General features: G+C 50.7%; 46 protein-coding genes (1 of these 46 running past the window's edge). 29 read left to right on the forward strand and 17 right to left on the reverse strand.

Annotated features, from left to right (window positions below):
- Together E6C74_RS21230 and tal are read right to left on the reverse strand one after the other, a co-directional pair.
- Positions 1-128, reverse strand: a 128-nt coding sequence (locus E6C74_RS21230) for a hypothetical protein (RefSeq protein WP_136485524.1), incomplete at its 3' end; no start/stop codon positions are given.
- 86 nt (positions 129-214) lie between these two features.
- On the reverse strand, positions 215-1,165 hold the full coding sequence (gene tal / locus E6C74_RS12135) for a transaldolase (RefSeq protein WP_136485526.1): 951 nt from the start codon (positions 1,163-1,165) through the stop codon (positions 215-217).
- Between the two features lie 466 nt (positions 1,166-1,631).
- Here tal and E6C74_RS12140 point away from each other — a divergent pair, with 466 nt between their 5' ends.
- From E6C74_RS12140 to E6C74_RS12150, 3 genes are all read left to right on the forward strand, one after another.
- Positions 1,632-2,636, forward strand: coding sequence for a sugar-binding transcriptional regulator (locus E6C74_RS12140; RefSeq protein ID WP_136485528.1), 1,005 nt, complete (start codon positions 1,632-1,634; stop codon positions 2,634-2,636).
- 489 nt (positions 2,637-3,125) lie between these two features.
- The gene (locus E6C74_RS12145; RefSeq protein ID WP_136485530.1) at positions 3,126-4,055 is read left to right on the forward strand and encodes a TAXI family TRAP transporter solute-binding subunit; all 930 of its coding nucleotides are present in this window, start codon (positions 3,126-3,128) and stop codon (positions 4,053-4,055) included.
- 58 nt (positions 4,056-4,113) lie between these two features.
- Positions 4,114-6,009: a TRAP transporter fused permease subunit gene (locus tag E6C74_RS12150; RefSeq protein ID WP_136485532.1), complete on the forward strand. Its 1,896-nt coding sequence runs from the start codon at positions 4,114-4,116 to the stop codon at positions 6,007-6,009.
- 169 nt (positions 6,010-6,178) lie between these two features.
- On the opposite strand, the gene E6C74_RS12155 is transcribed toward E6C74_RS12150, so the two are convergent.
- The 3 genes from E6C74_RS12155 to moeA form a co-directional block, all read right to left on the reverse strand.
- The gene (locus E6C74_RS12155) at positions 6,179-7,021 is read right to left on the reverse strand and encodes a sulfurtransferase (RefSeq protein WP_136485534.1); all 843 of its coding nucleotides are present in this window, start codon (positions 7,019-7,021) and stop codon (positions 6,179-6,181) included.
- 130 nt (positions 7,022-7,151) lie between these two features.
- A complete protein-coding gene (moeB, locus tag E6C74_RS12160; RefSeq protein ID WP_136485945.1) occupies positions 7,152-7,910 on the reverse strand; it encodes a molybdopterin-synthase adenylyltransferase MoeB in 759 nt (252 codons plus the stop codon).
- Between the two features lie 8 nt (positions 7,911-7,918).
- The gene (moeA, locus tag E6C74_RS12165; protein WP_136485537.1) at positions 7,919-9,154 is read right to left on the reverse strand and encodes a molybdopterin molybdotransferase MoeA; all 1,236 of its coding nucleotides are present in this window, start codon (positions 9,152-9,154) and stop codon (positions 7,919-7,921) included.
- Positions 9,155-9,447: 293 nt separating this feature from the next.
- Between moeA and folE the strand changes: the two genes are divergently transcribed.
- Entirely contained in the window at positions 9,448-10,101 is a 654-nt protein-coding gene (folE, locus tag E6C74_RS12170; RefSeq protein WP_136485539.1) for a GTP cyclohydrolase I FolE, read from the forward strand.
- A gap of 220 nt (positions 10,102-10,321) precedes the next feature.
- Here folE and eat read toward each other — a convergent pair whose 3' ends face one another.
- From eat to E6C74_RS12185, 3 genes are read right to left on the reverse strand one after another with little or no spacing between them, the layout of a single operon-like run.
- Entirely contained in the window at positions 10,322-11,713 is a 1,392-nt protein-coding gene (eat, locus tag E6C74_RS12175) for an ethanolamine permease (RefSeq protein ID WP_136485541.1), read from the reverse strand.
- A gap of 15 nt (positions 11,714-11,728) precedes the next feature.
- Positions 11,729-12,571: an ethanolamine ammonia-lyase subunit EutC gene (eutC, locus tag E6C74_RS12180; RefSeq protein WP_136485543.1), complete on the reverse strand. Its 843-nt coding sequence runs from the start codon at positions 12,569-12,571 to the stop codon at positions 11,729-11,731.
- Positions 12,568-13,971 (reverse strand): ethanolamine ammonia-lyase subunit EutB, encoded by a 1,404-nt coding sequence (locus E6C74_RS12185; RefSeq protein ID WP_136485545.1) that lies wholly within the window; start codon positions 13,969-13,971, stop codon positions 12,568-12,570. The genes eutC and E6C74_RS12185 overlap by 4 nt, the downstream gene beginning before the upstream one ends.
- A gap of 229 nt (positions 13,972-14,200) precedes the next feature.
- Here E6C74_RS12185 and E6C74_RS12190 point away from each other — a divergent pair, with 229 nt between their 5' ends.
- Entirely contained in the window at positions 14,201-15,289 is a 1,089-nt protein-coding gene (locus E6C74_RS12190; protein WP_240798179.1) for a helix-turn-helix domain-containing protein, read from the forward strand.
- 30 nt (positions 15,290-15,319) lie between these two features.
- On the opposite strand, the gene msrB is transcribed toward E6C74_RS12190, so the two are convergent.
- From msrB to E6C74_RS12205, 3 genes are all read right to left on the reverse strand, one after another.
- Positions 15,320-16,450, reverse strand: a complete 1,131-nt coding sequence (msrB, locus tag E6C74_RS12195) for a peptide-methionine (R)-S-oxide reductase MsrB (RefSeq protein ID WP_136485547.1) — start codon at positions 16,448-16,450, stop codon at positions 15,320-15,322.
- A gap of 119 nt (positions 16,451-16,569) precedes the next feature.
- Positions 16,570-17,220, reverse strand: coding sequence for an isoprenoid biosynthesis glyoxalase ElbB (elbB, locus tag E6C74_RS12200; RefSeq protein WP_136485549.1), 651 nt, complete (start codon positions 17,218-17,220; stop codon positions 16,570-16,572).
- A 344-nt stretch (positions 17,221-17,564) separates the two neighbouring features.
- Entirely contained in the window at positions 17,565-18,482 is a 918-nt protein-coding gene (locus tag E6C74_RS12205; protein WP_206208408.1) for a LysR family transcriptional regulator, read from the reverse strand.
- Positions 18,483-18,579: 97 nt separating this feature from the next.
- On the opposite strand from E6C74_RS12205, the gene yjjG reads away from it, so the two are divergent.
- Positions 18,580-19,254 carry a pyrimidine 5'-nucleotidase gene (gene yjjG / locus E6C74_RS12210; RefSeq protein ID WP_136485553.1) on the forward strand — a complete coding sequence of 225 codons (675 nt, stop codon included), beginning with the start codon at positions 18,580-18,582 and terminating at the stop codon, positions 19,252-19,254.
- Positions 19,255-19,338: 84 nt separating this feature from the next.
- Here yjjG and rnk read toward each other — a convergent pair whose 3' ends face one another.
- Positions 19,339-19,746: a nucleoside diphosphate kinase regulator gene (gene rnk, locus E6C74_RS12215; RefSeq protein ID WP_136485555.1), complete on the reverse strand. Its 408-nt coding sequence runs from the start codon at positions 19,744-19,746 to the stop codon at positions 19,339-19,341.
- 500 nt (positions 19,747-20,246) lie between these two features.
- Here rnk and E6C74_RS12220 point away from each other — a divergent pair, with 500 nt between their 5' ends.
- Positions 20,247-20,960 carry a UTRA domain-containing protein gene (locus tag E6C74_RS12220; protein ID WP_136485557.1) on the forward strand — a complete coding sequence of 238 codons (714 nt, stop codon included), beginning with the start codon at positions 20,247-20,249 and terminating at the stop codon, positions 20,958-20,960.
- Between the two features lie 69 nt (positions 20,961-21,029).
- Positions 21,030-22,154, forward strand: a complete 1,125-nt coding sequence (locus tag E6C74_RS12225; protein WP_136485559.1) for a M14-type cytosolic carboxypeptidase — start codon at positions 21,030-21,032, stop codon at positions 22,152-22,154.
- A 106-nt stretch (positions 22,155-22,260) separates the two neighbouring features.
- Here E6C74_RS12225 and E6C74_RS12230 read toward each other — a convergent pair whose 3' ends face one another.
- Positions 22,261-23,055 carry a siderophore-interacting protein gene (locus tag E6C74_RS12230; RefSeq protein ID WP_136485561.1) on the reverse strand — a complete coding sequence of 265 codons (795 nt, stop codon included), beginning with the start codon at positions 23,053-23,055 and terminating at the stop codon, positions 22,261-22,263.
- Positions 23,056-23,652: 597 nt separating this feature from the next.
- Between E6C74_RS12230 and E6C74_RS12235 the strand changes: the two genes are divergently transcribed.
- From E6C74_RS12235 to E6C74_RS12255, 5 genes are all read left to right on the forward strand, one after another.
- Positions 23,653-24,171 carry an NUDIX hydrolase gene (locus tag E6C74_RS12235; protein ID WP_136485563.1) on the forward strand — a complete coding sequence of 173 codons (519 nt, stop codon included), beginning with the start codon at positions 23,653-23,655 and terminating at the stop codon, positions 24,169-24,171.
- A gap of 352 nt (positions 24,172-24,523) precedes the next feature.
- Positions 24,524-26,341 carry an extracellular solute-binding protein gene (locus tag E6C74_RS12240; RefSeq protein ID WP_136485566.1) on the forward strand — a complete coding sequence of 606 codons (1,818 nt, stop codon included), beginning with the start codon at positions 24,524-24,526 and terminating at the stop codon, positions 26,339-26,341.
- 9 nt (positions 26,342-26,350) lie between these two features.
- Complete coding sequence (locus E6C74_RS12245) at positions 26,351-27,439, forward strand: microcin C ABC transporter permease YejB (protein ID WP_136485568.1); 1,089 nt, start codon at positions 26,351-26,353, stop codon at positions 27,437-27,439.
- On the forward strand, positions 27,440-28,483 hold the full coding sequence (locus tag E6C74_RS12250; RefSeq protein WP_136485570.1) for an ABC transporter permease: 1,044 nt from the start codon (positions 27,440-27,442) through the stop codon (positions 28,481-28,483).
- Positions 28,483-30,075 carry an ABC transporter ATP-binding protein gene (locus E6C74_RS12255; RefSeq protein WP_136485572.1) on the forward strand — a complete coding sequence of 531 codons (1,593 nt, stop codon included), beginning with the start codon at positions 28,483-28,485 and terminating at the stop codon, positions 30,073-30,075. The genes E6C74_RS12250 and E6C74_RS12255 overlap by 1 nt, the downstream gene beginning before the upstream one ends.
- Positions 30,076-30,131: 56 nt before the next feature.
- Here the strand turns inward: E6C74_RS12255 and E6C74_RS12260 are convergent, their stop codons facing one another.
- Both E6C74_RS12260 and E6C74_RS12265 read right to left on the reverse strand, forming a co-directional pair.
- On the reverse strand, positions 30,132-30,563 hold the full coding sequence (locus E6C74_RS12260) for a DUF296 domain-containing protein (RefSeq protein WP_136485949.1): 432 nt from the start codon (positions 30,561-30,563) through the stop codon (positions 30,132-30,134).
- The gene (locus E6C74_RS12265) at positions 30,563-31,144 is read right to left on the reverse strand and encodes a TetR/AcrR family transcriptional regulator (protein WP_136485574.1); all 582 of its coding nucleotides are present in this window, start codon (positions 31,142-31,144) and stop codon (positions 30,563-30,565) included. Before E6C74_RS12265 ends, E6C74_RS12260 begins: the two co-directional genes overlap by 1 nt.
- A gap of 126 nt (positions 31,145-31,270) precedes the next feature.
- Here E6C74_RS12265 and E6C74_RS12270 point away from each other — a divergent pair, with 126 nt between their 5' ends.
- Together E6C74_RS12270 and E6C74_RS12275 are read left to right on the forward strand one after the other, a co-directional pair.
- The gene (locus E6C74_RS12270) at positions 31,271-31,882 is read left to right on the forward strand and encodes a glutathione S-transferase (protein WP_136485576.1); all 612 of its coding nucleotides are present in this window, start codon (positions 31,271-31,273) and stop codon (positions 31,880-31,882) included.
- A 134-nt stretch (positions 31,883-32,016) separates the two neighbouring features.
- Complete coding sequence (locus E6C74_RS12275; protein WP_136485578.1) at positions 32,017-32,586, forward strand: RNA-binding S4 domain-containing protein; 570 nt, start codon at positions 32,017-32,019, stop codon at positions 32,584-32,586.
- Between the two features lie 91 nt (positions 32,587-32,677).
- Here the strand turns inward: E6C74_RS12275 and E6C74_RS12280 are convergent, their stop codons facing one another.
- Positions 32,678-33,682 carry a right-handed parallel beta-helix repeat-containing protein gene (locus E6C74_RS12280; RefSeq protein ID WP_136485581.1) on the reverse strand — a complete coding sequence of 335 codons (1,005 nt, stop codon included), beginning with the start codon at positions 33,680-33,682 and terminating at the stop codon, positions 32,678-32,680.
- 501 nt (positions 33,683-34,183) lie between these two features.
- A complete protein-coding gene (locus tag E6C74_RS12285; RefSeq protein ID WP_136485583.1) occupies positions 34,184-36,673 on the reverse strand; it encodes a nitrate reductase in 2,490 nt (829 codons plus the stop codon).
- A gap of 397 nt (positions 36,674-37,070) precedes the next feature.
- On the opposite strand from E6C74_RS12285, the gene cobA reads away from it, so the two are divergent.
- From cobA to E6C74_RS12355, 14 genes are all read left to right on the forward strand, one after another.
- On the forward strand, positions 37,071-37,904 hold the full coding sequence (gene cobA, locus E6C74_RS12290; protein WP_136485585.1) for a uroporphyrinogen-III C-methyltransferase: 834 nt from the start codon (positions 37,071-37,073) through the stop codon (positions 37,902-37,904).
- Positions 37,905-38,006: 102 nt separating this feature from the next.
- Positions 38,007-40,565 carry a nitrite reductase large subunit NirB gene (gene nirB, locus E6C74_RS12295; protein ID WP_136485587.1) on the forward strand — a complete coding sequence of 853 codons (2,559 nt, stop codon included), beginning with the start codon at positions 38,007-38,009 and terminating at the stop codon, positions 40,563-40,565.
- A 61-nt stretch (positions 40,566-40,626) separates the two neighbouring features.
- Entirely contained in the window at positions 40,627-40,971 is a 345-nt protein-coding gene (gene nirD / locus E6C74_RS12300; protein ID WP_136485589.1) for a nitrite reductase small subunit NirD, read from the forward strand.
- Positions 40,972-41,044: 73 nt separating this feature from the next.
- Positions 41,045-42,514, forward strand: coding sequence for a NarK family nitrate/nitrite MFS transporter (locus tag E6C74_RS12305; RefSeq protein ID WP_136485591.1), 1,470 nt, complete (start codon positions 41,045-41,047; stop codon positions 42,512-42,514).
- 221 nt (positions 42,515-42,735) lie between these two features.
- On the forward strand, positions 42,736-44,484 hold the full coding sequence (locus tag E6C74_RS12310) for a bifunctional protein-serine/threonine kinase/phosphatase (RefSeq protein ID WP_136485595.1): 1,749 nt from the start codon (positions 42,736-42,738) through the stop codon (positions 44,482-44,484).
- A gap of 253 nt (positions 44,485-44,737) precedes the next feature.
- Positions 44,738-45,256 (forward strand): Hcp family type VI secretion system effector, encoded by a 519-nt coding sequence (locus tag E6C74_RS12315; protein ID WP_136485598.1) that lies wholly within the window; start codon positions 44,738-44,740, stop codon positions 45,254-45,256.
- A 220-nt stretch (positions 45,257-45,476) separates the two neighbouring features.
- On the forward strand, positions 45,477-47,540 hold the full coding sequence (gene tssI / locus E6C74_RS12320; protein WP_136485600.1) for a type VI secretion system tip protein TssI/VgrG: 2,064 nt from the start codon (positions 45,477-45,479) through the stop codon (positions 47,538-47,540).
- On the forward strand, positions 47,541-49,028 hold the full coding sequence (locus tag E6C74_RS12325; RefSeq protein WP_136485602.1) for a PAAR domain-containing protein: 1,488 nt from the start codon (positions 47,541-47,543) through the stop codon (positions 49,026-49,028).
- A 117-nt stretch (positions 49,029-49,145) separates the two neighbouring features.
- A complete protein-coding gene (locus E6C74_RS12330) occupies positions 49,146-49,940 on the forward strand; it encodes an ankyrin repeat domain-containing protein (RefSeq protein ID WP_136485604.1) in 795 nt (264 codons plus the stop codon).
- Between the two features lie 77 nt (positions 49,941-50,017).
- The gene (locus tag E6C74_RS12335) at positions 50,018-50,854 is read left to right on the forward strand and encodes an ankyrin repeat domain-containing protein (RefSeq protein ID WP_136485606.1); all 837 of its coding nucleotides are present in this window, start codon (positions 50,018-50,020) and stop codon (positions 50,852-50,854) included.
- Positions 50,854-51,840 (forward strand): DUF4123 domain-containing protein, encoded by a 987-nt coding sequence (locus E6C74_RS12340; protein WP_136485608.1) that lies wholly within the window; start codon positions 50,854-50,856, stop codon positions 51,838-51,840. Before E6C74_RS12335 ends, E6C74_RS12340 begins: the two co-directional genes overlap by 1 nt.
- The gene (locus tag E6C74_RS12345; protein WP_136485610.1) at positions 51,837-52,748 is read left to right on the forward strand and encodes a DUF4123 domain-containing protein; all 912 of its coding nucleotides are present in this window, start codon (positions 51,837-51,839) and stop codon (positions 52,746-52,748) included. The genes E6C74_RS12340 and E6C74_RS12345 overlap by 4 nt, the downstream gene beginning before the upstream one ends.
- On the forward strand, positions 52,745-57,649 hold the full coding sequence (locus E6C74_RS12350) for an AHH domain-containing protein (protein WP_136485613.1): 4,905 nt from the start codon (positions 52,745-52,747) through the stop codon (positions 57,647-57,649). The genes E6C74_RS12345 and E6C74_RS12350 overlap by 4 nt, the downstream gene beginning before the upstream one ends.
- 1 nt (position 57,650) lies before the next feature.
- A protein-coding gene (locus E6C74_RS12355; protein ID WP_136485615.1) for a hypothetical protein crosses the window boundary here: on the forward strand, positions 57,651-57,671 show its start. 507 nt of this gene lie beyond the right edge of the window; only the first 21 of its 528 coding nucleotides appear in the window; its start codon is at positions 57,651-57,653; the stop codon falls past the right edge of the window.

The raw sequence follows: 57,671 nt of genomic DNA on the forward strand, positions 1-57,671 counted from the left end.
TGACTGCGCCACAGCACTTCAGCGATGTCAGCCATCCCCATCGGGGCGCCTGGGTGACCAGAGTTAGCCTGTTGTACACCATCCATGCTCAGCGCGCGGATTGCGTTAGCCAGTTGTTTGCGGTTCATAATAGATTCCGTAATCGTTAGGATTTTAAAGTCAGAAATGATTAGGGGAAGCGGGCGCTTCCCCTAATGGGATTCAGTTTGGCTGATTAAAGCTTAGCTTCGATCATCGCTTCCAGTTTGCCCTGGTCTACAGCGAAGTTACGGATACCTTCAGCCAGTTTTTCTACCGCCATTGGGTCCAGGTTGTGCTCCCACAGGAACTCGGAGTGGTTCATGGCTGCCGGACGCTCTTGCAGTTCAGTGGTCGCAACCAGTTTCTCTTCAACCACACCTTCAGCCGCTTCCAGATCAGCCAGCAGCTGTGGAGAGATAGTCAGGCGGTCACAGCCAGCCAGTTCCAGGATCTCGCCGATGTTACGGAAGCTTGCGCCCATCACAACCGTGTTGTAACCGTGCTGTTTGTAGTAGTTGTAGATGTTAGATACAGACAGTACGCCCGGATCTTCCTGAGCTTCGAAATCACGACCTTCTTTCGCTTTGTACCAGTCCATGATACGGCCTACGAATGGAGAGATCAGGAATACGCCAGCTTCTGCACAAGCACGAGCCTGAGCAAATGAGAACAGCAGGGTCAGGTTACAGTTGATGCCTTCTTTTTCCAGTACTTCCGCAGCACGGATACCTTCCCAGGTAGAAGCCAGTTTGATCAGGATGCGGTCGTTGCTGATGCCTGCATCGTTGTACATTTTGATCAGTTTACGTGCTTTCTCGATGCTGCCTTCAGTGTCGTAAGACAGACGTGCGTCAACTTCTGTAGAGATACGGCCAGGGATAGTTTTCAGGATCTCTTTACCGATGTTCACTGCCAGCATGTCACAAGCTTCTTGTACTTGCTCTGCTTTGTCGCTGGTTTGTGATTTTGCGTATTCGATCGCTTGATCAATCAGAGGTGCATATTCTGCAATTTGAGCGGCTTTAAGAATTAGAGAAGGGTTGGTTGTTGCATCTTCAGGCTGGTACTTTTTGATTGCGTCAATTTCACCTGTGTCCGCGACAACAGTCGTTAGTTTACGTAGTTGCTCTAATTTGTTGCTCATTTCGATCATCCTATTTCTTTTCGGCTAGCCAGCAAAAACTGGCAGGTGCAAGCGGGTTAGCTAAGCGCAGCGCCACGTTCTGACGTCACTTCTTATGACTAACTCAATGTTTTCCAGCGACCGAGCAACTGCAATGAACATTTGCTCGTTCGTTGAGTAAATGATGTACCCATATTTAACGTATCCGGCCTAAATAATCAATCGGGATTTGGCTATTGTGAGGGGTTTTGACGAGTTATTTTACACAGCGCTGGATCAAGCCAGAAAAGAAACGTTTGCCTGATCGGCAGCGGCCCTGGAGTGATGAAAAAGAGCGCACGCTTTAGGGTGAGAAAATGTAACCATAGTGAGCAAATGTTGCATGTCTATTGTGTCCTGACATATGCTATACCCATGAGCAGATGCTGCGCCACAGCGGCATTATGACCACATATATCATCAAGGTTATACAATAGGGTAAGCGGGTATGGGCAGTTCCAGCCAGGATATTTCGTCTGAAAGCAGTGATTTATTGACCGAAGTCGCCGTCGCGTATTATCAGGACGGTGCGACTCAGGAAGAGATTTCGAGAAAATTTTCGATTTCACGTGCCAAGGTAGGGCGGATGCTGAAACAGGCGCGCGATGAGGGCATTGTTGAGATCACCGTGAAGTATCACCCGGTATTCAGCGCCAAAATTGAGCAGCGCCTGATAGAACGCTTTGGCGTTAAACGTGCCCTGGTCGCGCTGGATCAGCCCACAGAAGAGTTACAGCGTCAGCAGGTATCTGGACTGGTATCGAGTTATCTCAACAGTACTTTGAAAAATGGTATGGTGGTCAGTATCGGTCAGGGGCGTAACGTGTCGGCGGTCGCCCATCATATCGGCGTGATCACGCCACGCGATTGTAAGTTTGTCTGCAGTATTGGTGGTATTCACCCGCGCGGCGGTATGTTCAATGCCGACCATATTTGTCGCCAGATGGCGAAGAAATACGGTGGTACCTCAGAAACCCTCTATGCTCCGGCTTATGCGGAAAACCGCGCCCAGAAACTGGCGTTTATGCAAAATGAAACGGTGAAACAGACCCTGGATCTGGCGCGTAAAGCGGATATTGCACTGGTTGGGATCGGTGATATGAGTGAAAACAGCTATATGGTCGATTTGGGCTGGTTTACTCCCGATGAAGTGGTGCAGTCGCGCTTGCAGCAGGGGGTGGTCGGGGACTTTGCCGGCTATGATTTTTTTAACGTGCATGGTCAAATCGCCGACACCGTGATGAGTGACCGGATTATCGGTTTGGGGATTGAAGAGTTTCGGCGTATCGCTGAGGTGATCGCGATTGCGGCGGAAAACAGCAAACCGCTTGCACTGCTGGGCGCGCTGCGCACCGGAGCGGTGGATGTGGTCGCCACCAGTGTCAGTAACGCGCTGACTGTATTAAACCTCGATGAACAAATGTTCGGTCTGGATACAAAGTCGCAGCTTTGACTGACCGGACGGTGAAGTGACAGCCGTTGTGCCAGTTTTGTAGCGGCGAAAATGGCACACCATTTATTGATATATAGAACAGTATTCTACATTCTAATTGCTTGATTTTATGGGTGTAAACCTGAACCTATCCTTTATCGCTCCGACCTGAATGTTGCAGGGGCAAGATGCAAACATGCGCTTAAAAGATTGAAAATTCGGTCATTTTGTATAAATATGAGCACGAAATTGCAGTTCTCCAGGAAAGGGAGACTGAAAAATCTCATCGTTATTGGTGTAGATTCAGTCCGGGATCTTCGTGTTTAGCATGACGTTTCTGCCACAGATTAGCGACTGAGTGGAGTTAAGGAAAACGAATCAACCAAGATTAAGAGTTTGCGTAAATTACGTATCCAACTCTCATTTCACCTAACTCACATTTGCTATTTCACACCATACATTTCATAACATAATGGAATAATAATACCGTTAATATAATAAGGAGCTTTTATGTACCAGGCACTAAGGAATGGGCTACTGGCGTTGGCTGTTGTTTTTTCTGCTTCAAGCATGGCTGAAAACTACACCATAGGCACCGGTAGTCAGAGTGGTACTTATTACCCGCTGGGCGGCATGCTGGCAAAAATCTGGAGTGAAAACCTGCCTGATTTCAACATGCGTGCGGAAGTGACAGCGGCTTCTGTCGAAAATACGATTAAGGTTTCAACCAACAAGCAGTTAGCCGGTATTGCACAGGGTAACGTTGTACTGCAAGCCTTTGAAGGAACGAAACCTTTCCCGCGTAAGATGGACGTTGCGGTTCTGTTTGCGCTTTATCCCAACGCGGTACAGTTCATTGTACCGGCCAAATCGGACATTCATTCGGTTGCTGACCTGAAAGGCAAACGCGTTTCCCTGGGTGCGCCTGGCTCAGGTACCCGTGTCAGTGCAGTTAATATTCTTAACACCCTGGGCGTGTCAGAAGATGACATCAAGCCTCAGTCTCTAAACTACACTGCGACCACCAGTGCGATTGCTAACAACCAGATCGATGCTGGTGTAATCGTCGGCAGCGTGGGTGTCGGGGCGATTACTGAACTGGCGCTGACGCGTGATATTCGTGTCCTGAGCTTCAGCGAAGAAGAGCTGGCCAAGATTGCCGCTGCGTATCCTTCTTACCTGGAACTGGATGTGCCGGCAGAGGCTTACAACAAGGTTCCTGCGTTTAAAGTGCCTGCGGTATGGAACGTACTGGTTGTGAACAAAAACCTGAGCGAAGACATGGCGTATCAGATGACCAAAGCGGCATTTGACCACATCGATGAGATTCGTCAGGTGCTGGGTGTGACTAAGTTCACCACCATTGAAAACATGACGAAGCTGGATGGTGTTCCTCTGCACCCTGGCGCAATGAAATTTCTGCAGGAACAACAGAAGTAAATTATCAGTCATTCACGAGTGATTACTGATAACAAAGTAACGTTACACGGAGTAAGTGATGAGTCAAATTCATCCTGGTAACCAGAAAATTACTGACGTGATACTTTCGATAGCCGCTGTAGCGGCTATCGCTTTATCGGTCTTTCAAATTTGGCAAGGTATCGTTGCCACGCTTTCCGCACCGGTGTTTCGTCCGGTCCATGTCAGTTGGGTTATCGCGATAGCCTTTATGGTTTATCCCACATTTAATGCCAGACACTCACGGCCGGTTTACCTGCTGGGGCGGGTAATTGACCTTGGCCTGGTGATCGCAACCTGCTGGGCATCCACTCAGATTGCCTTGTTTGATTATGATGATATTAGCTTTCTGCTCGATGGGTTAGGCACCGTCGATCAGGCCGCCGGTGTGGTGCTGATTGTGATGCTGCTCGAAGCCACCCGGCGTACCGTCGGGCAGGTGATGGTAGTGATCGCGGCACTGTTTCTGGTGTACGCCATGTTTGGTGATGTCCTGCCGGATAATGTCGCCAGTAAAGGCTTCAGTATCGAAGAGATCGTGCGTTTCCATATTTACTCCACCAATGGGGTATACGGCGCGCCACTGGCAATTGCAGCCGGTGTGGTATTTATCTTTGTCCTGTTTGGCGCCTTCCTGCAAGTGACCGGTGCAGGCCAGTTCTTTATCGATATGGCGTTTGCCGTGGCCGGTAAATACCGCGGCGGCCCGGCGAAAGCGAGCGTGGTCGCTTCGGCGGCATTAGGCTCGATTTCCGGTTCAGCAATTGCTAACACGGTGACCACCGGCTCGTTAACCATCCCGATGATGAAAAAGCTTGGCTACAAGCCGGAGCAGGCCGCAGGGATTGAAGCGGCGGCGTCGACTGGTGGGCAGATCATGCCGCCGGTTATGGGAGCCGGGGCGTTTGTTATGGCGCAGTTTACCGGTATTCCGTACAGCGATATCTTGCTGGTATCGATTGCACCGGCAATCCTTTATTTCGCTTGTACCTTGCTTTACGTCCACCTAATGGCCTGTAAGCTTGGTTTACAGGGCATGACTGTCACCGAGCAAATTTCTAAAGTGCTCAAGGATGGCTGGCACTATCTGCTACCGCTGATTCTGATCACGGCGCTGCTGATGATGAGCTATTCACCGGTGTTGGTGGGTGTTATCGGCTGTGTGGCTATTTTGCTTGCCGCGATGACCCGTAAACACAGCCGCATCAGTTTTAAATTGTTTATCGAAGGCCTGAAAGAGGGCGCGCTGATGGCGATTCCGATTTCGGTGGCTTGTGCGACAGCGGGTATCGTGGTGGGTGTGGTCGGTCAAACCGGTATCGGTCTGCAATTTACTCAGTTTCTGATCGCGTTGTCGGGTGGCCATTTATGGTCGGCGCTGGCTTTGATTGCAGTGGCTGCGGTCATTCTCGGTATGGGCCTGCCGGTAACGGCTGCTTATATCGTATTGTCCATTATGGCTGTTCCGGCGCTGATGGATTTCGGCCTGGGTATGTTGACCGCACACATGATCGTGTTCTGGTTGTCGCAGACTTCTAACGTGACGCCACCGATTGCGCTGGCTGCCTTTGCCGGGGCGGGTATTGCCAATGCATCACCGATGAAGTCGGCAGTGCAGGCCTTCAAACTGGCGCAGGGCTTCTTCCTGATCCCGGCCATGATGGCATTTTCCGGCCTGATCTGGATTGATGGCGAACCGGTGCATTTTGCTATCGGGGTTATTTCAACCATCAGTCTGTTTGTTGCCTTTGCCGGCGGTATTGAAGGTCGTCTGTTCTCGCCACTGCAAAGCTGGCAACGTGCCGTGTTGTTGGTCATGGCATTATGCGTGCTGTTTTTGTCGGATATATACCGTCTTGCCGCACTGGTGGTGATTGTTGCAGTATGTCTGCTAAATTACCGTCAGCCTGAACAACCGGCTTCCCACGCATCGTGATAACAGGGTAAGTGTTCGCGTTAAACGTGGTTAATTTCGTTCAATGCTCCAAATAAAAGATAAATGCCGTTCACCCAGTGAACGGCATTTTTTTATCGCTTGTGCAGCCCGATGATGAAACGATGGCTACAGCGCTTATTGCTATTTCAGAACTCTTGTTATTTCAACGCTATTCTGATGTCAAAGTACCAATCGGCAGGTCGTGATTTGAACCCCATTCAGTCCAGGAACCGTCGTACACGGCCAGGTTGTGATAACCACACAGCGCAGCAGCCAGAAGGACAATACAGGCGGTGACACCTGATCCGCAGCTGAACAGGTATTCGTCGGCTGATTGCGGCAACGCCTGCTGCAAAATCGGCTTGAGTTCGGCAACTGGTTTGAACTTATGACCGTTCATCAGTACGGCGAATGGCAGACAGCATGAATTCGGGATATGGCCGCTGCGTACACCCGCACGCGGCTCTGGTACCTGACCGGAAAAGCGGGCATGAGAGCGGGCGTCGACTGTTTGGCTGGCTGGATCATCGAGTTTGCTCAGCACGTAACCGGCATCAACAAAGTAAGCCGGGTCGAGCGGGCGGTTAAAATCGCCTTTTTCTGCTGACTGAGCGTAATCTTGCGCGACAGCGTAACCTTGTGTTTTCCACTCAGTCAGACCACCATCGAGTATGTAGACCTCGTTATGGCCGAATGCTTTGAACATCCACCACGCCCGTGGCGAGGCAAACGTACCACTGTTGTCATACACGACCAGAACCGAATCTTGATTAATTCCCAGCTCTTGCGCTAAGCGGTTGAAACGCGCTTCACTTGGCATCATGTGCGGTAAACTCGCATCAGGATCGCAGAACACGCTATCGTAATCGAAACGGCGTGCACCTGGGATTGTGTTGATTTTGTCTTTTTCCGGTTCAGCAGGAATTTGAAAATCGATACTGCTATCTAGCACGACAGTGCGTTTGTCATTAAGGCGTTCGGCCAGCCAGGCCGGAGTGACAAGAGGAGACATGCGACGCTTTCCTTATTGAGCGCGGGCCAGGAGCCCGCAATGGGTTGACCTTTAGAGGGTACTCAATTCAACGCTGGAAATAAATGAAAACAGGCGCTTAATAGCGCGCCTGTTTAGAATGGAGAGCAGGTTAGGGCTGGCTGCCGCACACCGGGCAGCTAGGCTGCTTCATCAGTTTCATTTCGCGCCATGACATGGTCATCGCGTCGAGCAGCAGAATTTTGCCTTGCACTGAACGGCCATATCCGGCGATGACTTTGATGGCCTCAAGAGCCTGCACTGCGCCAATAATACCCACTACCGGCGCCATCACGCCTGCTTCGACGCAGCTCAAAGCTGCATCGCCGAACAAAGCACTCAGGCATTGGTAACAGGGTTCATTGTCCTGCTGGTAGGTAAAGACGCTGACCTGACCTTCCATACGAATCGCGGCCCCGGAAACGAGCGGGGTTTTGCTCTGATAGCAAAGGCGGTTAAGTTGATTACGGGTCGCGACGTTATCTGAGGCATCCAGCACTAGTGTGTGACGGGTGATGAGCGTTTGCAGCGCTTCATCATTGAGTCTCTCGGCCAGAGTATCCACCATCAGGTGCGGATTAAGTTCGCGCAATGACTGCGCGGCCGATTCTACTTTAAGCCGGCCGATATCCGCGTCATGGTGCAGTACCTGGCGCTGCAGGTTTGAGAGCTCAACTTTATCATCGTCAATCAGGGTCAGTTTACCGATGCCGGCCGTCGCCAGATACTGGCCGGCGGCACAGCCTAACCCACCGGCGCCGAGGATCAGCACTGAACACTGTTTGAGCGCTTCCTGACCCTCAAAATCAAACTGTTTCAGGATGATTTGACGGTTGTAGCGCAGCATCTCTGCATCGCTGAGAATGTCCACCATGGCTCCTAGTATAGGGTTGCGTTAAACAGCTGGATATTGACGGTTTCACCGGCTTCGACCCGGCCACGTTCACGCTCCAGTACCACGAAACAATTAGCAAGGCTCATTGAGCGGAAGGCTCCTGAGCTCTGGTTACCTGTGGTCTCCACGAAAAACTGACCGTTTTCGATGCTGTAAATCCCGCGCTGATAATCGGTGCGGCCCGGTGCTTTTTTAAAGGTAGTGCGGGTTGTGGCTGGAATGGATTGCGGCGCTTGCCACTCGGTATGCCCCGCCAGTTTGGCCAGCATTGGTTGTACTAACACGTACATGGTTAACACGGCGGAAACCGGGTTACCAGGCAGACCACAGAACCACGCGTTTTGCAGCGAACCGAAAGCGAACGGTTTACCCGGCTTAATCGCCAGTTTCCAGAAGCCGATTTCACCCAACTGCTCAAGGATATCTTTGGTGTAGTCGGCTTCACCGACGCTGACGCCGCCGGAAGTAACGACTACATCGGCCAGACTTTGCGCTTTCTCAAACGTCGCTTTGAGTGTTTGCGGGCAGTCAGGAATGGCGCCGAGATCAATCGCTTCGCATCCGAAGTTCTCAATCAAAGGTTTGATACCGTAACGGTTGCTGTCGTAGATTTGACCAGCTTGCAGCGGTTCACCCAGTGGCTTGAGCTCGTCACCGGTTGAAAAAAAGGCCACTTTAGGTTTCTGGTAAACGGTGATTTGGCTAACGCCGAGTGTGGCAATCATTGGAATATCGCGTGGTGTCAGACGGGCACCACGGCTCAGCACGACGTCATTATGATGAATGTCGTCTCCAGTCGGGCGGATGTTGTCATTATGCGGTACATCTCTCACGCTGAAGGTGACGCCTGCATTGGTCACGCTGGCCTGCTCCTGCATCACAACCGCATCACAACCCGGCGGGATTTGCGCCCCGGTCATGATCCGCACGCAGCTCATCGCCGGCCACTCGCCGTCAAAAGCCTGGCCTGCGAAAGACTTTCCGGCCACAGTCAGTGGCTGGCCCAGCGCCAGCTCTGAACGACGCACGGCATAACCGTCCATGGCTGAGTTATCAAAAGGGGGCACATTGATTGGCGAGAGAATATCCTCAGCCAGCACATAGCCCAGAGCATCAGGCAGCGGAAGTCGTTGCGTGGTCTGAATCGGTTGGATACGCGACAGCATTTTCTCCATCGCATCTTCGATTGGCATTAAGCCGGGTGCGTCACAACAGCCCATGTTTTAATCCTATCATCTTGTATTTTCTGCCTACTTTAGCACACAACTGGCATCAGGCGACAAACTGTCTCTTGGTACGATTCATACGGTTTAGCATCGTCGTTTTAGTGAAAGTGTGAATTATCGTTACAACGGTAGCTATCACTCAGCGTTGTGGGGTTGAGAACCGTCCCGCAGTGCTGATGACAGCTGGCTTGCGTGAATTAAACCCATCTTTAAATTAAGGATGTAATTATTAAAAAATCCGAGTATCCTTGTCTGCCATCCGGAAGGGGTAATTAAGAGGTAAGGTAATGTCAGGTCTTAGCGAATCCGCGAAGTTAGTTAAAGATGCATTGGAGCGTCGTGGTTTGGAAACGCCAATGCAGCCAAATACGATGGGTCGTGAAGAGAAAAAAGAGCGAATCGAACACCATATGCGTGAGATTCTTAACCTGCTGGGGCTCGATTTGACTGACGACAGCCTGGAAGAAACGCCGCATCGTATCGCCAAAATGTACGTTGACGAAATCTTTTCTGGCCTTGATTATCAGAACTTTCCGAAGATTACGGTTATCGAAAATAAGATGAACGTGAGTGAAATGGTGCGGGTTAAAGACATTACCGTCACCAGTACCTGTGAGCACCATTTAGTGACCATCGACGGCAAAGCGGCAGTGGCTTACATTCCACGCGGCAAAATTATCGGTCTGTCGAAGATCAACCGTATTGTCCGTTTCTTTGCCCAGCGTCCGCAGGTACAAGAGCGCATGACCCAGCAAATTCTGGTGGCGCTGCAGGCTCTGCTGCAATCGGATGATGTCGCAGTCACCATTGATGCGACCCATTACTGCGTGAAATCACGTGGTGTGATGGATGCAACCAGCGAGACCACCACCACGGCACTGGGTGGTATTTTCAAGTCCAATCCGGCGACCCGTGCCGAGTTTTTGCATGGCCTGCGTTAAGCGCCAACGCATAAACTGTATATCCAACGCATAAACCAAATAAAAGTTAACTCGAAAAGCGTCTCTGAGCAGGCGCTTTTTTTGTGCCTGTTTTTTCCCTCTTTGGCAGGGCTCGCGCTGTCAATGAACGGTGGAGAGCGAATATAAAAAATCGCCATCCCGTAAGGAATGGCGATTGCTTTGAGTTGATAGTGGATGGCTGTTGTTACCCGATTTTCTGTCAGGCAGCTTCCAGCTCACCTTGCGCCTGATCGAGCAGAGCGAACTCTTCCTCGGCGCTTTTAGCAATCAGGTTGTGCTGACCGACGACGAAGTAGTAGAGCATACCGACGGCGAACAGGACCAGAGTGAACAGGAAGGCACGCACATCGTAAGCGTACACACCAGTCAGGGCGATAATTGACAAGACCAAAGCCACACCTGAAGTGACCACGCCTCCCGGAGTTTTGTATGGACGAGGAATATCAGGACGCTTGATGCGCAGCATAATGTGGCTGGCTGACATCATGGCGTAAGAGATGGTTGCGCCGACAACCGCCATAGACAGAATCAGGTCACCTTCACCGCTCAGTGAGATTATAAAACCCAGAATCGCAGGGTAGATCAGAGCGCGGACCGGCGCTTTGCGTTGGCTGGTCAGTGACAGGTTTTTCGGCAGATAACCGGCACGTGACAGCGCAAATACCAGGCGGCTGTAGCCGTAAATGATGGAGAAGAATGAAGCGATCAGACCGGCCAGACCCAGCACGTTCACGAAGGTCGCCAGTTGTGAGTGGCCGGCAATATTAAGCGCATCAACCAGAGGGACCGCGCTGTCGCCAATCACTTTAGCACCGGCTGCGCCGCTCAGCAGAACGACAACCAGAACGGCAGTGAACAACAGGAATACCATCGCAGCTATAATACCTTTTGGCACATCCTTCTTCGGATCTTTGGCTTCTTCCGCGGCCAGTGGAACACCTTCTACCGCCAGGAACAGCCACATCGCAAACGGCAGTGCAGCCCAGACACCGTACAGACCCATCGGCAGCATCAGATCGCCGCTGGCAGTCGGCTCGATATCAAACAGATTGGCGCTGTTAAATTCAGGCACCAGAGCAACACCGGTCGCCAGGATTGCCAATACCGCCAGGCCACTGATCACCATCATCACTTTTAATGCTTCGCCTACGCCAAAAATGTGAATACCAACAAAAGCCAGGTAGAAGAGGGCATAGACCACGGGGCCGTCAAAGCCAGTCAGCTCATTCACCGCCGAACCAATGAAGATTACAATCGCCGCCGGAGCCAGCGAGTATTCAATCAAAACCGCCAGGCCGGTCAGAAAGCCACCCATCGGGCCCATGGCCTGACGGGCAAAACTGTAACCGCCGCCGGCTGCCGGGATCGCCGCTGACATTTCGGCCAGAGACAGCACCAGTGCCAGATACATGATGCCCATCAGTACGGCGGCAATCACAAAGCCGCCCCAGCCGGCCTGAGCGATACCGAAGTTCCAACCGGCGAAATCACCGGAGATCACATATGAGATACCCAATCCGGCCAGCAGAATCCAACCTGCGGCGCCACGTTTGAGCTGGCGTTGAGCCAGATAATCGTTTGATGTTGTCATACTACTATCCTTACGTTATGACTTTAAAGTTAAAGAGAAAAACTGTGTCTGTTTATGCTCGAGGATGGTGTCATCCGAGCGGTCTTTGAGGCCGACACCGGTCAGTTTGAGACGGCGTGATTCAGCCAACAGATAGAAACATTTCATCGCCGCTGTCTGATAAGGCAGGCCTTGCGGACGTACATTGGAAATACAGTTACGCAGCGAATCTTCCGTGCCGCGATGCGGATGCCAGGTCAGATACAGCCCCAGGCTATCCGGGGAGCTCAGTCCCGGACGTTCACCGACCAGTACCAGCACTTCTTTGGCGTTAATGGCTTCACCGACATCATCGCCGACTGCGACACGGCCCTGATGGACAATGCACAGCGGTGCAATCTGCCAGCTGTTTTTGCTGTCGTTGTGCAACTGTTCAATCAGCGCTTCAATAACGGGTGTGGCGTGATTACTGATGGCATAAGAGGAAAGGCCATCAGCGATGACAATCGCCAGATCGTAAGGTTTGGCGTGTTCATCCGCGTGCTTTTTGAGCTGCTCAATAGACGGCTCGCTCAGCTTACGACCCAGATCCGGCCGCTGCAGATAAGTCAGGCGGTCATCCGCCTGGCTGTGCAGCGAAAAAGCGGGCAGATAAGGCGTCAGCTCTGGCCTGGAGGCCATTGTCTTAACCAGTTGTTGCTCGTCGAGCGGCACGTGTACGGCGTCCATTGCCTGAGCGTGAGAGAGCTGGAAACGCAGCAGCTCCTCTGTCGGGATGCTGGTGCCGACCCGGCCGATACCGATGCGGGCCTGAGTAAACTGGCGTAATTTGTGCCACGGATCCTCGTGGATCAAATGGTTGATAGGGACAACGCTCATACGGCCTCCTTGATTAAGCCCAGCGGCTGGATGAAGTGCGGAGAGATCTCGTCTGACAGCTGTTTACCCTGCTGTTGATTGAAGATTTGCATTTTTTGCAGCCAGGCTTCAAATTCCGGCGCTGGGCGCGAGCCGAGTACCTGACGCGCGTAGAGTGCATCATGGAAAGAGGTGGTCTGATAATTGAGCATGATGTCGTCAGAGCCGGGGATTCCCATGATAAAAGAGCATTCTGCCACACCAAGCAGGGTGAGCAGGTTATCCATATCATTCTGATCGGCGTAAGCATGGTTGGTGTAGCAGATGTCACAGCCCATCGGCAGGCCAAGCAGCTTGGCGCAAAAGTGGTCTTCCAGACCGGCGCGGATGATCTGCTTACCGTCAAACAGATACTCGGGGCCGATAAAGCCGACCACGGTATTGACCAGCAGCGGTTTGAACTTACGTGCCAGGGCGTAGGCGCGCACTTCACAGGTTTGCTGGTCGACGTCGTGATGGCCGTTGGCAGACAGGGCGCTGCCCTGACCGGTTTCAAAGTACATCACGTTGTCACCGACCGTACCGCGTTTCAGGCTCAGCGCGGCATCGTACGCTTCCGCCAGTACGTTGATGTTGACGCCAAAGCCCTGGTTGGTCGCTTCTGTGCCGCCTATCGACTGGAACACCAGATCAACCGGGGCGCCTTGTTCGATCGCTTCAACGGTATTGGTGACGTGGGTCAGCACGCATGACTGGGTCGGGATTTCATAGTGTTGAATCACTTCGTCCATCAGTTTCATCAGTTTGACCGCCTGGCTGACACTGTCGGTCGCCGGGTTGATGCCAATCACAGCATCGCCGTTGCCGTACATCAGGCCATCAAAAATAGAGGCCGCAATGCCGCTCATATCATCGGTCGGATGATTCGGCTGTAAGCGGGTCGATAAGCGGCCCGGCAAACCAATCGTGTTGCGAAACGCGGTCGTGACGCGACATTTTTTAGCCACCAGAATCAGATCCTGATTACGCATGATTTTGCTCACCGCCGCCGCCATTTCCGGAGTAATGCCCGGGCTGACGCGAGTCAGTTCGAGATGGGTCGTGGTTTCCAGCAGCAGCCAGTTACGAAAATCACCCACCGTCAGGTGCGCGATTTCCAGAAATGCCTGAGCATCATGTTCATCAATAATCAGGCGGGTAATTTCATCGCTTTCATACGGGATGAGCGTTTCATTTAAAAAGGTTTTCAGTGGCAGGTCAGCCAGCACCATTTGCGCCACGACGCGCTCTTCGGCGGATGTCGCTGCCACGCCGGCCAGCTGATCGCCGGAGCGCATCGGTGACGCTTTGGCCATCACTTCTTTCAGAGAAGCAAACTGATAGGTCTGGGTGCCTATCTGGTAACGGTAGCGTGAACTCATAAAACCTCTCAGCTTTTGGTTTCGGGGCACGGTAGCGGATGGATAGCAGCCGGGGAGATTCCTGTTTGCTGCGATCTGTTTCGCTGCGGTCCGAACATTGCAAATTGAACTGAGAGAAATAGTGCGAATTGTGTTCCGGTAACATGACGTCAATGCGCAAAGTTAGAATTATCAATAAAAACAATGAGATATATTTTTACGTGCCTAAAGCTGGTGCAAGAGAGTGAAAATGAATTTGATTCAATTGCCACATGAAGGGAATTCATGCGCACCAATAAGGTGCAAGCAGTACAGCTTTGATGTGAACCAACAAGCGCAAAGCCTCAACGCCTGGGAACAGAAGTATAATCAACATGGTGCAGGGCAATTTCATGGCTATCTGGATGAGATTAAGCTGCCCGGCCTGCACTTGTTTGAGGAATTCACCAGTCATACTGTGCATCAGGAGTGCAGTGTCAATCCGAACGCCATTTGGATTGGTTTTTCGATGGACGCGCAACGCCCGAAAGTGAATGGTTTGCAGGCAGCGCCGCACCAATTGATGATTCGTCCGGCACAGCAGCACTTTGACCTGGCGACCCCGGATAATTTTCATATTTTTGGTGTGGTGATTGATCGTGACCTGTTGCTGGAAAATATCCAGTGTGATGACAAGCAGCAGTGGGAGTCGATATCTTTACTGAAAAACCTCAATCCGCAACATGGCTGCTGGTCGCTGGTGGAACTGATCCGGCAGGTGCTGGATACGGAGTCGGTGTTGGGGAAACGCTTGCTGCACTTCTCTTCTGGTCAATCGCCGTCTGGACAATCGCGGTCTGGACAATTGTCGCAAGGTCAGTCGTCACACAGTCAGGCAGCACTGCAGCAAGTGCTGGTCAGTGCAGTGATTGACAGATTAGGGCAGTTTGCGGTCAGTGAACACAATGAGTCGCGCAGTTACGCCACCCGTCGTCAGGCTCTGTTACGTTTGTACCGTCACCTCGATAATAATGGTGATTATCCGATGAGTGTGGCGGAAATGGCCTCGATAGCCTGCGTTAGCCAGCGCACCCTGCAATACTGTTTTGAGCAGGAGCTTGGAGTCAGCCCGATCGCCTTTTTACGTGAATGCAGGCTCAATGCGGTGCGCCGGGCGTTGATCGTCACTGATCAGGAAAAAACCATCAGTGAACTGGCGTTACAGTATGGCTTTTATCATCTCGGGACCTTTAACCAATACTACAAGCTGCTGTTTGGCGAGACCCCGAGCCAGACTCGTGATCGTGCCGATCGCTATGAGCGTGCCGCATTGGTGAAAAGTTTTACGCCGCAACGATAATGTGCGGCGTACAGTTGGCGAGAAACCGGGTTATTGGAACAGTTTCAGGTAGGCACCATAGCCTTGTGCTTGCATCTCTTCTTTCGGTACAAAACGCATCGCAGCAGAATTCATGCAGTAGCGTAAACCGGTCGGTGCCGGGCCATCTTCAAATACGTGGCCTAAATGCGAACGGCCAAAGCGGCTGCGTACCTCGGTTCGGGTGTAAAACAGAGTGTTATCTGACTTGGTAACGATATAAGCCGGATCAATGGGCTGGGTAAAACTCGGCCAGCCCGTTCCGGATTTATATTTATCTGTTGAGGAAAACAGTGGTTCACCGGAGACAATATCGACATAGATCCCCTCTGCTTTATTGTCCCAGTACTCGTTGTTGAATGCCCGCTCGGTGGCATCTTCCTGAGTAACCCGGTATTGCAAGTCAGTCAGTTTAGCGCGGATTTGGTCCTCAGACGGCCGTGTATACACCTTAACTTCACTAATGGCCCGTTTTTCATCAATCAACTGACGCAGTGTTTTCGGGTTATCTTCACGGTCATCGCCGAAGATCTGGTCTAAGTATTGGTCCCGGCCTGAAGCGTAGCGATAGTATTTATAACGCAGCGAACTCTTTTTGTAGTAATCCTGATGATACTCTTCGGCCGGCCAGAATTTTTTGAATGCAATTAATTCGGTTTTCAATGGCTTGTGGAAAATACCTGCCTGGTCAATCTCCTGCATAAAGCGTTCAGCAACCTGCTTTTGCTGCGTATCGTGATAGAAAATAGCCGGGCGGTACTGATTACCACGGTCAACAAAAGAACCACCGTCATCGGTCGGATCAATATGGCGCAAGAAGTGGTCCAGAACCTGCTCATAGCTCAGTTTGTCACTGTCGTAGGTGACCTGAATCGATTCGATGTGCCCCGTGGTGCCGGAAGAGACCTGTTTGTAAGTGGGATTATCTACCGTCCCGCCTGAATAACCGGATACAACATCAATCACGCCGTCCAGTTTCTCCATATCGGACTCGGTACACCAGAAGCAGCCCCCAGCGAGGGTTGCCACTTGCTCATGTTCTGCGTGAGAGGCAGAGGAATGATTGGATGCCTGACTGAAAAAGGACAGGCCTACAGGTAGCGCGACCAGTAAAGCTAGTAAACTTATCGTAATACGTTTCATGACAGTTCTTACTCATGTATTGAACGGATACTCAATAAGAACAGTCGAAGACGGAAAAAATTTCAACCCGGCAACCCGGCACCAGATAGATAGCGGAGGGTATTACCGGGTTCAATGGTTCAGGCCAGTTTAATCAGCTCTTCGACCAGACGATCGATACCGGAAGCGGCCTGAGAAATATTTTCGGCCAGCATATAAGCCGGGGTCGATAGTACGTTGTGCTTTTGATCGAACACAAAATCATCCACCGGACAGGAGACATGCTCGCCGCCCATCTTACGAAATGCGACAGCGGTGTCCGGATCGTTACCTATAGTGCCTTCGACACCGTGTTCGTAAATCATCGGGATGATGGTGGGTGCAATACACAGATAGGCGGCCGGTTTACCTGCCTGGGCAAAAGCGCGACAGGCGGTGGCAACATGGGTATTGATACTGCATTCCGAGCCATGCACGGCAAAGTCGGTCAGATTTTTTGCTGCGCCGAACCCACCGGGTATGAGCAAGGCGTCGAACTCTTCAACTTTAAGCTTGGCCACATCCTCGATTTTTCCGCGCGCGATACGCGCTGATTCCACCAGCACGTTGCGTGTCTCTGCCATCTCTTCACCCGTCAGATGGTTGATAACATGCATTTGCTCAATATTGGGCGCAAAACAGTGCCAACTGGCACCGTGGCGTTCGATGGCATGCAGTGCCAGCACGGATTCATGAATCTCGGCTCCATCAAACACACCACATCCACTTAATATCACGGCTACTTTTTTCATCGATCCATTCCTTTATCTGTTCGGGCAAAACATGCTTGCACTAAGCTGGGACGTCAACATTTTTGCGATCCGCTTTTAAGTTTAGTTTAAGGCTTTCATTATGTTGTCACTGATAGCGGGGGATTTTTGCTCAATCTCGTGAATGATTGTTCATTAATCACGGATCGCTATTCAACATTGCGGATTAATAATCATTGTGGCGAATTTTATCTTTGATGTGAAGCGTGCTAAAACAGTGACCGCTACGGTGCTAGTTGCTGTTATATAAGAAGCTAATGGTTGTTTAAAAAAGCTAATGGTTGTTTTATCAAACAAAGTTGCCGTCTAAGATAATCGTTGTCGTTTTAGAAAATGTCCTGATCCCAGTAAGGGACATCGGCGCCGAGTTTGTCACTGACGAAATCCATGAAAGCGCGCACCTTGAGCGGCAGGTGTTTACGCTCAGGGAAAACCGCGTAGATGGCATGTTCAGGCAAGCTGAATTCTTGCATCACAGGCTTCAGGCGACCGGCGATAATATCTTTGCTGACCAGGAACGTCGGTAATTGGCCGATGCCTAAACCGTCAAGCAGGGCGCGGCGTATGGCTTCACTGTTATTCACGGTCAGGTTACCCTTGGGGATGACTTTAAAATCCGCGCCGTTCTGGCTGAACGTCCACTCACTGCCGCCACGGAAATACGAGTAAACCAGACAATTATGGTGGATGAGGTCCTGAGGTTTTTGTGGCGGCTGATGAAGCTGCAGATAACCCGGCGAGCTACACAGTATGCTGCGACAACGCACCAGTCGTTTAGCGATTAAATTTGAGGTGGGCAGGTGGCCAATACGAATCGCAAGGTCAAAGCCGCCCTGAATAAGATCGACCATCTGATCTTCCAGTTGTAAATCGACTTCCACGTAAGGGTAGCGCTCAAGAAATTCACTGATAACCGGGGCGATGTGCAGAACACCAAATGACATCGGTGCAGTAATTTTTAACTTGCCGCGCGGCTCGCCCTGCAGTTCACTGACTGCATCACTGCCCTGGCGCGCGTGTGTCATCGCCTGAGACACGTGATAATAATAACGTTCGCCCGCTTCGGTCAGGCTAAGCTTACGTGTGGTGCGGTTGAGCAGGCGCAGCCCCAGTTCATCTTCCAGTTGGGTGATCCGTTTGCTGACAGCAGACTTAGTGATACCCAGCCGCTCTGCGGCCAGCGAAAAGTTACCGCATTCAATTACTGCCACGAAGACCGGGATTGCAGAAAAGGTATTATCCATAATTGTTGAGATATATTTAACAAAAAGTTTCCTACCTACTAGATTAACATCTCATGGAAAACAATCTAGACTGTTTGCGCGATTTGAGGAGATGAAAATGAAATACGATTGGATCTTATTCGACGCTGACGACACCCTGTTTCATTTCGATGCTTTTAAAGGGATGCAGCTGATGTTCTCGCGTAAGGGATTAGACTTTAGCGAGCAGGATTACCAGCATTATCAGCAAGTGAATAAGCCACTGTGGGTGGATTATCAAAATGGTGTGATCACAGCGGCTGAGCTGAAACACATTCGCTTTCAATCCTGGGCGGAAAAAATTGGCACCACAACGGCCGAGCTCAACAGCGCTTTTCTTGAGGCGATGGCAGACATCTGTACTTTGTTACCCGGCGCACGTGAACTGATGCAGGCTCTGCAGGGCAAAGCGAAACTCGGCATCATTACCAATGGTTTTACCGAACTGCAGGATGTGCGCCTGACCAGAACGGGCATGAAGGATTACTTCGAGCACGTGGTGATTTCGGAGCAGGTCGGTGTGGCGAAACCGGATGCGGGTATTTTTAATCATGCTCTAACCGTCATGGGGGATCCGGATAAAACGCGGGTACTTATGGTCGGAGATAACCCGCACTCAGATATTCTGGGGGGGCTGAATGCCGGTCTGGAAACTTGTTGGCTGAATATCCATCAAGCTGAAAAACCACACGGCATTGATGCCCATTACGAGGTGAGTTCGTTAGCTGAGCTGCAAAGCATTTTGCTGGCCTGATACGCTCTTCTGGTGCAAAGGGGGGGTCATTTAAAACGGCTTTTGCACCAGAATTCAGGTATCACAGATACCTGAATTTAGACATCACAGATCATAGCGACCTTCACGTTCCGGCTGATAAGTCACTTCAATAATTTCAATCACTTTCTCACTGCCACCAGGCATAGGCCAGCTTAGTGTTTGTCCGGCCGATAACCCCAGCAAGGCACTGCCTACCGGTGCAAAGATGGAAATATCGTCATTACTTTTGACTTCATGGGGATAAACCAGGTGTTTCTCCATGATTTCGTCTTTCCCCTGAAATTTAAAGCGCACGGTTGAGTTCATACTGACCACGCCTGGCGGTATTTCCTGAGGTTCTTTGATCGTTGCCCGATCCAGTTCATCTTCCAGCCTTAATAGTTCCGGTGACAGCTTGGGCATTTTGTCCATCAGTGAGCTGATGCGGTCCATGTCCAGTGTGGAAACGACGATTGAATGAGTGTGTAACATTTATTTTCTCCACAAACAAACACCGCCCTGAACAGTCAGGGCGGTATACAGGCCGAATTCATTTCGACTGAATTTAAGTTAGTGGCTACGTAACAAAAACGCAATCAAAATGCTCACAATTTCATATTTATAAAGTGTGTGTATTTGTAAGTAATGTCGAGGTGGTCACGCTAAACGTATCGATGATTCGTCGCGTCTGGCTGCCTATCAAGGGGAAGGGTAGCCAGAAAGTGCTAATGAATGACTTCGCCTTTTCCGTTGTTCAACACTGCGCTTCATTGGATGTCCATTAACTAACAACGAGGTGTCATGTGCGAAGCACCCGCGTATATGTGTAGCACCCCAATATATCCATAGGACACGACTATTTGCCTAGCAAAAGAATAAGAAAACAACGTCACATCTGTTTGAATGTGAGTGATACGCGGGTGCAAAGCGGGTGAGTTGTGGGTACTATTTGGATATCAATTTCGCCCCAACGCCGGATGCTAAGGACAAGAGTGCAGTACGTTAGAATCAAAGAGGCTATCGCAGAACAGATTGACGCCGGGAGCTTATTACCAAGGCAGAAGCTTCCTCCTGAACGCCAGCTGGCTGAATCCTTCAATACCACCCGCGTAACCTTGCGCGAGGCTCTTTCCTTGCTAGAGGCTGAAGGCCAAATCTACCGTGAAGATCGCCGCGGCTGGTTTATCTCTCCGCCCCCGCTGCGCTACAATCCGTCGCAGGCAGTTGATTTCGTCACCGCAGCGCGAGCGCAAAATCGTCAGCCCGATATGACCATCATCAACGCGAAAGCGATGCTGGCGGATAAGGTGGCGACACGTTTGCTGGCGCTGGCGCCTTTCGCTGATGTCTATCGTATTGAGCGCCTTCTTCATCTGGAGCAGCGTCCGGTCGCGTATGTGACGAGTTACGTTCCTCCTCAGCTGTGCCCCAATTTACTCCGTTTCGATCTCGCTCAATCAATGAGCCTGGTTTTGCGTGAGCACTTTGCCCTTGAGTACCACTCAATCAGTTACCGTGTCACTACCAGTGCGCTGTTTGGTGATGTGGCGCTGGCATTACGCGCCACCGCCGGCACACCGGCTTTGGTTATTGAACGTAAGCACTATGATCATAAGGGTAATCTGCTCAATGCAGAGACAGAGCTGTGGCGTCATGATGCGATTTGCCTTGCATCCGAGGCGATTCTGACTCCGGTCAGCGCGTAAACGGGCGCAGTGACGGTGAAATTGTGTTAGCCTGCAAATTCATACTCAGAAGAATAAGGTGAGTAAATCATGAAAATATTCAGTAACTTTGATAGTGGTAGCATTGACGTAGTCAAAGCAGACGACAGGCAGGACATACAGCTGAAAATTCCGAATGACAATATGTCGGAATTTTATCAGTGGTTCCATTTTCGTCTTGAAAGCGAGGCGGAGCAGTCGCACACCATTAAGCTGCTGGATTTGGCAAAGTCCGCTTATCCGGAAGGGTGGCAGGGTTACGATGTGGTGGCTTCTTATGATCGTGAAGAGTGGTTTCGTGTTCCGGCCGAATTTGATGGTGATACACTGACGTTCAGCTTAATTCCGGAGCGTTCTTCGGTCTATTTTGCCTACTTTGCGCCTTACTCTTACGATCGTCATCTCGACTTGCTGCACATGGCACAAAGCGCCCATCATTGCCAGCTGGAAACCTTAGGCCAGACCCTAGACGGCCACGATATGAGTCTGTTGACGTTTGGTGAAGCGGAGCCGGAGAAAAAGGCAATTTGGCTGATCGCGCGCCAGCATCCGGGGGAAACCATGGCCGAGTGGTTTATGGAAGGCTTGATCAACCGCTTGCTGGATGAAAATGATACTGTCGCGCGTGCATTACTGGAAAAAGCGGTGTTGTATGTGGTACCGAATATGAACCCGGATGGTTCGGTTCGTGGCCACCTGCGTACCAATGCGGTTGGTGTGAACCTCAACCGTGAATGGCAGTCACCTTCAATGGAGAAGAGCCCGGAAGTCTATCTGGTGCGTGAGCGCATGCTGCAAACGGGTGTGGACATGTTCCTCGATATCCATGGTGATGAAGCTTTGCCTTATAACTTTGTCGCCGGCTCTGAGGGGATTCCTTCCTACAGCCCGGAACTGGCAGCCAAGGAAGCGGCATTTAAGCAGGCATTATCGACCATTACGCCTGAGTTTCAGGACGAAGTCGGTTACGACAAAGATGAACCAGGCAAAGCGAATCTGACCGTCGGATCCAACTGGGTGGCTGAGCAGTTTGGTTGTCTGGCTTACACCATCGAAATGCCGTTTAAGGATAACAGCAATCATCCGGATCCGCTGTATGGCTGGTCACCGGAGCGCAGTATTTTGTTTGGGCAGGATGTACTGGCGGCCACACTGGCGGTGACAGATAAAATCTGAACTCTTTATGGCGATGCTATGTTCGCCAGATAAACCAAAGCCAGCGGTGATGCGCTGGCTTTTTTGACTTCAGATACCGACATTATTGGCGTGGATCGCAGTCTTATCAGCTGGTGGTGTCTGCGTCTGCATCCGCGCGCTTGAGAACTTTGTGACCATCTTCGCTGACGCCGTTTTTCCAGTAGCTACTGATGTAGATATGTTCGCGGTCGATCTCTTTTTCATTACGGAAATATTGACGCAATGTCCGCATCGATTCAAATTCACACGCACACCACACCGAACACTGACCGGCCAACCAGGCTTGTGCTTGTACTGCATCGGCAAGGGTTTCTCCCTGGTCGCTGCATGCCCAGATAAGTTCGATACCGGCCGGTGCCTGCAGTTCTGGTTTATCAGCGATGGAAGCCAGTTCAACCACGGCATAACCGCGAGCATCAGAATTGAGCTGTGACAGAGTCACAGACAGTGCAGGGATAGCCGTCATGTCAGCGGCAAGAAATACCCAATCGGCGTCCTGGTTCAGAGACTGACTTTTACCCGGCCCTGCAATCGAAATGGTATCGCCGACTTGTGCGCTTTCCGCCCAGCGGGCAGCGAAGCCACAAGACAGGTCGCTGGTAATGTGACGGACAAAATCGACCACAATCTGGTTGCTGGCCGGATCAAATTGACGAATGGTGTAAGTGCGCATCAATGGACGCTCTTCTTCACTCAGGCTACCGATATCAGTTCCGCCCTGAGGCGTAAATAATAACTTAATGTATCCGCCTTCACTCTCTTTACCGAAATGGGCAATCTCATCTCCCTGCAGCGTAATACGCTGGAAGTTTGGCGAAATTTGTTGGGTTTCAGTAACAGTCAGCGCGAAATTGCGACGGGATTTTTGTTTGTTTTGCATAGTAACCTGATGTCTGGCAGCCGATAAGTGTACTCACCTTAACGCTAATTTTGTCATTCGGCAATGATAATTGTTGTCATTTACTGAAATTTACGAACTACACCAAATGAACCATTGTAAATGCACTGCTGTACGGCGTAATAAAAGGCGTGATCATACTGGCAGTTTGTGGCTTTGCTACATTGAAAACAGCAGCTTAGATTTGTCAAACTGCTGATGCAGTCTAGAGTTATTTCATACGGCACTTTGATCCTGGTGCATGCCGTACTACTCAAAAACTCGACCTGATTAACGACATCAAGCGTGTTGAACCTAAAGACATGCAGTACGGAAAAATCGATCTTTGATCGCCGTTTACGAGCCAACATCAATGAGCTGATGTTGCGCTACGGCAGAGGCGGACATATCGCGGCCGCTACCTGTTACATCCTGATAGAGCCGGAACCTGAGGATAGAGCAAGCACCTGAGGGAGATCAGGCCCGGATTGAGCATGCGCCGCGCACGGTTTAAACAGAGGGCATCGCATGTGGGTAAAATCCCTGCGTTAACAGGGAGTTTTGATATAAAGTGGGCGGCAAAACTGGTGAGGAATCGAAATGAGACATATACACACTGCCACCCATCCTGAACTCGGACCGTTAAGCGAGTATCGCATCATTCAGCGTCAGGCGGCGCGGGCCATTGTGGTTGATGGTGAAGATATTCTGATGCTGTATACCGCACGCTATCACGATTACACCCTGCCGGGCGGCGGGGTCGATGCGCATGAGGATATTCTGCAGGGGTTGGTGAGAGAACTGGAAGAAGAAACGGGTGCGAAGAATATTCATCATATTCAACCCTATGGCATCTATGAGGAGTTTCGTCCCTGGTATCGTGATGACGCCGAGGTGATGCATATGATTTCCCATTGTTTTACCTGCAAAATTGACCGAGTACTGGGCGAAACGCGGTTTGAAGATTATGAAGTCAAAAATGGCATGAAGCCGGTGTGGATTAATATTAATGATGCGATACGCCACAATGAAAAGACGATGACCGAAAGCGATAAAAAGGGCATGAGTGTGGAGCGGGAGACTTTCCTGTTGCGCCTGATCGCCAGAGAACTGCTGTAAACCTCGGTTGGCGTATCTGGTGTAGCGTTCTCATATCGGTTAGCTCGGTGCATCCATATCCCGTTTCACAGGTGGCTGAATTGTTTGAACTTTGCTGATGCCGGGGCTGTCTATAGCATCAGTACCTGCAAGAGATTGACGCACAGCTGACCGGCTTGTCTGCCAGGGTGGATAGTCGGTCTGGCAAGGTGAACAGTTTTGCAGCCAGACCCGCAGTCAACGATGGAATACTGCATCTCGGATCTAAAGGGTATATACTCATAACTAGCTGAATTATTGATAAGAAATGATCGTGTCCTCGGACTGACGCAATGTCGGCACCAGACGCAACATTAAGCAGAAGGATTTTTGAATGGGGAAAGTAAGACCAATGGCGTTAGGGATGATATTAGCTCTGACCAGCCATTTCTCTCTCGCTGATGTGATCGAAAGTACCAGCCTGGTGGGTTTCGGCACAGCAAAGTATCCGCCAAACTTCACTCACTTTGATTATGTTAATCCCGATGCGCCAAAATACGGCAAAGTGACTTATGGCCAGGTCGGCACCTACGATAACTTCAACCGCTACGCCTCACGTGGCGTCGCTGCGGCAGCCAGTGGTGAGCTCTACGATCCGCTGATGTTTTCACCGGCTGACGAAATTGACTCTTACTATCCTTTGATTGCAGAGAAAGTGCGTTACTCGGATGATTACGCCTGGCTGGAGCTGGACATCAATCCCAACGCGCGTTTTCAGGATGGCGTGCCTATTACCGCGCACGACGTGGAATTTACCTTCAACAAGTTTATGACTGAAGGCGTGCCTCAGTACCGGGTTTACTACAAAGAAATAAAATCGGTTAAAGCGCTGAATGACAAAACAGTGCGAATTGAAATGGCAGAGCCGAATCGTGAAAAGTTGTTCAGTTTTGCGCAGTCAACTCGTGTGTTACCGCAGCACTTCTGGAAGGATAAGAGCCTGTCAGAACCGCTTAATCAGCCGCCGGTTGGTAGCAGCGCTTATAAAGTGGAAGAGTTCAAACCTGGTCAGAGTGTGACCTATAAACTGGATGATAATTACTGGGCCAAAGATTTACCGGTTAATGTCGGTCGTAACAACTTCAAAGAGGTGCAGTACGATTATTACCGTGATGACACCGTCATGCTTGAAGCGTTCAAAGCCGGTGAGTTTGATTTACGCCAGGAGAGTCAGGCTAAGTACTGGGCGACCTCTTACACCGGCGCCAATTTTGATAACGGTTTCATTAAAAAAGAAGAAATTCCGCACGATGCTCCGGCGGCAACACAAGGCTTTGTGTTTAATACCCAGCGTCCGGTGTTTAGTGACGTGCGTGTTCGCGAAGCGCTGAATTATGCGATGGACTTTGAGTGGATGAACAAAAACATGTTCTACAGTCAGTACACTCGCACTCGCAGTTACTTTCAGAATACCGAATACGAGGCGAAAGGTTTACCGGATGACGCTGAACTGACGGTGTTAAATCCGGTTAAAGATAAGATTCCGGCGCGAGTGTTTACGCAAGAGTATCAACCACCGGTCACCGATGGCAGTGGTCGTATTCGTCCGCAGATGCGTCAGGCGTTCAAACTGCTGAAAGAGGCGGGATGGGAGTTGAAAGATAAGGTGATGACCAATGTTAAAACCGGTCAGCCAATGTCTTTTGAGCTGCTGATTTACAGCCCGACCTCTGAACGTATTGCGATTCCGCTGCAAAAGAATCTCAAGCTGATGGGCATTGATATGAAGATCCGCACCATCGATACCACGCAGTACATCAAGCGCCTGCGTGACAGAGACTTCGATATGGTCTCGTCTTCTTATGCTGCTAATCCGTTCCCGAATCCGAACCTGATGATAGTGTGGAACTCGCATTATCTTGATTCGACCTACAATACCGCAGGCGTGACGGATCCGGTGATTGATCAGCTAACCCTGGATATCGCCAAGAATCAGGAACATCCGGAAAAGCTGAAATCATTGGGTAAAGCGCTGGATCGTATCCTGCAGTGGAATTTTTACATCATTCCGCAGTGGCACACCAGTATGTACCGGGTCGCGAGCTGGGATAAGTTTGAGCGTCCGGCTGTAATGCCTAAGTACGATCTTGGTTTGGATACCTGGTGGATCTCCAAACAGAAGGCCGAAAAATTACCTGAGAAGCGTCGTTAAGAGGAAGTTATGGCTGCGTACATCATTCGCCGTTTGCTGTTGGTGATACCAACGCTGTGGGCCATCATTACCATTAACTTCTTCATCATCCAGATAGCGCCCGGTGGGCCGGTTGAGCAGGCGATTGCCAACCTGCAGGGCCATACCTCCGGCATCATGGAGCGCTTTTCCGGAGGGGGGCAGGAAGTCGACATGTCGAAAGTCGACAATGGTGACCCGACCGGCTACAAGGGCTCTCGTGGTTTGGATCCTGAGGTGGTGGAAGCGATTAAACGTCAGTTTGGTTTTGATAAGCCACTGCACGAACGCTATTTCGACATGCTGAAAAACTACGTCACGTTTAACTTCGGCGAGAGCTTGTTCCGCGGCGGTAATGTGATTGATTTGATTGTTGACCGACTGCCGGTGTCGATATCACTCGGCTTGTGGAGTACGTTGATCATCTATCTGATCTCGATACCGCTCGGCATCATGAAGGCGATTCATCACGGCTCACGCTTTGATGTCTGGTCAAGTGCGATGGTGATCGTTGGTTATGCCATTCCCGGTTTTTTGTTTGCGATTATTCTGATCATTCTGTTTGCCAGTGGCAACTACTTCAGTTGGTTCCCGCTGCGGGGGCTGGTGTCGGATAATTTTGACCAGCTCAACGGGTATCAGCAGATCATCGATTACTTCTGGCATCTGGCTTTGCCGATTTGCGCCATGGTGATCAGTGGCTTTGCGACCCTAAGCATGCTGACCAAAAACTCGTTTCTGGATGAGATCAATAAGCAGTATGTGGTCACCGCACGTGCTAAAGGGCTGGATGAGGGCAGTATTCTGTACAAGCACGTGTTTCGTAACGCGATGCTGATCATCATCGCCGGTTTCCCGAGTGCATTTATCAGTATCTTTTTCACCGGCTCGATGCTGATTGAGGTGATGTTTTCGCTGGAGGGCATTGGTCTGCTGGGCTTTGAGTCCACGATTCAGCGCGACTATCCGGTGGTATTCAGTTCATTGTACATCATGACATTACTTGGTCTGATACTCGGCATTATTTCGGATTTGACCTACACCTGGGTTGATCCGCGCATTGATTTTGAGGCCCGCTAAATGGTGTTGAGGAGTAAAAAAGTGAATCCGCTCAACGCGGCGCGCTGGCAGCGATTTAAATCCAACCGGCGTGGTTTCTATTCGTTGTGGATATTTTCGCTGCTGTTTCTTATCAGCTTGTTTGCGGAAGTGATCGCCAACGATAAACCTTTGTTTGTCTCTTATGATAACCAATGGTTTTTCCCGATAGCTGAGCAATACGCCGAAGCCCGCTTTGGCGGTGAATTTGAGACCGAAGCGGATTACACCGATCCGTATGTCATCGATCTGATTGAAGAGAAGGGGTATATGATTTGGCCACTGATCCATTTCAGTTACGACACCATCAACTTCGATATTGTCGGCTCTGTACCGTCTGCACCGGACAGTGTCAACTGGCTGGGCACCGATGACAAAGGGCGCGATGTCCTGGCGCGAATTATCTACGGCTTTCGTATTTCAGTGCTGTTTGGTTTTGTCCTCACCATCATATCTTCATTGATCGGTGTGGTGGTTGGTGCCACTCAGGGTTATTACGGCGGCTGGCTGGATTTACTCGGCCAGCGCTTTATCGAAGTGTGGTCAGGCATGCCAACCCTGTTTCTGTTGATTATTCTGTCGAGTTTTGTCGAACCGAATTTCTGGTGGTTGCTCGGCATCATGGTGCTGTTCAGCTGGATGAGTCTGGTGGGCGTGGTGCGGGCAGAATTCTTACGCTGCCGTAATTTTGATTACGTACGCGCGGCGCAGGCGATGGGGGTGAATGACACCCGTATCATTTTGCGCCACATGTTACCGAACGCGATGGTCGCGTCATTAACCATGATGCCGTTCATTTTGTCAGGCTCGGTCACCACCTTAACGTCTCTCGATTTTCTCGGTTTTGGTCTGCCGGTCGGTTCACCATCACTGGGTGAATTGCTGGCGCAAGGTAAAACCAATTTACAGGCTCCGTGGCTGGGTATTTCGGCGTTTGTTGTGTTGTCGCTGATGCTGACTTTGCTGGTATTTGTCGGTGAAGCCGTGCGGGATGCGTTTGACCCCCATTTACAACGGAGAGGCTGATGAGCGAAGCATTACTCACAATCGAAAACTTGTCGGTCGGCTTTGGCCGCAGTGATGCGGTGCAGGCGGTGACTCATCAGGTATCGCTGTCGATCAATAAAGGCGAAACTCTGGCGCTGGTGGGCGAGAGCGGATCGGGTAAATCGGTGACCGCGAATGCGATTTTAAAGCTGCTGCCCAAAGGTTCGGCCCATTATCTGGAAGGTCAAATCAATTTTGCCGGGGTGAATACACTGCAATGCTCCGAGCGTCAGTTACGCGGTATTCGCGGTGGCCGGATTGGTATGATTTTTCAGGAGCCGATGGTGTCACTCAACCCGCTGCACAAAATTGGTAAGCAGCTGGTGGAAACCCTGGCTATTCATCGCGGCATGCGGCAGAAAAAAGCGGAGAATCTCGCAATCAGCTGGCTGGAAAAAGTCGGTATCCGGAATCCGGCCAGTAAGATCAACGCTTATCCGCATGAATTATCCGGTGGTGAACGCCAGCGGGTGATGATCGCGATGGCACTGATTAATGAGCCGGAGCTGCTGATTGCCGACGAGCCGACCACGGCGCTGGATGTGTCAGTGCAGGCGCAAATCCTCGATCTGCTCAAATCGCTGCAACAAGAGCTCGGTATGGCGATGCTGTTCATCACGCATGATCTGAGCATTGTGCGCCGCATTGCCGATCGGGTAGCCGTGATGCAGCAAGGCAAACTGGTTGAGGTTAATCACTGTAAGACTCTGTTTGTGGCGCCGCAGCATCCTTATACCCAATTGCTGATCCAGTCTGATCCGCGCGGCTTACCGGTACCGGTGGACAGCAACAGCCCGGTTCTGCTCAAAGCTCAGGATCTCAAAGTGTGGTTTCCCATCACCGGTGGCCTGCTTAAACGCACCGTAGACCACGTGAAAGCAGTAACGGACATGCAGTTTGAACTCAGAAAAGGTCATTCGATTGGTTTGGTCGGCGAAAGTGGTTCAGGCAAATCAACCACCGGCATGGCAATCCTGAAACTGGTGAATTCGCAGGGTGTGATTGAGTACGACGGCCAAGACCTGCAAGGTTTGGATCGTAAAGGTATGTTGCCGTACCGCAGTAAAATGCAGGTGGTGTTTCAGGACCCGTTTTCGGCGCTCAATCCGCGAATGTCAGTGGCACAGGTGATTGGTGAGGGCCTGTACGTGCATACCGATTTCAGCGACGAACAGATTGATGCGGCGATCTGTGATGCGATGCGCGAAGTGGATCTCGATCCGCAAACTCGCCATCGTTATCCGAATGAGTTCTCCGGCGGTCAGCGTCAGCGGATTGCGATTGCCCGTGCTCTGGTGTTGAAACCGGAATTTATTCTGCTCGACGAGCCGACATCGTCTCTGGATCGCACAGTACAGGCGCAGGTGCTGGATTTGCTCAAATCGCTGCAGGAAAAATACGGCTTAACCTATCTATTTATCAGCCATGATCTCAACGTGGTGAAATCACTGTGTCATTACACCATAGTGATGAAGCAGGGTGAAATTGTAGAGCAGGGTCCGACGCTGGACCTGTTTCAGAATCCCGGCCAGCCTTATACCCGTCAGCTGGTCAGCCTGTCGTCGTTTTAGTGTTGCTTGCAATGTTTGAGTGACAGACAAAGGCCCGGCAATGCGGGCCTTTGTCTTCAATACGAATAGGTTTGAGCAGATTGGGTTTGAGCCGATTCATGGACCGTCAGCTCACTGTAGCCGGTATCGCTGTCAAACTGGCGTTCAAACTGCAGAGTCGGGTAGTGATGGATAATCAGTTCTGCTGTGGTATTGACGATATTGCCATCCAGCAAATGACCGCCCCAGACTTTGCCCTTTGCATCAGCGACTGCAATATACAGATGAAGGTGAGCATGGGTCAGGGTGCCCATCAGCGAAACAATTTCAAACGGTGCTTCAATGCTCAGTGTGCTGTGACTGTCCGCAAGGCGAATATTGAGCGTTGATAAGCATCCGGCGCAGGACGCGACAGACCCTGCCTGCACCTGGTTCTGCCTGATCAGTGCCAGAATCGACTGTTTCAGATCGGCGCCCCGGGTCAGACGGGTGGCGATAACATTGATCATCATGCCTCTCCCTTAATCAGTTGCAGCAGGGTTTCCAGTGCCTGCTCAAGGTCCTGATAACGTTTGGCTTTGCCCAGCACGCGCATGCCCTGCATCTGGGTCAGGATCAGGCTGGCGAGCGCCGCAGGGGCAAGATTGCCGGCCACAGCGCCGCTCGCGACCGCCTTGGTTAACGCCTGTGTCAGCACCTCGGTTAAGTGATCAAACAGTTGGTGACCACGTTCCAGTACCCGCTCATCCTCTCCGGCATGTTCCACTAACGCGTTTTGCATAAAACAGCCACGGCTGCGTTGGCGCTGGAGTTCTGCAAACTGGCGCAGAAAGTGCTCTATCTCGCTCAGCGATGCCTGCGGCTTTTGCAGCTCCGCCAGTGCCGGAAAAGAGACCGACTGCAGGTATTTATCCAACGCCTGATAGTAGAGTTGCTGTTTGTCACCAAAGGTGTTGTACAGGCTGAAGCGGTTGATTTGCAGCGCATCGATCAGATCAGAAATCGCAGTATGGGCATAGCCCCGTTGCCAGAACAGTTCCATGGCCTGGGCCAGCTTCTGGTCGCGATCAAAATTACATTTTCTGGCCATGGTTATCTGCCTCGTTGGTGCGCCCGAGCTTATCAGGCTGGCTAAAATGATTCTTGACTGATCGTTTAGTTTACCGCTAAAGTCTATCCTAAACGATCGTTCAGTTAAAGATGAAAGGGATGTAAAATGAAGCTATACGAAACCGCCATGACGCCAAGCTGCCGCCGGGTCAGCATTTTTCTCAAAGAGTTGGGTGTCGATGTCGAGCGTGTTGCGCTTAATGTGCGTGAAGGCGATAACCTGACCGACACCTTCAAGCATAAGAGTGTCAACGGTAAGGTGCCGATGCTGGAACTGGATGATGGGACAACTTTATGTGAAAGTGTCGCGATCTGCCGTTATTTTGATGAAACGACAGCTAACGATAAAAATCTGTTTGGCCATGATGCGCTGAGCAAAGCGCAGGTCGAAATGTGGCATCGCGTGGTCGAATTTCAGGGCCTGTATGCCGGATTCCAGGCATTTCGTAACCTGAGCGGGATTTATCAGGATCGTGAAACCTGTGTCGCTGCCTGGGGTGAAGAAAGTAAATCACGCGTAGCTGAATTTCTGCCCCAGCTTGATGCACGTCTGGCGCAAAGTGACTATGTTGCCGGTTCTGCGTTTACCATCGTTGATATCACCGCGTTTATTTTTGTGGGTTTTGCGCAAAAAGCACTGGAAATCGATGTGACCGGTCAGTTCGCCAATATTGCCCGCTGGCAGCAAGTCATCGCTCAGCGTCCGTCATTTCAGTAAACGCAAGGATATCTCAGGGATGTGGTTGGTATAGAGTACGCTTCTTATCCGTTAATCAGTGAGTCTGCAGGATTTGATTTATTAATGCGGGTGGCTTCGGTACACTAGCGCTAAATGTTGTAGAGACAATGATCATGAATGAATTTGAAGCAGCTCAGTGGGATGAAGAAGAAGTCGAAATCGAGGCAATTGGTGTCGAAGTCGATGAACAACCTATTGAACTCTATAAAGTATTGAAGATTGCCAACGTCGTCAGTGGCGGTGGTGAAGCGAAATACGCGATCGCTGAAGGTTATGTGGCGGTCAACGGTGAAATCGAAACCCGTAAGCGCCGCAAGCTGTACGATGGCGACCTGGTGGAGTTTGATCAGGAATATTACCTGGTGATCTGTGATGCACCCGTTACCGAAGCCGAGCCAAAACCTGTGAAACAGGCAGAGAAGAAAGCGGCACCGGCTGCGAAGAAGAAAGGCAATAACAGCCAGCCATCTGCTGACAAGAAAAAGTCGGCAGACAAAAACAAAGCAGCCAGTAAAAAGGGTGCTCAGGCTGGTAAAAAAGGCCAGAACAAAGCTCACCCTCTCTCTCAGTCTGCCAAGCCAAACAAAGCAAAGGCTACGCCAGATAAAGCGGCTGTCGATAATAACGCCGATAGCATCCCAGCCCAATCAGAGGGCGGACGCAACGCGATTCGTTTCTTCTGATAGCCGGTATAACGGGAAATCTGTTGATCAAGGGGAGCCGATAAGGCTCCTTTTGATCTCATGATTGAGGACTGTGCCAAAGGTACTGACGCTAAAATACCTCTTCTCCCAGGCCCACAGCCGCACAGCTCACGGCTATATTCTCATCCGCGGCCTGCATTTCGCAGCTTTGATCATCAATGCGTGAAAAATTAAATACCGCACCAAAAGTGTTATTGGCTACCTGATCTTGCTCTGATGGGATTGAACCGCTGACGCCGGTTACTGTTGTAGTTGTAGCGGTGAGATGATACTGCGATTTAAAAATATTCTTTTCTACCGTTGCCGGCCCTTGCTCCGGTATCCCGCGAATACCCACCGAGGAGCGATTTGAGGTGCCATAGTCGCCATAGTTGAACCAGTTATGCATCACATGCACATAGCTGCCGCCGTATCCTTCGCTGCCTTGGTGCATATCGAACTGATGATAGGCACCGCGGCCGCCATCCTGCATCACCAGATTATACTGAGCCAGGTAACCTTCACCAAGCTTGCCTGAACCTGCAATGGCGTGACGGTTGGCGGAGAAAATGTTGCACTGGATAGTGGCGCTGGTATCACCGTTCTGCACCACCACACCGTAGCCAAGTTCACTTTTGATATTGTGATGAATATAGTTGTTGTTAATAAAAGCCTGATGACTTTGTTTCAGCGACACGCCTGCCCAGGGCCAGCCGTATATTTCGTTGTTATCAACCATCACATCGGTCGAATACGACTCAGCCTGCATCCCGATAGTCTGCTTATCACTGTTGCTGACTTGCACTGGGCCTTCAATGATCAGACCGGATATTCGGCTGTGGCTGGCCAGAGTGATCACCGGGTACTTGTCATCTGAATCTGTTTCGAGCGGCAAAACCACCAGCTTACCCGGATTGTCGACCTGGCCGCGTTCACCGAACAGCGTCTGGCCGAGGCCAAGTGACAACGCCCCGGATTGGTTCGGAAGCTCTATGGTGACTCCGGCAGGGATCTTGATGTAGCGATAGCCGGCACTAATTGCCGTCAGCAGATCCACATAATTAGTGACTAAAATCAGACTGGAACTGTCTGGCAAGTTCAACGGCTGAAAGCTAATGCCCAGCGTAGCGCAGGTTTCTCGTGCAGTCGGGAGGGATGTGCTGTCGGCAGTCTGTGCGGATTCTGCCGCAGTAGTCGTGTCTTCGGAACAGGCGGTTAAGAAAACAAGCAGCGTGCATGCTAAGAAGGAGTGACGTTGCAAGGGAACCTCTCTAATGTGGAAATCTAGGGTGAAAACTATTTGGTAATCTCAATGACAGTATCAATTTTATGATAAGTGGTGCGCTGACCGTTGCCGCGCTTTACGAAATGTTCTTTGCCCTCGGTTAGTCTGTGAACGCTAGCCATAGTTGGTCTAAGGACAATCGGAGCGATAGGATACCATTTTTATAAAACGATGTTCTGTTAATTTATTTGAATATAAGGTGAGCGCTTGAGAAGAGGGCGAGATTAGTCTCGATCAGGCAATAACCCGGCTAAACAGACTGAGCCGGATTATTGATGAGTAAAGGAAGATATGGAGGTTAGATGGCTGCGCTCAGGCAACGGTAGGCAGGGCTAACAGTGCACCGGCCTGTTTATCGCTGAACGGAGACTTGAGCAGTTCGCTCAGGTCATCGACGGGAGCCGGTAATGATTGCGCCCATACATGCAGAGCCTGCAACACTTGCTCGCCACAGACGGTCACCCAGCGCTGCTGTGAGCCTGCTGAACCACTGTCAACACTCAGTAATTGGTCGTAGCCGGAGTGTAGCTGTTGCTTCAATAGATTCGCCAACTGATGTGCGGGTAAAGACGATTCTATGTGGTACAGATAACCGTGTTCGATTTTCTGCCTGGCCCAGTATTCGACCCCATCTAACGTGACCATAGTGCGCGTAACAAAACGTGCTGCGCTTTGTAACGCATATGGAGCGATGCTGACTGCGGTATGTTTAAATTCCGGCTGGCCGGAAAGCTTATCGGTAAAAGGCGCGATCAGTGCGCACGGCTTACTCTGTTTCGCTGTGGCATTATTCCAGTGAATCGGCATGAACAACTGGCCGGGAAGCACTTGTGCACAAATTTCTGCCCGCGCCAGAGCTTGCCCTTGCGTGTTATGAATCTTGACCAGTTGATTGGAGGTAATGCCATAGTAAGCTGCTGTGTTCGGATGGATTTGCACGTAAGGCTGCGTGCGGTGTTCGCCGAGACGAGCCGATAAACCGGTTCGTGACATGGTGTGCCAGTGATCGCGGGTTCTGCCGCTGTTGAGCAATAACGGAAATCGGTTGCTGGTCCCGTCATGCGGCGCTTTGTGATGGGTGGCGATAAAGTTGGCTTTACCATCAGGGGTATAGAAGCGGCCCTTAGTCAGCAGACGCTGGTTGACTATCTCGGTTTGCAGTTCAACCACCGGCCATTGCTGTGGCGTCAGGCGGCTGTAGCCCTGGTCATCAAGCTGAGTCAGGCCAATCAGAGTGAAATCACGTTCACCGCTGAGATTGCCCAGCGTAGATAACCTGGCGTACTCGGCAAACACTTCGCCCTCGTGACGGTAATTGAATTGCTGCGCGTAGCCCATTTTGCTTGCGACCTGGCTGATGATCCACCAATCCGGCTTAGCCATGCCGGGGCTTGGCATAACACGGCGCTGGCGTGAGATCCGGCGCTCTGAATTGGTCACCGTACCGGATTTTTCGCTCCAGCCCTGAGCCGGCACAACTAAATCCGCCATGCGTGTGGTTTCAGTATCGGCGATACAATCAGACACCACCACAAACGGGCAGGTTTGCAGTGCCTTACGGATCTTATCGCTGTCCGGCAGGCTGACCATTGGGTTGGTCGCCATAATCCACACCGCTTTAATTTTGCCCTCAGCCATTGCATCAAACAGCTCCACCGCTTTGAGGCCGGGCTGAGTTGCCAGATTGTCGGTGTGCCAGAAATCGCTAATTAACTGATGGTGCTGCGGGTTATCAAACTCCATGTGAGAGGCCAGGGTATTGGCCAGTGCCCCGACTTCACGCCCGCCCATGGCATTGGGTTGTCCGGTCACGGAAAAAGGACCGCAGCCCGGGTAGCCGATCTTACCACTCGCCAGATGACAGTTAATGATGCTGTTGACTTTGTCTGAGCCGATACTCGACTGATTGACGCCCTGAGAATAGAGGGTGACTACTTTTTGCTGAGTTGCAAAAGCGTGATAGAACTCGTCGAGTTGCTGATGCGAAAGCCCGGTAATCTCTGCGATGTCCGCTTGTGCACGGGCCGCTTGCAGCGCTTGCTCAAAACCCTTGGTATGCGCCTTGATATAAGTGTGATCGAGATGCTGGTGCTGGTCGAGATAAGTCAGCAAGCCATTAAACAGCGCCACGTCCGAACCGGAATGTAATCCCAGATGCTGATCGGCAATGTCACAGCTGTCCGTTTTACGCGGATCGATCACGACGACGTTAAGTTCGGGGTTGACCTGCTTGGCAGCACGTAAGCGCTGGAACAGCACCGGGTGACACCAGGCCAGATTTGATCCGACCAAGACCACCATGCCGGCCAGTTCAAGATCTTCATAACAGACGGGTACGGTATCTGAGCCGAACGCACGTTTATGGCCAACCACGGAAGAGGCCATACAGAGGCGCGAGTTACTGTCGATGTTAGCGCTGCCAATAAATCCCTTCATCAGTTTGTTGGCGACGTAATAATCTTCGGTCAGCAACTGACCGGAGACATAAAAAGCGACAGAGTCCGATCCATAGTCGCGAATGGCCTGACTGAATTTATCGGCGATTAATGTCGTTGCGCTGCTCCAGTCGAGGGTTTGTGGCTGGTCATTGGGATTAAGAGTCGGCGTGAGCAGACGTCCGTCAGTAATAATCGTATCGCCCAGGGCGATTCCTTTCGTACACAACTTACCGTAATTGGACGGGTGACTTTTATCACCTCTGATCTCCAATTCACCGCTGAGCTTTGGCCTTGCTTCGACACCACAGCCCACACCACAATACGCACACGTTGTCTTAATCCATCCATCATTCTCACGTGACATGCAGATGCTCCCTATTCTGATTTATTTCCTTTATTTGTGTTAGGTGCAATAAATAAACCAGAATGTTAAAAGTTGGAATAAATTAAATTAAAATCAATAAAAACAGCAATTTAAATATTGATATACCACTAAAGTGGTAGGTGTGTTTTTAAGGTATTACCCTTTGGAGGTATAGGTATTGCACCACTCAAGAATTAAATGCACCGTGAGTGCTCATAAAATAACAGTATTTACTTTTTTGTGCCGTGTTTTTAGCCAGCATTTCTGATTGATTATTTAATTTATGCATATGAAAAATAAATAGAAAATAAAATATCTCCTGCAAATTTTTAAAGTTTGGCATTCAAATTGCGTTGTTGGATTTAGCAAAAATCATTTTCAGTGCAGGGAGCCAACCATGAAGTCAGACATGAAAACAATGCTCAGCAGTACAGCTCTTAACGCTACAGGTATCGTCACCTTAGTGGGTGCGGGACCGGGTGATCCGGATCTGCTGACGGTCAAAGCGCTAAGAGCGATTCAAAATGCGCGCTTTATTGTGTTTGATAATCTGGTCAGTGCAGACATCCGCGCGCTGTTTCCTGCTGAGGCGAAAACGCTGTATGTCGGTAAAGCCAAAGGTCATCACAGTGCCACTCAGGATGAAATCAATCAGATTCTGGCTAAGTACGCTCAGTCTGGCGTGAATGTTGTGCGGGTGAAAGGTGGCGACGGATTCGTATTTGGTCGTGGTGCTGAGGAGATGCTCTACCTGACTAAAAAGGGCATTAAAGTCGACGTGATTCCCGGCATTACTGCCGCATCAGGCTGCACGACTTACGCCAATATTCCACTGACCCATCGCGGACTGGCGCAGGGCTGCACTTTTATTACCGCTCACGCTGACAAACAGTTATCGGTTAACTGGTCTGCGCTGGCGCAGCTTAATCAGACGTTAGTGATTTATATGGGGTTGAGTAAAACCGATCTCATCAGCGCGGAACTGATGGCTCATGGTATGAGCAGCGATACCCCGGTAGCCATGATTGAGAACGGTTGTACCGCGCAGCAGCGAGTCTTTACCGGTGTTCTGAGCGAGCTTAGCCAGATCAAGACTCAGCATCAAATTCAGTCTCCGGCACTGATTGTGATTGGCCAGGTGGTGAGTGTTGCCAACCAAATGGAATGGTTACAGCAACTTTCTCAGCGCGCACAGGCGAGCGAGTATCAAGCGTTCAGATTAACCGCTTAATTCAGATTTTACTGCGTGCCAGCAATTGGCGCAGGACAGGAAACCAGGCTCAACAGACCAAATATGAGTCGTAGAGACAAATTTACATTAGGGAAGATTACTATGAGTAAGCAAAGAATCGTGGTGGTAGGCAATGGCATGGTCGGCCACAAATTTATCGACACTTTGATCCAGAGCCAGCGTGATGATGTGGAGATCATTACTTTTTCCGAAGAGTCTCGTCTCGCGTATGACCGCGTGCAATTGACATCTTACTTTACCGGTAAAACGGCACAGGATCTGGCGCTGACCGATGAGGCTTACTACCAGAGCAACGGTGTGAAATACGTGGTCAACGAGAAAGTGGTGCAGGTCAATACCGCGGACAAGCAGGTGGTTACCGCCAGCGGCCGCGTTGAAGCGTACGACAAACTGGTGCTGGCGACCGGTTCGTATCCGTTTGTGCCGCCGATCCCGGGCAATGATCACGAACACTGCTTTGTTTACCGCACACTAGAAGATTTGGATGCGATTGAGCTGTCGAGCAAGCAGAGCAAAACCGGCGTGGTGATTGGCGGCGGTTTGCTGGGGCTTGAAGCGGCTAACGCGATTAAAAACCTCGGTATGGAAACTCATGTGGTTGAGTTTGCCCCGCGCCTGATGGCGGTACAGCTGGAAGAGGGGGGCGGTGCGCTGCTGCGCCGCAAAATTGAAGCCATGGGTGTATTCGTACACACGGAAAAAGCGACCAGTGAGATCGTGGCCGGTGAAGAGGCTCGCTACCGGATGAACTTTGCTGACGGCAGTCATCTCGAAACCGACATGATTGTCTTTTCTGCCGGTATTCGTCCGCAGGATGAACTGGCGCGCAGCTCCGATATCACGCTGGGTGAACGCGGCGGGATTGTTATCAACAGCTACTGTCAGACCAACCATAAAGATGTGTATGCGATTGGTGAATGTGCACTGTGGCACAACCAGATTTTTGGTCTGGTTGCGCCTGGCTATCAAATGGCGAAAGTGGCCGCGAAACACATTCTGGATAAAGACTCTGAGCTGGCATTCACTGGTGCGGATATGAGCACCAAACTCAAACTACTCGGTGTGGACGTGGCCAGCATCGGTGAAGTGCATGGTCGCACCGAAGGCGCGCAGTCTTATACCTACAGTGATGAAATTGACCAGGTTTATAAACGTTTGATCGTCTCTGCCGACGGCAAGCGTATCGTCGGCGCTGTGCTGGTCGGCGATGCCGAGGCCTATGGAACCTTACTGCAACTGAAACAAAACGACATGCCGCTGCCTGCCAACCCGTCGGTACTGATTCTGCCCAATGCCGTCGAGGATGACACGGCGGCAACCGGAATTGATGCGCTGCCTGATAGCGCTGTGATCTGTTCGTGCTTTGATGTGACCAAAGGCGACATTAAACAAGCGGTGGCCAGTGGCTGCACCACCATGGCCGGGTTAAAAGAAAGCACGAATGCTTCAACCGGCTGTGGTGGTTGTTCAGCCCTGGCAAAACAAGTGCTGGACAGCGAACTGCTCAGCCTGGGGGTCGAAGTTAATAATGACTTGTGTGAGCACTTTGCTTATTCCCGTCAGGAGCTGAGCGATCTGGTGCGGGTGAATCAGATTAAGACCTTTGATGAACTTTTGAGCCAATACGGCACTGGTCATGGTTGTGAAATTTGTAAACCGGCCGCGGGCTCGATTCTGGCCTCGTTCTGGAATGACTACATTCTGGAAAACCAGCATATGGAGCTGCAGGACACTAACGATATCTACCTCGGCAACATGCAAAAAGACGGCACCTATTCGGTGGTTCCGCGTATCGCCGGCGGAGAGATCACTCCGGACAAACTGATTGTGCTGGGTCAAGTGGCTAAACAGTATGACCTGTATACCAAGATCACCGGTGGTCAGCGTATCGACCTGTTCGGCGCCCAGTTGAACGATCTGCCGCAGATCTGGCAACAGCTGGTGGAGGCCGGATTTGAGACCGGTCATGCCTACGGTAAATCGGTCCGTACGGTGAAATCCTGTGTCGGCAGCACCTGGTGTCGCTATGGTGTCGGTAACAGTGTCGGCTTCGCAATAGATATTGAAAACCGTTACAAAGGTCTGCGCTCACCACACAAACTCAAGTTTGCGGTGTCCGGTTGTACCCGTGAGTGTGCGGAAGCGCAATCGAAAGACATCGGCGTGATCGCAACCGAGAACGGCTGGAACCTGTATGTGTGCGGTAATGGCGGTATGCGCCCGCGTCACGCTGACCTGTTTGCGACCGACCTCGACGATCAGACTCTGATCCAGTACGTCGACCGTATTCTGATGTTCTACATTCGTACCGCCGATCGCCTGCAACGCACCTCAGTATGGATGGAAAACCTCGACGGTGGTCTGGAGTACCTCAAACAGGTGGTGATTGAAGACAAGCTGGGCATCTGCGTTGAACTGGAACAGGCCATGGCCGAAAACATCGCTAAATATCAGTGCGAATGGAAAACCACACTGGAATCACCAGAGAAACTAAAGCGTTTCAATCACTTCATTAACAGTGATCAACGTGATGAACGTCTGCAGTTTGTCTCGGTGCGCGAGCAGCGATTCCCCAAAGCGGTAAAGGCGGACAAGCGCCAGCAGCAGATTCAGCAGATTGATATCGTGGAAGTGGAATAACCCACAACGGCCACGGACTTATTCAACAGTGATAAATTGAGCCATTAACAGGAGAAGGGCAATGGAAAACTGGATAACCATTTGTCAGGCAGAAGACTTGGTGCCTAACGTCGGCGTATGTGCACTGGTAGGCGGGGAACAGGTTGCGATCTTCAGTTGTCAGCGCAGCGGTCAGCTGTACGCCGTATCCAACTTCGATCCGATTGGCGAGGCGAATGTGATGTCGCGCGGCATGATGGGGTCGCTTGGCGGTGAACCTTATGTGGCATCTCCCCTGTATAAGCAGCATTTTCATCTGCTGAGCGGCGAGTGTCTGGAAGATGCGCAATACCGCCTGAAAACCTATCCGGTTCGTCAGCAGGATGGCGTCGTTCAAGTTCTCGCATCGCTGGCCAATGCGGCCTGATCGTAACGTTTCCACACCGCTGCAGTGACGCGGCGGTTGTGAATCTCTTTGAATTGATTAAAAGGATTGAATCATGGAAAACAGCAAATTTTCACTTTTTTCGTTCAGCGGCAAGATGAAAATCTTACACCTGAGCTGGATTGCGTTCTTCATCACGTTTGTGGTGTGGTTTAACTTTGCGCCGCTGCTGCAGATGGTGAAAGAAACGTTGGGGCTGAGCACTCAGGAGATCAAAACCCTGCTGATCCTCAATGTGGCACTGACCATTCCGGCGCGCGTCGTGATTGGTATGCTGACCGATAAATATGGTCCGCGTCTGGTTTATTCGGCTTTGCTGGCTGTCTGTTCGATTCCCTGTTTTATGTTCGCCTTTGCAGATAGCTTTATCCAGGCTGCGATTGCCCGCTTCCTGCTGGGCTTTATCGGTGCCGGATTTGTGATTGGCATTCGCTTGGTGTCGGAGTGGTTCCCGCACAATGAGCTGGGGACTGCGGAAGGTATCTACGGTGGTTGGGGTAACTTTGGTTCTGCGGCGGCGGCGTTTACCCTGCCGACAGCGGCTGTGCTATTCGGCGGTGAAGATGGCTGGCGTTATGCCATTGCCATTACCGGCCTGATGAGCCTGCTGTTCTCCGTGGTGTTTTACCGCAGTGTGACAGATACCCCGAAAGGATCGACCTACTTCAAACCTAAGCATATGACGGCAATGGAAGTGACCTCAAAAGGCGATTTCTTCTTCCTGTTGCTGATGAAAATTCCGATGTATGCGGTACTGGCTCTGCTGGCCTGGAAACTGTCTTCAGCGGGTATCGGGATGCTGCCGGATGTCGCGGTCAACTCTATCTACGCCGGTTTGGTCGCGCTCTACCTGGTTGAACTGACTCAGGTATGGAAAGTGAACAAAACGGTGTTTGACAAACCGGTTGAGCCTGTCCATCAGTACAAGTTTAAACAGGTTGCGGTACTTAATGTGCTGTACTTTGCGACCTTCGGCTCAGAGCTGGCAGTGGTTTCCATGCTGCCACTGTTTTTCTCGGAAACCTTTGAACTGACGCCGGTTGTCGCGGGTATGGTTGCGTCTGCTTATGCTTTCATGAACCTGATGTCACGTCCGGGAGGCGGTTGGATTTCAGACCGTTTCGGCCGTAAACCAACCCTGCTTATCCTGACCGCAGGTCTGGCGGTGGGTTACTTCCTGATGGGACAAGTCGGCAGCGAATGGCCAATCTGGCTGGCAGTGGCTGCGGCGATGATGTGTTCGTTCTTTGTTCAGGCCGGTGAAGGCGCTGTATTTGCGACTGTCCCCCTTATTAAACGTCGCATGACCGGTCAAATCGCGGGCATGACAGGGGCTTATGGTAACGTCGGCGCGGTGACTTATCTGACTATCCTGTCATTTGTCGACTATCAAACTTTCTTCTTTGTGATTGCCGCGACCGCAGTGGTTGGCTTTGCTGCCCTGATGTTGATGGAAGAGCCGAGCGGTAAGATTGCAGAAGTCAATGAAGATGGCAGCGTGACTCTGATTGATGTTTCACACTAAAGGTAGCTGAGTGGCGGTATAGATCGCCGCTCTCCTTTAGCGGATTTATCGGGAGACTTGATGAGACGTTTCGCCCGCACAGCGAAGCTCGTGTGATTAAGTCGTTCAAAAGCTCAATGTTGCTCAGGTTCTGTTTTCCCTGGCTGTGTTGAGCTTTTGTTCGGTCAGACTGGTAAAGTCACTATCAGGCTGACTAAGCAGAGCAAGTGAAGAGGATCTCTATGCATGCAAGGCAGATGAAACAGGGACAGGCACTGATGATTGATCATGCCGGTACCTCGCTGACCGGAACCCGGCAGCACAATCAGGACGCTTTGTTGGTGAAGCAGCCACAGGCGGCCGATGTTGTGGCGCATAAAGGTATTGTGGCCTGTATTGCTGACGGGGTAAGTTGCAGCAACCAGAGTCAGAAAGCCAGCCATACCGCGGTGGTGCAGTTTATTAATGACTATTACGCCACCCCGGACAGCTGGAGCATTCGCCATAGCGCCGGCCAGATCTTAACCGCGCTCAACAGCTCGCTGTATGAAGCGGGCTGCCAACAGAATCTGACCCACAACGGTTTGGTGACGACCTTCAGTGCCGCTATTTTTAAATCCAACACAGCGCATCTGTTTCATGTTGGCGATACCCGCATCTATCGGGTGCGGGATGGCAAATTGCGTTTGCTGACCCGGGATCATCAACGTACCCGGTTTGGTCAGCAAGCTTATCTGACCCGCGCACTGGGCATGGATAACCGGCTCGATGTCGACTATCAGACCGTCACTCTCAAACCTGACGACTATTTTATTCTGACCAGTGACGGCGTACATGATTTCGTCGATGAAACCCGCATGCTGGATGCGCTGAACCAGGAGTCCGGCCTGGACCTGCAAGCGCTTAGTGAGGCGTTATGTCAGCAGGCGCTGGACAACGGCAGCCAGGATAACGTCAGTTGTCTGCTGCTCAAGGTCAGGCAGCTACCGCAACGTACTTTGCTGGAACACCAGGTGATGACCCTGACGCGGGTGATTCCGCCCGCGCTGGAAGTCGGACAGAGCCTGGATGGTTATCGGGTTGATGAGGTGTTGTATGCCGGTTCACGCAGCCATGTGTATCGGGTGACCGAGGTGGCGAGCGGTGAAAGCAGGGTATTGAAAGCTCCTTCGCTGCAATACAGTGATGATCGGGATTATCTGGTTCATTTTGCCAACGAATTTTGGGTCGGTTCGCAAATCAACAGCGAGCGGGTCATGAAAGTGTATCCGACGCCGGCTGATTCACCGTTTATCTACCAGCTATGCGAATGGGTACAAGGCATTACCCTGCGGCAGTGGATGTTTGATAACCCCGCACCATCACTGGCCCAGGTGCGTACCATTCTGAGCGAAGTGGTGAAAGCGGTACGAGTGTTTCAGCGAGCTGATATGGTGCACCGCGATCTGAAGCCGGAAAACATCATGCTGACCAGCGATGGTAAAGTCAAAATCATCGATTTTGGCGCAGTTAAAGTGATGGGACTGGAAGAGATGCAAGCTGTTCCTGAGCCACAGGCCCCGCTTGGCGCGGTTAACTACATTGCGCCGGAATACATCAATGGCAGTGAGGTGACAGTGCTGTCAGATTTGTTTTCGATCGCTGTTATCGCTTACGAGATGCTGAGCGGACAATTGCCATATAAAGCCAGACAGTCTACCCATTTGCAGTCCGCCCGGCACATCAAATGGGACTACCGGCCGATCGAACAATTTCGCTCTGATATCCCGTTATGGGTCGATCTGGCGCTACGCAAAGCCACTCATCCATCACCTGCACAGCGTTATCAGGCGCTGGGGGATTTTATTCTCGACCTGTTTACACCCAACATCCGCTTACAGAAAGAGTTCAAACACAAACCCGTATTGCAGCGCAATCCGCAGCTGTTCTGGAAAGCCACCGCACTGCTGGCCATCGCCGTCGCGCTTCTGGAAGGGGTGATGTTGCTGTGAGCGGGCTAACTCGTGCGAAGAACTATCATAAGTCATATGGGTGAAATTCAGACCTCTGACAAATGATATAAATGTGGCAACAATTTGCTCGAGATAGGTAAAAAGTTGCTCGAATGAAGTAAATCCTTACCCTACTAACAATGTTGTCTACATAAGTTATTGAGTAAAAAAGAGCATGGTGGTGGCACAAAAATTGTGTGAGTGAAACAGCATTTTATGATGCTTTGTTCTCACACTGTTTAAGGAAAAAGTGATGCCAACTCCATGTTATATCTCTATTGAAGGCCAGACTCAGGGTCTTATCACCGCTGGTGCATGTACTGCTGATTCAATTGGCGATTCTTTTGTCGAAGGTCACGAAGACGAAATGCTGGTGCAGTATTTTGACCATAACGTGACTGTGCCAACCGATCCTCAGTCTGGTCAGCCATCAGGCCAGCGTGTACACAAACCATTCACTTTTACGGTCTCGCTGAACAAAGCCGTCCCTCTGCTTTATAACGCACTGGCTTCTGGTGAAAAAATGACCAGCGTTGAGCTGAAATGGTACCGCACCTCAATTGAAGGTAAGCAAGAAAACTTCTTCACTACCAAGCTTGAGAATGCTTCTATCGTCGATATTCACTGTGAAATGCCACATTGCCAGGATCCGGCCAAATCGGATTTCACCCAAAACCTGACTGTTGCCATGTCTTACCGCAAAATCACCTGGGATCACGTTAATGCAGGTACATCGGGTTCAGACGACTGGCGCAAACCAATTGAAGCGTAAACCACGCTGAAATAAGCCTGTAGACTACGCTACGCGTGCTCGTCTATGGGCTTTGTTTCAAATTCAGTGGGTTGAAAATTCGTTTAGGTTGAATTTGACGTAGTCGCAAACTCATTTGTTAGAAGCTCAGTTGGTTAAAAACTACTTGGTTGGTTTAGGGCTAACTGCGTGCTTCGAAGCTAACGGCTTGGTTCAGGGCCAACAGGTAATAAGGTTTAAAATGGCAAAGTTACAATTTATTCTCTCTGTGGACGGAATGCCCGAAGATACGTTTGTGGTGACAGAGTACCGTGGCAAAGAATCGGTCTCTGACAGTGTGATGAGCGGTTGTGTCACCTGTTATGGCTTCCGTTATGAGATAGATTTAGCGAGCCGACAATCTGGCATTAAAGCGAGCCAGGTGGTGGATAAGTCGGCGCAACTGACCGTGTTAAGGAATGGCCAGCCGGTTCAGTTTGTTCATGGCATCGTGCGTCAATTCGGACAGGCGGATATTGGTCATCACCATACCTTTTACAACCTGACGTTAGTACCAGCGCTGGAACGTTTGTCACTCAGACAAAACAGCCGGATTTTCCAGCTGAAAACCGTTGAACAAATCATCACCACTATTTTGCAGGAAATGGGGATTGATAACTTTTCTTTCTCACTGAAGAGAACGCTCTCGCAAAGAGAGTTTTGTGTTCAGTACCGGGAGACGGATTTGGCGTTTGTGCATCGTCTTGCTGCTGAAGAAGGTCTGGTTTATCACATTCAGCAAAGCGATGGTAAACACACGGTATGTTTCAGCGATGACAGTGCCTTGATTGCTAAGTTCGCTCAACCTGTACCATACAACGGTTTGTCCGGCGGGCAGGTTGATGGCAGCTATGTGTCTTCATTCACTTTGGTCAATCAAAGTGAGCCCAGCCATCTGACGATGCAGGATTACAGCTTTAAAAAGCCGGACTACGGTTTTCTGCAGCAACAGTCAGGGACGGATCTGAGTTTTCAGCAATCAACCTATGAGCATTTTGATTATCCTGGTCGCTATAAAGACGATACCAGCGGTGCCGCGTTCAGTCGTATTCGGTTGGAATATCTGCGACGAGATGCCGTGCATGCTGTGGGTAAAAGTAATCATGCCGGTATTCAGGCCGGAATAAAGTTCGATCTCACCGACAATCTTGAGCCGAGCGCGAACCGAGACTGGCTGGTTGTTGAAGTCTCTCATCAGGGCACTCAGCCTCAGGCTCTTGAAGAAGAAGGGGGCTCCGGTCAGACATCCTATTCAAACCAGTTTAAGGTCATCCCGGCGAACCTGACCTGGCGAGCTGCACCTGTCGCCAAACCTCATGTCGATGGCCCGATGATTGGTGAGGTGGTCGGCCCGGCCGGTGAAGAGATTTTTTGTGATGAACATGGCCGGGTGAAAGTGCATTTTCCCTGGGACCGTGAAAGTCAACAAGATGAGCACAGCTCTTGCTGGGTGCGTGTATCCCAGGGGTGGGCAGGTGCTCAGTATGGTTTTGTTGCTATTCCCCGTATCGGGCATGAGGTTATTGTTTCATTTTTGCATGGCGATCCGGATCAGCCGATTATCACTGGCCGAACCTACCACGCAACCAACGTTGCACCATATCTGCTGCCGAATCATAAGACCCGTACAGTGTTAAAAACCCAAACCCATCAGGGGGAAGGTTCAAACGAAATTCGCTTCGAAGATCAGGCGTCCATCGAGCAGATTTATATTCACGCGCAGAAAGATCAGGATGTGGTGATTAACAATATTCATCGTGAGTCTGTCGGGCTGGATTTCCACTCTCATATTGGCCGCCACCAGTACGAACTGGTGACAGAGAATGTCCACCGCTCGATTGGTAAAAATGTCACCGAAGAGTTGGGACAAGATCACCATATCAAAGTGGGCCGCAACCTGGTGCAACGAGTTTTAGGTAAGATAAACCGTTGGGTAACCGGCGGAGTTATTTCCAAAATCGATGGTGGTGTCAGCACCCAGATCGCAGCATCTGAAGAGAAACAAATCGGCGCAAACCAACGTGTTGCAGTCAGCAATGAAAGTTATCTGAAAGCCGCGGACATTGTTTTAGATGCCGGCAATTCACTGACTATTAAAGGGCCGGGAGGCTTTATTAAATTAGACAGTGCAGGCGTTACTATCTCTGGGGCTAAAGTCAAAATTAACGATGGAGGCTCTCCGGGAACCGGGACAGCTCCTGCCGTCACTCAGCCAGATGAGCCGGACAAACCTCAGCAACCTGATGCGCCGGATAGGAGAGGGTAAATGCCAGGAGCGGCGAGATTAGGCGATACAGCGGGTGGGCACGGATGTTTTCCGCCTACTTCTATCATTGCTGGTAGCCCGGATGTCTTAATAAATGGCAAACCGGCGGCCAGAAAGGGTGATGCTGCCTTGTTGCACGCTTGCCCTTGCCCCTATAAACCACACGGACTGCATGGCCGGGCGATTAATGCCGGTTCCGGCTCCGTGTCGATTAACGGTCAGCCGGCGGCACGTATCGGTGACGCCATAGACTGTGGTGGTTCGGTGGCTTCCGGGTCGGGTGATGTCATTATCGGTGATACGCCTTATCAATCCAATACTCACGCCTGTGGTGAAGGTGCGGTTCTTGGGCAGTCGTTATTTTTGAAAATCACGCCGTTGGCGAAAAATGTCGAAGCCTTGTGGAACAGCCCGACATTTACCCCGCAGGCACTGGCTGCGTTGGCGGGCTCTCAGGCAATGAGCACCGCCGCCGATATCGCAGCGGAGAAAGCGGTGTCCACTCTGCCGCCATTAGCGCAGTCACTGGTTAAGGTTGTTCAGTCCGGGGCCTCTAAATTGCAGATGCTGGATGTACTTGAAACAGGCACCAGCAAAGCAGAGCGCCGTGAGGCGAGAAAAGCGATTACTCAGGCTGCGTCTGCCAATGATCCGCAGACAGCACAGCGCTTTAGCATGGATATGGACGCGGCCGAAAAAGCCATGTTGGCCGACCACGTTTACACACTAGACAAAGAGCGGAATACTTTGGAACCTCATCGCAAGCAAGTCGCGGAGGATTTTGACAATGATTCGGGCTGGAGTGTGGCGACGGAAGATGATCTGGCAGAGTTGGGTATACAGCAAAAAGATTTGACGGTGAAAGGTACAAACTTCCGATCACAGGTCTATATTCCGGACCCCGAAGTATTTGGTGAAAACGCTAAACCGACATTGGTGTTTCGAGGTACTGAAATGGACAGTGGCAGTGACTGGGTCAAAGGGAATTTGAGTCAGGGTGCATTGGGACGTTCATCTTATTATGAGCAAGCAATAAAGGTTGTGAGGCGAATGAAGAAAAAGAAAATTCCAATAGATATTGCAGGACATTCACTAGGCGGAGGATTAGCCTCCGCTGCGTCAAAAGCCTCGGGGTATCCTGCTACAACCTTTAATGCTGCCGGTCTGCACCGCAATACTGTAGCCAATTATGGCGTTGCATCAGAGAGGCAAAGTGCAGACAGCTTAGTCACCGGGTATCGAGTTGATGGTGAGGTTCTGACCAGAGTGCAAGAAACAACGCCTGTGCTGCGTCGCCTGGCTCCCTCGGCAGTGCGAAACGGTGCGCTGGAAACCACCTTACCCAAGTCGACCTTTATGCCAGATGTTAAGGCAGGAACGACAGAAGATAAGCGCGGTTCGGTCGCGCTGCATGGCATGGATCAAATGCGTGAATCGATAGAAGAGCGTAAAGTGGGCGACTTACACAAATTGGCAAGTGAGGTTTAAGCATTGATTAAATGGATAATAGTCACCGTCGTTGTGATTGTGTTCGCACTGGTAGCAAAAGGAGCTCTGACGAAAGTGAGTAATAAAATTAACCCGCAGGACCTGTTTTCCGGACCGATGCTCGAAGTCGCCAAAGCGGTTGACCGCGATGATATTGCCCAGGTAAAGCAACTGGCTGCGCAGTTGGATGATATTAATGCATTGGGTGAGCACGGAGTGACTTTGCTGGTGTATGCCGTGATCGCTGATAAACCTAAGTCCATCAAGGTGTTAATGGAACTGGGTAGTGATCCTGCTATTGATGTGCCGGAGCAAGGCAACGCAGGTTATATTGCGATGTGGCATCCGGATGCAAAAAGTTTAGAGGCGCTGCTGCAGGCAGGAATGGATCCAAACTTGAAGGAGGAAGGAGATGCGCTGATATTCCACTCTCACAATATTGACGAATCTAATTCATTACCTGTGTTGGTGAAATACGGCGCCGATGTTAATGCGCTTAATGAAAAGCAAGAGCCACCTATTTTCGATATGTTAATGGTTCAGTTTAAAAATGCGCTTTATTTACTAGACCATGGTGCAGATGGACATTTTGTCAGCCCTTCAGGTGAATCGGTTGCATATAATGTCGAATTCCAACTGAATGAATTGGATCCAAAGTCAGAAGCCTATCAGACGATGTTAACCATAAAGGAAAAACTCGTTGCCCAAGGCGTTAAGTTTCCCGCGCTGTCACCCTGGGGCGAGCGCTTCGTGCGTGACATCGTGTTTTGCAAAGAGCCTTTGGGTTATCGCCCGCGCAGTGAATGCAAAATTGAAGGCGTAAACCGATTTGTTAAAGAGCCTGCGGAAGACATTAAACGCCAGGATGAGATGATTCTGAAAGAGCGTTACGGAATCGAGCACCAGTTTTAACTGCGATGAGCAAAACAGGGCTGGTTATTGGTGTGTTGGTTTTACTTGGAGCGATTGGAGCCGGAGACATGACAAGTATGAACAGTAAGGTAAAGCCTAAAGAGCTGTTTTCCGGCCCGATGCTCGAAGTCGCCAAAGCGGTTGATCGCGATGATATTGCCCGGGTAAAGCAACTGGCTGGTCAGTTGGACGATATAAACGCTCTGGGTGAGCACGGAGTGACTTTGTTGGTGTATGCCGTGATCGCTGATAAACCTGAGTCCATCAAGGTGTTAATGGAACTGGGCAGTGATCCTGCTATTGATGTGCCGGAGCAAGGCAACGCAGGTTATATTGCGATGTGGCATCCGGATGCAAAAAGTTTAGAGGCGCTGCTGCAGGCAGGAATGGATCCAAATCTGAAGGAAGAAGGTGATGCGCTGATATTCCACTCTCACAATATTGACGAATCCAATTCATTACCTGTACTGGTGAAATACGGTGCCGATGTTAATTCTCTGAATGAAAAAGGCGAAACACCGATATTTGATATGATCAGAGCGCAACCCAAAAATGCATTGTTTCTGTTAGAGCATGGTGCTGATGGCAGTGCGGTCAGTCCTAGTGGTGTTTCGGTAGCTTATTCTTATGAGTTGAGAATGAAACGCATCGATGAGAAATCTGCGGTTTATCAGGTCATGACAGAAATAAAGCAAAAACTCATTGCCCAAGGGGTTAAGTTTCCCGCGCTGTCACCATGGGGCGAACGCTTCGTACGGGACATTGTGTTTTGCAAAGAGCCTTTGGGCTATCGTCCGCGCAGTGAATGCAAAATTGAAGGCGCTAACCGATTTGTTAAAGAGCCTGCGGAAGAAATTAAACGCCAGGATGAAATGATTCTGAAAGAGCGTTACGAAATCGTGCATGAGTTTTAATGGAACAAACGTCAGTGAGCTTATTTTCACCAATTCCCAGACATCCTAACTCGCTGTTTCCCTTGTTGTCTCAGGCGCAAGGCAAGCAAGTGTATTTACTGTTTGATCAAGTCCAGTTTACGCAAGGCAGGGAATTCTGGGACACGATGAAAAACCGACGTGATGTAGAATGGTGTTATTTACTTTCAGGTACTCCACTTGCGTACCTGGAAGAGGGATCACCTGTGCTGATCTCGGTCAGGGACGGTAATCCCGGAGAGACGCTTTATTACTGGCTATGTGAGCATCTGGAAGCCCCGGAGCGATTCGGTTTTATCGGAGTATATGATGGTTCACTGGCAGAGGTGCAGCGTCACTGGCAGAACTGGGTTTACTTTTGGGACAAAAATCAACGCTCAATGATGTTGCGCTTTTACGATATTGCGGCTTTTCCCCTTTGGTACGACATTCTGATGCCAGAGCAAAAACAAAAGTTTAAAGGTAAACATGAATCCATCGCTTTCTGCGAGCGCAGTGATGCGATTGATTTGTCATTATTTCAGTGGCCAGAACTGCCATATGAAGACGACCCTCAAGCCGCTTCGGTTTATCCGGTGCAACTGACTGCGGCGCAACATGAACAGTTTTTCTATCCGCAACGCATTGAAAGCCTGGTGGATGAACTCTTCCGCCGCTTAGCGCCAGATTACGCATGGCTGTTGCCACAAAGTATGGTTCGCCTGCGATTTCATGAAGGATTGGCGTTAGCCCGACAGCGCTACAACTTAGCAACGTCATTGGAGCGGGAAACCTATGCCCTGTATCGGTTTTACATTGCCGATCGCTTTGATGAACATCCGGAATTCATTCGTCTGATGAGTTTTTATTCTTTACGTGATGCCATTGGTCATTTTTACGATTTCTACCTTACGCATCAGGAAGACATGAGCGCCTATCGAACAGCGGGCTGGTTAGGGATTGAAGGGAAGGCGAGATTGATACCATGAACGAGCACCTGAAAGGGACGCAAACCATTATCAAACAAGAGTTGCAGACTTTGCTGGCACAGCCGGGCTGGTATTTAATGGCGGAGGCAGCGGTTAATGAATCGCTGTTAAGTGCTGTCCCTGAAGAAAAGTTTGCCCAGCGTCGCCTCTACTGGGATGAAATGGGTCAACAAAATTCGTCCATTTCTCCCTTTTTACTACCGCTTGATTGCTTTTCCCGGGCCGAGAAAAACATTACGCATGTTGCTCACTGGGGGATTGCTGTGCAGCTGCATGATGATTTTCAGTCGCTGACCACTGACCATCAGATCGATTTGATTCAAAAACATTTCCGCGCCTGGACATTGGTGGTGTTACCTGACGATCAGCAAGTATTGATGCGCCTGACGGACTGGGACATTTTTAATGTGTTATGGCGCTCAACAGATCCGGCGCACTTATCCGATTTACAGGGGCCTTTGAAACGTGTGGCTTACTGGCAGGCGGGTAACGATGCAGTCGCGGTCCGGGAAATGAGCGCCCCGCGCCAAACGAGACCCATGGTCATGCCGAATCGTTTATCTGAACGACAATATCAGGCATTAAGCGCGTGGGGAGATCGTCATGTGTATCAGCAATATCGCACCCACCTCTATCAACATCATCCGCAAACCCAGAACTGGGATGACGAAACGTTCAACCAGTACCTGCTGCGTAATGTGAACAGCGCTCATCAACTCGGCTTCTATCAACAAGCCGACGTGGTGGTGTATTTGAGTATTTCGTTGCTGCTGGGTGAGCAGTTTCATCAGTCAGATTGGGCACAGTCCATTCTTCAATCTCCACAGGTCATCGGCGATAAGAGTCGTATGGACCGATTATTGGCCGAAGCGGTGAATGCTTTAGGCGAGGACGCGACAGAATCATGAGTCAGGGTAAGCAAACTGAATTATTATCGAGCGCTCAAGCGGCTAAACAAAACTTTCAAACGGACAACGTGATCGACGGAGGCTGCGTCGAGTGTGGTTGTGAAGTGTTTGTGCATTACCATTACGATGATGGCCAGCCGATCAGCGATGCCTCGTTTGTACTGACAGACAGTAATCAGGCAGAGATTACGGGGAAGACTGACGCCAACGGCATGTTTAAAGTGCAGAACATGGGATGTGGAGCCTACGACCTGATGTTGGGTGAAGGCAGCGATGAATTTGAGCCACAACCCAAATTGCAAAATAACCCCGTCTTGCAGGACAACCCGGAATACGCGGTATTGGCTGGTGAATATTTTGCGTTGTTTACCCTGCTCAGAAAAGAAGGCTGCCTGGTATACGATGCGGATGACAGCAGTGATGAACATGTGGATGTGGATCGTGATACCTGGTTTGTACCGGATGAATACGAAAGTGCGTATGACCGCTTCTGGGAGTTGTCTGAGCAAATAAATAATGGCCCGATATCGCTGCGCCAGGCCGTAAATAAAATGCACAGCAGCCTGGCGGGAGAGCTCGCCGGCCGGGCTCAGGACAATAGCGCCATTTTGCTGTTTTGCCAAATTGCGTTGGGCTTTGTTCCTGTGGTCGGACAGGCTCTGGATCTCTATGACCTGGGCGATTGGGGCTGGCGCACTTATGAAGGTGATAACCTCGATAACTGGCACTGGGGCGAAGGTGCACTGGTGGCGATTGGTTTTGTTCCGGGATTGGGTGATGCGGCCAAGAAAACCGGTATGGCGATCATCGATGCGTTAAAGAAATCGGATTCACGAGCGATTCAACTGGCGATCAAGATGATTCGCAGCCTGTCTAACGGCAATATCGTGCAGTACCTTTCAGGGATAGCCAGCACGCTGAAAGAGTGCGGTGCAAAAGCGATACAATTGCTCGAAGACATCATTGCCGGCTTAGAACGCCTGGTAAGCCAGAGCAACAGCTGGATCATCCGGTTAGCTAAAGATGCCTTCCTTGGCTTGATTAACGCCATGGATACGCTGGCTAAGAAAGTGGATGCCATGGTTGACTGGCTGATTACTCAGGTGAATGAATTTATCAGCAAAGTCGTCACCCGGGTTTCCGGTACGCCGGCACGCAAAAATACACTCCGGGACGCTCAGCCGATGAACGCCGGGACGGCAAAACCTGCGCAGCGGCTGGAACCTGAGCAAAAATCGGGCAGTCATGAGCAAAGTGCGAACGATACCCAAAGCCGGGATGCAAAACAGAACACTAACTGCACCAACGAGTGTGGTACTGAACCTATCGATCTGAACACTGGTAAAATGTTTGAGCAGCGCACAGACTTTAGTGTCGACGGTCTGCTGGCGCTTGAACTGACCCGCTATTATCAGTCAACCGGTGAACGCGCCTCCGGCATTCTTGGCTCACTATGGCGTACCAACTGGGATATCGCGCTTGAGATTCAGGATGAACAAGTCGAGTTTGTGGATTACGACCATTCCAGAGCCTTGTTTGTATTGCCTGCGGATCAGCAGGAGCGTACCCGATCGATTAGGAAACCCGGCTGGACATTACAACGTGACGGGTTCGATCTGACGCTGACTCATGTATCAGGCATGCAATATCGTTTTGGGCATGCTGAGGGGAACGCATTAAAACTCAGTGCGCTGGGGGATGCATTTGGTCATCAGATCGAGTTTCTCTACGACAGAGACATACTGAAAGCGGTTGTCCTGCCTGACGGACGTTACATTAAAGTCAAATCACAGCGGCGCCGGGTTGATGCTCTGGTGTTGTTTAGTTCGCAAGATGAGATGTTGGAAACCCTGGCTACTTACCAATATGACCGCAAGGGTTGGCTGACGGCCGTGAGAGCGGCTCCGGGTCGTAACTTTGACTATCACTATGATGATAAAGGTTACTTAACTCGCTGGAATGATTTAGCCCATACCTGGGTTGAGCATGATTTTGACGAGCAGGGCCGGGCAATCGCTACCCGCTGTTCGGGCGATTTCTGGTGGGATAAAGTGCGTTACGACGATGAGCGCCACATTACTTACCACCGTGATGCCTTTGGTGGCGTGATTCAGTATCATCTCGATGAACGTAACCGCGCAGTTAAGGTCGTGGCGGCGGATGGCGCAGAGACATTACAAGAATGGCAAGGTGAGCTGCTGTCGGCGATTGTTAATCCGAACGGTGAACGCACTGAATATACGCACGACGAACTCGGTAATCTCACCTCGGTGACATTGCCTTCCGGTATTGCGCATCAATATCAGTATAACGAAAGCGGGCAACTGACGGCTTATATTAACCCTCTCGGGGCAAGCTGGCTGCTGGATTACCATTCTGCCGGTACACTGCAGTCGGTTACTGACCCGGATGGTCACCAATGGGAGTATGAGTACAACGAGCATGGCTTACGTACACTAAGCCGTGGGCCTGACGGTCTTGCCGTACATTATGACTATGATGATATTGGGCGTCTGATTGGCCTGCGCCCCGAGATGGGCGAGGCGGTGACCTTCACTTATGACGCTTTAGGGCGTTTATCGGCGCGGACCATAGGCGGCCAAACCCGCCGCTGGCGGTATGAAGACACGAAGCGTATGCCTGCGCAAGTGGTGTACGAGGATGGCACGCACGCCAGTTTCCAGTATGACATTGAAGGCAATCTGACTAAGGTCACGGATGCGATGGGTAACGCTTCGGCGTTTAGCTATGGCGCATTTGATAAATTGCTGACCGCGACGGACCCGATGGGTGCCGTTACCCAATATCATTACAACCCGATGGCTGAATTTGCCGGTGTGACCAACAGCCAGGGGCATCAATGGCGTTATGAGTTTGATGAATGTGGCCGAATTCATACCGAACGTCATTACGACGGCCGTACTGAATCGTACCGTTATGACTCAGCCGGTAGGCTGGTTGAACACATTAAACCCAACCAGCATGCCTTAACGTACCGCTACAATGCCGATGGTCAGCTGGTCGAAAATCACAGCTTGAATCCGCTTGGCGAGCAGACCGGACGTACCTGGTATGAATACGACGACGCAGGGCGTTTAATCAGCGCAGAAAATGGCGACATTGATGTCGTGATGGAGTACAGCCCCGGCGGGCAACTGCTTCAGGAATGCCTGGGTGGGGTCGCGCTGACACACCAATACGATAAAGCGGGATATCGCCAGCAACTCAGCGGGACACACACACTGCGCCAATACCAATGGCAGCAGGGCCAGCTGGCCGGGTTACAGGTTGGTGACCACCAAGCGCTTAACTTTGCGTACAACCCGATGGGGCTGGAGCAACAGCGCCTTAATGGGCAGGGGTTCCACCTGCATCACGACTGGGATGACAGAGGACGCCTGCAGGCCCAGCGTCTGGGCAGCAAAACCCTGACGGGTATGCCGGATGCGCTCAGAGAATATCACTATGATAAGCTTGATCGCTTAGTCGGTATTGATGACAGCCACTGGGGCAGTGAGCGATTTGAGTTGAACCGCAACGGTCAGATAACCAGCCGTACTCATACGCCGCAAAAAGGCAGCCAGTATCAGTTTGTCACCTTGTTTGGTTATGATAGCGAACTGAACTTAAATGAAACCGCCAGCGCTACACACTATACCGATACTGTGGTGCCCATCAGCCAGGCTGCGTTAAACAAAGCCGCCCGTCAATATGATAACGCGGGACGTGTGGTTCAGGTCGGGCGTTTTACTTACCATTACGATGAATGTGGCCGTGCGATTCAGAAAATTGAACGTAAAGATGGCTTCCGCCCGCAGGCAACGAACTTCAGTTGGGATGAGCACGACCGGTTAATCCGGATTGAACTGCCGAATGGTGAGCGCTGGCGTTACCGCTATGATGCTTTCGGGCGTCGGGTTGCCAAAGAGTGTGAGCGCGGCGCGCAAGCCAGTCAGCAGGTGCATTATCTGTACGACGGCGCACAGGTCATCCAGCAAACCCTGAAAACCGCCAATGGCGAGGCGCTGCAAAGTACAGAATACATTTATGAGCCCGGGTCATTCCGGCCGGTGGCACAGGTCAACACTCACCATCAATTGCAGACGGAAAAGCTGCACTATGTGGTGACCGACCACGCAGGCACACCCAGAGAGCTGTGTTCAGAAAATGGTGACATTGTCTGGCGTGGTGAGCAAGGTTTATGGCAAGGTCACCATCAGACATTGCAAAGCAATATCAAACAGTTATTTGAGGATGCGGCTAACGACCCGGTGCAGTGTGACCTACGTTACCAAGGTCAGATTGAAGATAAAGAATCCGGGCTTTACTATAACTTAAACCGTTACTATGATGCAGACAGCGGCCAATACCTCAGCTCAGACCCCATAGGAATGCTGGGCGGCCTGCGACCTCAGGCGTATGTGCATAACCCGATGGAATGGGTGGATCCGCTGGGGTTGACGGGGTGTTCAACAAAACTCGGTAAAAATATGATGGAATCGATGGGACTACCTAGATCTACTAAATGGGCAGGTTACCAAGCTCATCATGTTATACCTAAGCAGCTGAATGACCATCCTATTCTTAAAAAGATAGAGTACGATATTGATGCTCCAGAAAATGGTATTTTTTTACGAAAAGCGGATGATATGTCAAGTGCTATGGCAAGACACCAAGGTAATCACAATGGTTACACTAAAGCGATAAAAAATGCCTTAGATAAAATAGATTGTAATAGAAGTGTTGAGGATATTAAGAGGCAAGTTGCTAACATACAGAGTGTAGCCAAACAAGAAATGCAAAATGGTTTACCAATAAGATCTAAAGATCTTTCTCGTAATGGTGGAGAAGAGGGTAATCAAGTAGCATTGAAACTATGGAATAATGTTTTAGGAAATTGATATGCATAAATTAAGTGGTGAA

It is taken from the genome of Vibrio sp. H11 (assembly GCF_004804295.1).
GTDB lineage: Bacteria > Pseudomonadota > Gammaproteobacteria > Enterobacterales > Vibrionaceae > Vibrio > Vibrio ostreae.

Excerpts from the sequence above, each read along its gene's own strand:
- E6C74_RS12315 (WP_136485598.1), top strand. The coding sequence starts at position 44,738 with ATGCCAACTCCATGTTATATCTCTATTGAAGGCCAGACTCAGGGTCTT.
- E6C74_RS12270 (WP_136485576.1), top strand. The coding sequence starts at position 31,271 with ATGAAGCTATACGAAACCGCCATGACGCCAAGCTGCCGCCGGGTCAGC.
- E6C74_RS12190 (WP_240798179.1), top strand. The coding sequence starts at position 14,201 with ATGAATTTGATTCAATTGCCACATGAAGGGAATTCATGCGCACCAATA.
- E6C74_RS12250 (WP_136485570.1), top strand. The coding sequence starts at position 27,440 with ATGGTGTTGAGGAGTAAAAAAGTGAATCCGCTCAACGCGGCGCGCTGG.
- E6C74_RS12335 (WP_136485606.1), top strand. The coding sequence starts at position 50,018 with ATGAACAGTAAGGTAAAGCCTAAAGAGCTGTTTTCCGGCCCGATGCTC.
- E6C74_RS12240 (WP_136485566.1), top strand. The coding sequence starts at position 24,524 with ATGGGGAAAGTAAGACCAATGGCGTTAGGGATGATATTAGCTCTGACC.
- elbB (WP_136485549.1), bottom strand. The coding sequence starts at position 17,220 with ATGAAAAAAGTAGCCGTGATATTAAGTGGATGTGGTGTGTTTGATGGA.
- yjjG (WP_136485553.1), top strand. The coding sequence starts at position 18,580 with ATGAAATACGATTGGATCTTATTCGACGCTGACGACACCCTGTTTCAT.
- E6C74_RS12310 (WP_136485595.1), top strand. The coding sequence starts at position 42,736 with ATGCATGCAAGGCAGATGAAACAGGGACAGGCACTGATGATTGATCAT.
- tal (WP_136485526.1), bottom strand. The coding sequence starts at position 1,165 with ATGAGCAACAAATTAGAGCAACTACGTAAACTAACGACTGTTGTCGCG.
- eutC (WP_136485543.1), bottom strand. The coding sequence starts at position 12,571 with ATGAGCGTTGTCCCTATCAACCATTTGATCCACGAGGATCCGTGGCAC.
- E6C74_RS12340 (WP_136485608.1), top strand. The coding sequence starts at position 50,854 with ATGGAACAAACGTCAGTGAGCTTATTTTCACCAATTCCCAGACATCCT.
- E6C74_RS12325 (WP_136485602.1), top strand. The coding sequence starts at position 47,541 with ATGCCAGGAGCGGCGAGATTAGGCGATACAGCGGGTGGGCACGGATGT.
- E6C74_RS12155 (WP_136485534.1), bottom strand. The coding sequence starts at position 7,021 with ATGTCTCCTCTTGTCACTCCGGCCTGGCTGGCCGAACGCCTTAATGAC.
- nirB (WP_136485587.1), top strand. The coding sequence starts at position 38,007 with ATGAGTAAGCAAAGAATCGTGGTGGTAGGCAATGGCATGGTCGGCCAC.
- E6C74_RS12230 (WP_136485561.1), bottom strand. The coding sequence starts at position 23,055 with ATGCAAAACAAACAAAAATCCCGTCGCAATTTCGCGCTGACTGTTACT.
- E6C74_RS12345 (WP_136485610.1), top strand. The coding sequence starts at position 51,837 with ATGAACGAGCACCTGAAAGGGACGCAAACCATTATCAAACAAGAGTTG.
- cobA (WP_136485585.1), top strand. The coding sequence starts at position 37,071 with ATGAAGTCAGACATGAAAACAATGCTCAGCAGTACAGCTCTTAACGCT.
- E6C74_RS12245 (WP_136485568.1), top strand. The coding sequence starts at position 26,351 with ATGGCTGCGTACATCATTCGCCGTTTGCTGTTGGTGATACCAACGCTG.
- E6C74_RS12185 (WP_136485545.1), bottom strand. The coding sequence starts at position 13,971 with ATGAGTTCACGCTACCGTTACCAGATAGGCACCCAGACCTATCAGTTT.
- E6C74_RS12260 (WP_136485949.1), bottom strand. The coding sequence starts at position 30,563 with ATGATCAATGTTATCGCCACCCGTCTGACCCGGGGCGCCGATCTGAAA.
- E6C74_RS12235 (WP_136485563.1), top strand. The coding sequence starts at position 23,653 with ATGAGACATATACACACTGCCACCCATCCTGAACTCGGACCGTTAAGC.
- E6C74_RS12330 (WP_136485604.1), top strand. The coding sequence starts at position 49,146 with ATGCTCGAAGTCGCCAAAGCGGTTGACCGCGATGATATTGCCCAGGTA.
- E6C74_RS12305 (WP_136485591.1), top strand. The coding sequence starts at position 41,045 with ATGGAAAACAGCAAATTTTCACTTTTTTCGTTCAGCGGCAAGATGAAA.
- folE (WP_136485539.1), top strand. The coding sequence starts at position 9,448 with ATGTCAGGTCTTAGCGAATCCGCGAAGTTAGTTAAAGATGCATTGGAG.
- E6C74_RS12145 (WP_136485530.1), top strand. The coding sequence starts at position 3,126 with ATGTACCAGGCACTAAGGAATGGGCTACTGGCGTTGGCTGTTGTTTTT.
- eat (WP_136485541.1), bottom strand. The coding sequence starts at position 11,713 with ATGACAACATCAAACGATTATCTGGCTCAACGCCAGCTCAAACGTGGC.
- E6C74_RS12285 (WP_136485583.1), bottom strand. The coding sequence starts at position 36,673 with ATGTCACGTGAGAATGATGGATGGATTAAGACAACGTGTGCGTATTGT.
- E6C74_RS12275 (WP_136485578.1), top strand. The coding sequence starts at position 32,017 with ATGAATGAATTTGAAGCAGCTCAGTGGGATGAAGAAGAAGTCGAAATC.
- E6C74_RS12265 (WP_136485574.1), bottom strand. The coding sequence starts at position 31,144 with ATGGCCAGAAAATGTAATTTTGATCGCGACCAGAAGCTGGCCCAGGCC.
- E6C74_RS12150 (WP_136485532.1), top strand. The coding sequence starts at position 4,114 with ATGAGTCAAATTCATCCTGGTAACCAGAAAATTACTGACGTGATACTT.
- tssI (WP_136485600.1), top strand. The coding sequence starts at position 45,477 with ATGGCAAAGTTACAATTTATTCTCTCTGTGGACGGAATGCCCGAAGAT.
- E6C74_RS12140 (WP_136485528.1), top strand. The coding sequence starts at position 1,632 with ATGGGCAGTTCCAGCCAGGATATTTCGTCTGAAAGCAGTGATTTATTG.
- moeA (WP_136485537.1), bottom strand. The coding sequence starts at position 9,154 with ATGGGCTGTTGTGACGCACCCGGCTTAATGCCAATCGAAGATGCGATG.
- E6C74_RS12255 (WP_136485572.1), top strand. The coding sequence starts at position 28,483 with ATGAGCGAAGCATTACTCACAATCGAAAACTTGTCGGTCGGCTTTGGC.
- E6C74_RS12205 (WP_206208408.1), bottom strand. The coding sequence starts at position 18,482 with ATGGATAATACCTTTTCTGCAATCCCGGTCTTCGTGGCAGTAATTGAA.
- msrB (WP_136485547.1), bottom strand. The coding sequence starts at position 16,450 with ATGAAACGTATTACGATAAGTTTACTAGCTTTACTGGTCGCGCTACCT.
- E6C74_RS12225 (WP_136485559.1), top strand. The coding sequence starts at position 21,030 with ATGAAAATATTCAGTAACTTTGATAGTGGTAGCATTGACGTAGTCAAA.
- rnk (WP_136485555.1), bottom strand. The coding sequence starts at position 19,746 with ATGTTACACACTCATTCAATCGTCGTTTCCACACTGGACATGGACCGC.
- E6C74_RS12350 (WP_136485613.1), top strand. The coding sequence starts at position 52,745 with ATGAGTCAGGGTAAGCAAACTGAATTATTATCGAGCGCTCAAGCGGCT.
- nirD (WP_136485589.1), top strand. The coding sequence starts at position 40,627 with ATGGAAAACTGGATAACCATTTGTCAGGCAGAAGACTTGGTGCCTAAC.